The sequence below is a fragment of the Acutalibacter sp. 1XD8-33 genome (genome assembly GCF_003612555.1).
GTDB lineage: Bacteria > Bacillota > Clostridia > Oscillospirales > Acutalibacteraceae > Acutalibacter.
On sequence record NZ_RAZF01000010.1, the window covers coordinates 1 to 53,309 of the forward strand.

Here is a 53,309-nt window from a genome sequence, read left to right on the forward strand (position 1 = left end):
CCGCGCTGGATGTACTAGATCTGCCGGAAGAGGAAGTTAGTGCCGCGGACAAGTTATGGGCGGTGTTGAGGCCGGAGCTGGTGGACGAGATGATTCTCCATGAGTTTGCCTGCTGGTGTGCGGAAGAGGCGCTGGCATCTGTGCAAAACCCCGATCCCCGGAGTGTAGCGGCCGTTGAGGCCAAGCGGAAATGGATGCGGGGAGAAACTACCGATAGGCAGTTGGAAAAAGCCCGGGAGGCCGCGAGGGACGCCACGAGGGACGCCGCTGAGTATGCCGCGTGGTGTGCCGCTAGGCGTACCGCTATGGACGCCGCGTGGTGTGCCGCCATGGATGCCGCTAGGTGTGCCGCTGAATGTGCCGCCAGGTATTCCGATAGGTGTGCCGCTGAATGTGCCGCTTGGTGTGCCGCCAGGGATTCCGCTAGGCGTGCCGCTTGGTGTGTCGCATGGAACGATGCCCGGCGCAAACAAGTTCAGATGCTGCGGGAGCTGCTGGGGAATGGCTGAGTTTTTTCTGGATCTGGTTCCGCCGCGAGTGACGCACCAGCAGAAAAAAGTGGCGGTTGTGGGGGGAAAGCCCCGGTTTTACGAGCCGGAAAGATTGGCGGACGCCAGAAGGATATTCCTGCTCTTTCTCGCGCCCTACAGGCCCGCCAGTCCATGGGAGGGGCCCGTGCGGCTCTGTACCCGCTGGCAGTTCCCCAGGGGCAAGCGCAAAGCGGGGTGGAAAACCACACGGCCCGATACGGACAACCTCCAGAAGCTCCTGAAGGACTGCATGACCCAGGCGGGATTCTGGAAGGACGACGCGCAGGTGGTATCGGAGACGGCGCAGAAGGTGTGGGCCCAGAGGGCTGGGATCTGGATTAAGGCGGAAGAAATTGAGGTGTTCTCCCCATGAAGCCCAAAGAGGTGAAAGACTGGATGAACCGGCGGGTGATCTACAGGCCCAGCGGAGCGGCCTACCGTCTGACCGCGTATATCTACCGCCAGGACAGGAACGCCCAGCCGGTATACCAGGCGGAGCTGCAAGACCTGACGGCGGAGAGCTCGGTGCTCATCTGCCGCCTGCAGGATGTGGACCCGGAGAAATAAGGAGGGTGAAAACATGCCTGGAGCAAAGAGCAGAGATAAGAAAATGACCCACCTCTCCCTGTTTACGGGGATCGGGGGGCTTGATCTGGCGGCGGAATGGGCGGGGTTTACCACCATCGGGCAGTGCGAGTGGGCGGATTACCCCACAAAGGTGCTGGAAAAACACTGGCCTGGGGTGCCCCGCTGGCGGGATATCCGGACGCTGACAAAGGAGAGCTTTCATGAACGAACAGGATTACGAACAGTTGACCTTATTTCCGGAGGGTTCCCGTGCCAGCCGTTTTCCGTTGCCGGGAAGCGAAGAGGCTGTGAGGATGACCGTTACCTCTGGCCGGAAATGCTGCGGGTTATTGAAGAACTGCGGCCCCGTTGGGTTATTGGCGAGAATGTTGCTGGAATCATCAAAATGGCGCTCGACACGGTGCTTTCTGACCTGGAAAGTATCGGATACGCCACACAAGCGTTTATTATTCCGGCTTGTGCCGTCGACGCCCCGCACAGGCGGGACAGGTGCGCGATTGTGGCGAACACCGATGCGGGAAATGTTCCCAACGCCGACGGCTTCAATGGCAGAACACGGCGGGCCGAACGGGAGGGACAGCCACGGGAAACCGGGGCTACATATGGCGGCTTTAATGTACCCGACCCCCACGACCGGCGCGGGCCTATGCGGCGGCAGCGGGAACTATCATCAGTTGAAGAAGCTGGAAGCGGCGGGAGAGATCACGGAGGAAGAGCGCCGGAACATGGCACAAAGGAACGGCGGGCAGCTGAATCCGGATTGGGTCGAGTGGCTGCAAGGATTTCCAATAGGATGGACGGAGGTGGAATAAATGGCGATGGCAGAAAAAACAGCTCCGGTCAAGCGATGCCCTGTTTGTGGAGCGCTCATGGTGAGAAAACGATACAATGGCAGGTTGGAAGATATGGGAGCGTTTCTGCGCAGAGTATATTGCAGCAGAAAATGCATGGCAAAAGGATATACAAAGGCAGACGCTACTCTGGCAGCATTGAGGAAGAGGAGCTCGAAAATGCGCGGAAAAAGCTGCTAGATGTGCGGGGCAAAAGAAAATCTTCAGGCGCATCACATAGACCAGAATCCGAAAAACAATACGTCGGGAAATATTATGACACTGTGCGCGGGGTGCCACACCAGACTTCATTGGGCTCAGGGCAAAACGGTGTGTCAGCGCAGAACATTGGCTTCTGGCAGGACGAACCTTTGAACGTGCCCAGGATCGCGGTCGGCATAAAGGACCGGGTGAACCGGCTGAAATGTCTGGGAAACGCTGTGGTTCCCCAGCAGTTTTACCCGGTATTCCGGGCAATTTATCAGTTGGAAGGAGAGGGCTATGCAGGACATGGAGGCATACCGGATTGAGAACGCGTTCTCGGTTCGGGCCATAGACAGCAGCTGCAGGGGGCTGAAATACTTTGTGGACGACGACCGCAGGGGGATTGTGATCGCGGGCGACAGAGGCATGGTGGGCCTGACCCTGAAGCAGGCCGGGGCGCTGTCGGAGGAGCTTCCGGCCATTATTGAAACTCAGCTGGGATAGATATCAGGAAATCGAGGGAAATAAAAATGGATTATTTGGATTTTTTGCGTTCAAAGATTGATATCGCGCCGGAAACGGGAATTGCCATCGATCCGTCGGAGATCAGTCCGGCGCTGCTTCCCCATCAGCGCGATGGGGTAGCCTGGGCCGTGCGCGGCGGCAGAAGGGCGCTTTTCGAGGCCTTTGGCCTGGGAAAAACCGTTCAGGAGCTGGAATATTGCCGCCTGGTTTTGCGGCACAAGGGAGGCCGGGCCTTGATCGTCATGCCGCTGGAGGTACGGGCGGAGTTTCTCCACGACGCCGTGGAACTATTGGGGATGGAGGCCCCCCGCTACATCCGGCATATGGACGAGGCGGGAAAAGAGGGGATTTATCTCACCAATTATGAGCGCGTCCGGGATGGGGATATCGACCCCAGGGGTTTTACCGCCGCCAGCCTGGACGAGGCCTCGGTTTTGCGGAGCTTTGGAAGCAAGACCTATCAAACTTTTTTGGAGAAATTCAAAGGGGTGGAGTTCAAGCTGGTTGCCACGGCTACCCCCGCCCCCAATAAGTACAAGGAGTTGATTCACTACGCGGGATATCTGGAGGTGATGGACACAGGCCAGGCCCTAACCCGGTTTTTCAAAAGGGACAGCCAGAAAGCCAACAATCTGACCCTGTATCCTGGCAAGGAGCGGGAATTCTGGCTTTGGGTATCCAGCTGGGCCCTGTACATTCAAAAGCCCTCTGATTTGGGATATGCCGACGATGGCTATGACCTTCCCCCCATGCGGGTGCGGTATCACAAGCTGGAGACCTCCCCAGAAATTTCCACGGACCGGGACGGCCAAGAACGGCTTTATGAGGAGGCGGCTGTGGGGATGGTGGGGGCAATGAAGCTCAAGCGGGACAGCGTGGCCCAGCGGGCGGCCTATGCGGCGGAGCTGGTGGAAGAGAGCCCTCAGGATCATTTCATCCTCTGGCACGATCTGGAAGCGGAGCGCAGGGAGATCAAGCGGCTGCTGCCGGAGGCCCGGGAAATCTACGGGACCCAAGATCCGGAAGAACGGGCCGCCGCCAGCGCGGACTTCGCCCAGGGCCGCTGCCGCCTGCTGGCCACAAAGAAGGAGATCTCCGGCTCCGGCTGCAATTTCCAGCGGCACTGCCACAGGGCGATTTTTGTGGGAATTGATTTTGAGTTCAACGACTTCATTCAGGCTATTCACAGAATTTACCGCTTTTTGCAGAGAGAAGAGGTGGTGATCGACATTATCTATCTGGACCAGGAAGCAGAGGTGCTCCAAGCCCTGCAGGAAAAGTGGTCTCAGTACAACGAAATGACCCAGGAGATGGCAAGGATTGTCCGGGAATACGGCCTGTCCTCCCACAATCGGATGGACGTGTTGTCCCGGTCCATTGGGGTGGAACGGCAGGAGGTGAAGGAGGAACGCTTCACAGCGGTACATAACGACTGTGTTTTAGAGCTGCGGGGCATGAAAGGGAATTCCGTGGGGCTGATCCATACCAGCATCCCCTTCTCCAACCACTATGAATATACGGCCAGCTACAACGATTTCGGCCACAACCAGAACACGGAAGGTTTTTTCCGCCAGATGGACTACCTCTCTCCAGAGCTTCTGCGGGTGCTGCGGCCCGGCCGGGTAATGGTGGTCCATGTCAAGGACCGGGTGCTTTTCGGCAGCGCCACAGGCACGGGAATGCCCACGATGGAGCCATTCCATGCCCTGTGCATAGAGCACTACAGGAAGCATGGGTTTCAGTATTTTGGCATGATTACCGTGCTGACAGACGTGGTGCGGGAGAACAACCAGACCTACCGGCTGGGGTACACGGAGCAGTGCAAGGACGGCACAAAAATGGGAGTGGGGTGTCCGGAGTACCTGCTGCTGTTCCGCAAGCTGCCCAGCGACACCTCCAAGGCCTACGCGGACCAGCCGGTGGTCAAGTCCAAGGAGGAGTACAGCCTGGCCAGATGGCAGGTGGACGCGGCGGGCTTCTGGCGCAGCTCCGGAGACAGGAGGCCCACCCCGGAAGAACTGGCCTCTCTGCCCATTGGAAAAATCAGCAGACTTTACCGGGAGAGCTCCCGGCGGCGGATATATGACTATAAGGAGCATATCGCCGACGGGGAGGCCCTGCTGGAAGCGGGACGGCTCTCCAAGACCTTCGAGACCATCCCGGCCCAGAGTTGGTCCCCCTGGGTGTGGGACGATGTGTCCCGGATGAGGACCCTGAACACCAGCCAGAGCCAAAGGCGGCAGCAAATGCACGTCTGCCCGCTGCAGCTGGACATTGTGGAGCGTGTGATCGAGCGGTATTCCTCTCCGGGGGACCTAGTGCTGGATCCCTTTGGCGGGCTGATGACCGTCCCCGAGGTGGCGGTAAAAATGGGGCGGATCGGCTATGGCATAGAGCTGAACCCGGATTATTTCGTGGACGGCGTGGAGTATTGCCGGTCCGCCCAGGCCCAGAAGGACCAGCCCACCCTGTTTGACCTGGTGGGCCCCAGCGCCGGGTGACGCAAGAAAGGGGGCCATAAAATGACCAATCGGGAAAAGCTGAAGAGCATGAGCGATACGGAGCTGGGGGACTGGATCTGCGGGCTCATGACGGCGGAGGACTGCGAGGAAAGATGCCCGGCCAGGGACCTTTGCCATGTGGGCACAACGGTATGCCCCACTGGCTGAAAGCGAAAGCGAAGGAGGCGGAGGAGAGTGGATCCATTTGAGCGGGACGCCCGGCAGTATGAAAGAGAGTTAGAGCGGATTCAGTCCCGGCTGGAGATTCTGGAACGGCAGGAAAGGCACGATCATAGCGTTTCTTTGCAGAGGCAGATCGACATGTACAAGGAGATGGAAATCGAAATGAAAATCAATATCCGAGGGATGCGCCGCCGGGTAAAGGAGGAAAACCATGAACAAAACAAAGATTGAATACGTTGACTACTTCGACACCTACGAAGAGGCGGCGGCGTGTGCCGAATAGGCCCGGAACGCATAGGAGGCGATGATGATGAGAGACACATCTCTGGTCAGCTGGGCCTACTGGCCTCAAGGTGGGCCGGTCGTGCATGGCAAGATGCCAAGAAAAGATATGCAGAAAACTCTCCAGAAGTTTGAGGGTGAGGCCCAGAAGGTGCTGGCTGAGACCGGGGCGGACCATGTAGTGTATGGCCGCAAGTTCTACAATGAGGACGGAGAGCTTGAGGAGATTCGCTTCTACCTATTTCCGATGACCGATACAGAGTTCGAGAAAAGGGTCATCCCCCTGAAGAACCAGCAGGTATACGCAATCCACAAAATGAAGGAGGCGTTGGGATGAGCGACAGTCTGAGAGCGTCGGTGGTCTTCCGCAAAGCGCTGAATCAGTATGGGGCGGATCCCCAGGTTTTCATGGTGATGGAGGAAATGTCCGAGCTGCAAAAGGAGCTGTGCAAAAACCACAGAGGCGCGGATAATGTCTCCAGCATTGCGGAGGAAATCGCCGATGTGGAGATCATGCTGGAGCAGATGAAGATTCTGTTCGCCGTGGGCCCCCTTGTGGAGGAGGTCAAGGCCGCCAAGATCCGGCGGCTGGCAGACAGATTAGCGGGACGTCCGGAATCTGAGCAAAAGGAGGCAACACATGGAACACATCGAAAGCCACTCTGAGGCCGAAATTGTCAACGGATGTATTGCGCTGATGCAGGAACTGACTGGCCAATTCGAAGAGTACCTGGAGTATATGGACATTGTGCCAGGGGAGGGTGAGGAGCGGTTTGCAGCGGCTTTTTCATACTTCCACATTGTTCAGAGGCTTATGCTTTGGAAAACATACCACAGCGGCGGGACCTTCACAATACAAAAATGCGCTGAGTTGGGTTTTGACTCTGGCGATTGCGTGATTTTCCGGGACGAACGTGACAAGGAGGAAGAGGATGGACAGACTGACCATCCCTGACGGGGATTACTGCCGCGATGTGTGCGGCAATGCCAATACCTGCCGCCGGTTGAAGGAGGGCAAAACCATGTGCTCAGAAGTAGCTCGCTACCGCCGCCTGCGGGAGTATGAGGACACGGGGCTTTCGCCGGAGGAAATCGAAAAAATGATCGGGGAAGGAGGGCGGCGGCATGTACATTAACCTATTTTGGGCAGGGACGCTGCTGGTCATCGTGGTGGAAATTGTGTCCCTGTTTGTGATCGGCCTGGTTAACGCAAACAAGAAAAAGTAACGAAAAGGAGGACATTATGAAAAGCAAACTGAAATTGTATGGGATCATCGCGGCTATTTTGGCGGCAGTAGGCCTCATGTCTGTTTTTGCCGTACAGGGGGCCCAGAACAAGGCGATTGCGTTGGAAGAGCAGGTGGAAGCCGCGAAGTCCGACGTAGCCGTCCAGGAGAAGCGCCGGGTGGATCTGGTCTATAACCTGGCGGACTGCGTGAAGCAATACGACCGGCACGAGGCGGAAACCCTCACGGCCATTGTAGAGGGGCGGGGCGGCACAGGAAATATCGGAAATGCCTCCACCGCAATCGCGGCCGTTTCGGAGGCCTACCCGGAGCTGAAATCAGATGGCAACTACCGGGAGCTTATGAACGAGCTTTCCGTCACAGAAAATCTCATCGCCCAGTATCGTGCCAATTACAACAAACAGGTCAAGACCTATAACCGGCATGTCAGGTCTTTTCCGGGCAGGATGTGCCTGGATATTCTGGGCTATCAGTCCGCAGAGTTTGAATATCTGGATTATGACGCCCCCGCCAGCGCGCCCCAGGATCTTTTTGAGGAGCGCTGAAAATGGAGGTTACCAAGAGGGAAGTCCTTGCCAGTGTGGGAATCGTGGCGGTTATGCTGCTGATCGGGATGGTGATTTCCCAAAGAATCTGGCAGGCGAAGCTGGATCAGGATGAGATTTACCAAAAGGCGGCGGAAATTGCGGACGCGGAGCTTTTTCAGTATGGAATGCGTACCGGCTTGGGAAACGCTTTCGTGCATGGAGAGCTTTCCGCTGTGGACCCGGTCTCCTTCCCCGAAATTGGCGGGGAATATATGGCATTGGAAAAGGTGAAGGAGCGGCATACAAGGCACACCAGACAAGTAAGGCACACCAGAACAAACGCAAAGGGAAAAACGGAAACCTATTATACCACGGAGGAATATTGGACGTGGGACCGGGTTTCTTCGGAGGAAAAGACCTGCAAAGAGGTATTGTTCTGCGGGTCGGTTTTCCCCTCCACAAAAATTCAGCTTCCGGGGATGGAATATATCGCCACCATTCGGGAATCCGCAAAAATCCGGTACAAATATTATGGCACAGGCGCGAGCTGTACGGGGATGGTTTTCACCGAACTGAGAGACGGCGGTATTTCGGAGGATTCCCCCTTTTACAAGGATATGGACATCGAAGAGGCCAGGAAATTCTTGGAAAGCCGGGATTGGCGGTGGGTGTTTTGGCTTGTCTGGGCGGGCGTTACCGGCGCTTTGACATATGGCTTTTTCCGGTTGGAAAACAGGTGGATGGAATAGGAGGTGCGTCATGACAAAGGAGCTTTTGGAGCGGCACGCGGATACCTGCGAGGAGATCGGGGAGTTGGAGCGCCAGTGGAAAGCCCTGCCCCTGCGGGAGATGCTTTCCTTCCAGGAACAGCACGGGGAGCGGATGGCTCAGTTGGTGGCCTCTAAAATGGAGACGGAGGCCTTCGCCGGTTCGCTGCCCTGGGACAAGCGAAAGCTGGTGCGGGCGGTGATGAAGCACGGCCCCCGCTGGGACCTGGTCCGCCGGGAAATCCACAGCATGAAATCCCCGGACGCGCTGCGCATGGAGTATAACCGGATATTTGAAAACAATTTGTAAACTTTTTGCATTTGTTCGTTTTGTTCGTTTTGTTCGCCTATCGTAAAAGGTGTGAAAGAGAGTACAAGAAGTGTTTTCCTTTCTAAATCCGCCCCGGTTTTTCCTGTTTTCCCGGGGCGGGGAGATGCCGCCGTAGCTCAGTGGCAGAGCGGTGGAGACGAAGGAAGCGTCAACAGGCGCTGGGCGAGAACGCCGTTATCCACTCCGCGGGCCCCCGGTTCAAATCCGGGCGGCGGCAAACAATTCCCCCGCGCGGGGTTATCTCAGCTGGGCCGCTCCCATCCGTGAAAGCCGGACGCAACTCATGCGATTAGAAGGGACGCCGGTACGCCGCTGCAAGATGCGTACACGATATGCGGGCCATTTGGCGCATGAGCCTATGGCTGGCACCAGTGTGGTCTTGGATAATCGGAAAGAGGAAAAGCAGTTAAGCGCGATAATTGCTGAACTCCGGAAGAAGAACAAGGGCGTGTGATAATTGTACAATAAGCGCACGTCAGGCTTTGTGCCAAGCCACATAATATTCACGGCGCAGGTTGCCGGGGCAGCTCCCTGCAGGGTTCAAGTCCCTGGCCGTGGACGCTGTGCAGAGCGGGCGGGTCGCGAGCCGCTAATCTGCAATCACGGCATATGGGACGCGCACGGTGTGGTGAAGGGCGGCCGCCTGGTAGGGAGTGCGCAGTGCCGGAGAGGTCGAGAGGGAGAGTATCTGGCAAATATGTGCGGTGGCGGAATAGGTAGACGCATAATTTTCTGCGTTTTGTAAAACTTGCAATTCCGGTTCGAATCCGGCGGAGCGCTTGAACACAAGAGCTTTGTGCGAAAACGCAGGCGAATTGCATGAGCAGATGCGGGGTGCAAATCCCTGCCCGCGCGGGATATGTGGGCCCTTCCGGGCATGACCGGGGGGCGCGGGACATAAGGGAAGCACAGGCGGAAAGCATGAAAGCCCTGAATGACAGCCCGGCTCAGAAATCAAAAGGTAAAGGAAAATGGAAATGAATGAGATGCAGATTTATCAGGACCCTCGGTTCGGCCAGATGCGAGCCTTTCTCCGGGATGGGGAGCCCTGGTTTGTGGCGGCGGACGTGTGCGCGGCGCTGGAAATCAAGAACGGAAGGGACGCCATGACCCGTCTGGATGAGGATGAAAAGGGCGTCGCTTCAACCGACACCCCCGGCGGCTCCCAGAAAATGTCCATTGTCAACGAGCCCGGCCTTTACTCCCTGGTGCTGGGCAGCCGTAAGCCGGAGAGCAAGGCCTTCAAGCGGTGGATTACTCATGATGTGATCCCCAGTATCCGCCGCCACGGGCTCTACGCCACGGAATCCACCATAGAGGCCATGCTGGGGGACCCGGACACGGCCATCCGCCTTTTGCAGGAGGTGAAGCGGGAGCGGGCGCGGTCCAGGGCCCTGTCCGCGAAGGTGGAAGAGGACCGGCCCAAGGTGCTGTTCGCGGATTCGGTGGCGGCCTCCAACACCTCCATCCTTGTGGGGGAGCTGGCTAAGCTGCTGAGGCAGAACGGGGTGCAGACGGGCCAGAACCGGCTTTTCGCCTGGATGCGGGACAACGGGTATCTGATCCGCCGGGCGGGATCGGACTACAACATGCCCACACAGCGGGCCATGGAGATGAGGCTTTTCGAGATCAAGGAGACCAGCGTCACCCACGCCGACGGCCATGTGAGCGTAAGCAAAACCCCGAAAGTCACCGGCAAGGGCCAGCAGTATTTTGTGGGGGTTTTTCTCGGGGACCGGCGGGAGAAGGGAAACGAATGTGGTACATAGCCGCCGTATTATCCGCCATTTTTGTAGTCCTATATGTTCTGTTTCTCTTGACTGCAGCGGCCCAGGACAGGAACAGCGGTCAGGAGGACCAGCCTCCGCAGTTTTCCTCACCTGAGTATATGGAGCGCCTTGCCACTGTATGCGAGGCCCTTTGGCAGGAACGGGAGGAACCATATATCCTGATTCTTTGGTGGGGCTTAGACGGGCTCAGACTTAACGGCGACGGCTCTTTGGAATGGATTAGCAAAAGAAGGACTGTGGAGCAGCAAATGACGGGCGCGGCAGGGCTTTGCAATACAATCCCCGAGGAACGCAGCTGGTATGCATTGCAAAACTGCTGCAATGGCGCAGATTCCCGATTGTGGGAGCTGTCTCAGGCAAATTTCAGAATGAAGCTGCAGGCCGCCCAGATGGAGCATAACCAAAGATTGACCCAAATGATAGGGCAGATCCAAAGTGCCCGCGTCTGCGAAATCCCTCTGGGCAGGCAGATCCAAAGTGTGCCCTGCGATACAGACAAAAAAACAGGATGTGACCTATAGACGACCTGATTTTGAAAGAGGATGAGGAATTATTCAGATCATGGCATGGGCCCTGGGGCTGGCGGACAGGCAGATCAGACACCTGTGGACTGTCCCAAGGGAGGAGGTGGCAGGATGGAAAAACCGAAGCTGCCTGGCGAGGGCGTAGGCTTTGAGCGGATCCGGCGCATTACCGGCTATCTGGTAGGCACCACCGACCGCTGGAACAACGCCAAGCGCGCCGAGGAGCGGGACCGGGTGAAGCATCAGGTGAACGTCAAAGAATAGGAGGCAAATCAAAAATGGAGAACCAAAGCACAAATTGCTGCTGCTGCGAGTTCGGGCCCCATTCCGGGAATAATTTCCGGGAGATTCCCGCTGTTGTGGAAGTTGTGAGGCGGACCTTGCAGGGCCTGGAAGAAGCTATGAAAAAAGACAACCAGAAAATGGAGGAATCTGAAATGAAAGTGTCCTACAAAGACTACACCGGCCGTCTGATGAAGCTGGAACGCAAGTCCCCGAATCTGTTCCCCGTAGACCGATTCGAGCTGGCGATTCAGCTGGAGGAGGGCGAGATCGTCACCTTCCCCGACGTGCTCCTGAAGGACGTCTCCTTCACCGGGGGCAGGATTTCACTGGCAGAGTAGATCTTTCCTGTGGGAAAGGCGGCGAGAATGTGGCCCAAAGGCTGACCGACAAAAAGAAAAAGCGGATCATTGCGGATTATGTGCAGCTGGGCAGCTACAACGCCGTCGCGAAAATGCACGGGGTAGCGGACACCACTGTAAAGCGGGTTGTTCTCGGGGATCCCCATATGCGGGAAAAAGCGGAGCAGAAAAAAGAGCAGAACACGGCGGACATTCTGGACTACATGGAAAGCCAGCGGGACGACGTGTGTAAGGTGCTGGGGATCTGCCTGGGGGAGCTGAAAAAGCCAGAGCGCTACGCCAAAACTACCCCACAGCAGATCGCCACCACCATGGCCATCCTCATAGACAAGTACACCGCATTCGGCGGCGGGCCCAAGGAGGAGGCCGAAGAGGACGGTCTGAGCCGGAGCCTGCGGGAGCTGGGGGAGAGGCTGGAAAGCGATGATTAGCGATAAGCAAAAGAAAATTCTGGCCTTCCCCCACAGCTCCTACGAGGTTCTCATCTGCGACGGAGCGGTGCGGTCGGGCAAAACCTCTCTGATGGCCGTGGCCTTTATCGACTGGGCCATGAGGGAGTTCTCCGGCCAGAGGCTGGGGATCTGCGGGAAAACCGTGGACAGCGCCGTGAAAAACATCGTGGTCCCCTATTTGTCCATGAGCTACGCGAAAAGCCGGTACACCCTGCGCTGGCGGCGGTCCCAGAAAATTCTGGAAGTCCGCCGGGGCCGCCGGGTGAACTGGTTCGAGGTGTTCGGCGGAAAGGACGAGGCCGCTTTCATGTTGGTCCAGGGCCGCACTCTGGCCGGGGCCATGCTGGACGAAGTGGTGCTGATGCCCGAGAGCTTTGTGAATCAGGCCGTGGCCCGGTGCTCTGTGGAGGGGTCCAGGATCTGGTTTTCCTGCAACCCCGGCCCCCCCAACCACTGGTTCAAAACAGAGTGGATCGACCAGCGGGAGAAGCATAACGCCCTGTATCTGCACTTCGACCTGACGGACAACCCGGCCCTTTCCCAGAAAATCCGGGACCGCTATCAGCGCACCTATACCGGGGTGTTCCACGACCGCTACGTGAAGGGGCTCTGGGTAGCCGCCGAGGGCAGAATCTACCCCATGTTCGACCCGGACCGCCATGTGTTGGAGGAAATCCCCCCCACAGAGGGCCCCTGGTATGTTTCCACGGACTTCGGCATTCAGAACGCCACGGTGTTCCTCCTCTGGCGGAAGCAGGCGGACTCCGCCCGCTGGATCTGCCTGGGGGAGTACTACTACTCCGGGGCGGAGGCCATGCGGCAGAGGACCACCGCCGAGCATGTGGAGGGCCTGCGGCGGATGCTGGACGGAATCTCCCCCAGGGCGGTGATTGTGGACCCGTCCGCCGCCCCCTTGAAGGTCCAGCTGCGCCGAGTGGGGTATCATGTGCGGGACGGGGACAACCGGGTCCTGGAGGGCCTGGACGACGTGGGAGTGCTGCTGCAGAATGATCTGCTGGCCTTCGCGCCCCAATGCGAAAACACCATCCGGGAGTTCCCCGGCTACGTGTGGGACAGCGGGGCGGCGGCCCGGGGGGAGGACGCCCCCCTGAAGTCCGGCGACCACTGTATGGACGCGGTCCGGTATTTCGTCCGGACGCAGAAGCTGGTCCGGCGGTCCGGCCCGGCGGTTTAGAGCCCATCCCAAAAGAGAGAAAAAAGGAGGCGACCCAGTATCAGAACCTATCAGGACCTGCTTGCCTGCGGGCAAGATGAGGCCAGCCGGATGGAGTTTGTCCGGCAGGCGGTGGAGGAGCACAGGCAGAGCCGCCGCTATCAGACGGCCCGGAGCGCCCGGAAATATTATGAGCAGGAAAACCCCACCATCGCCCGGTATGAAAAGCTGCTCTACGACGCCCACGGCCTCGCCCACCGGGACCTGTACGCGGCCAATCATAAAATCGCCAGCGGATTTTTCACCTTCGCGGTGGACCAGCTCTGCGGCTATCTGCTGGGCAACGGGGTTTCCTTCACCCAGGAAAACACCAAGGGCAGGCTGGGGAAAAAGACCATGCCCCTGGACCAGCAGCTGATGGAGGCGGGGCAAACCGCTCTGATCGAGGGCGCGGCCTACGGCTTCTGGAATCTGGACCATGTGGACGTGTTCGGGGTGCTGGAATACGCCCCCCTGGAGGACGAGGAGGACGGGGCCATGAAAGCGGGGATCCGCTTCTGGCAGGTGGACCCGGAAAAGCCCCGGCGGTTCACCCTCTACGAGCCCGACGGCTACACGGATTATATCCAGCGCAAGGGGGAGGATATCCAGGTCTATGAGAGAAAGCGGCCCTATAAGCTGCTGACCTCCACCTCTCCGGCGGACGGTTCCAGAATTGTGGCCGGGGAGAACTACCCGGGATTTCCCATCGTCCCCCTGAAAAACAACAAGAAGAGCCGGTCCTATCTCTGCGGCAAGCGGAACACCGTGGACGCCCTGGACCTGGTGACCTCCGGCATGGTGAACAACGTGGACGAGGGGAACCTGATCTATTGGGTGCTGGTGAACTGCGAGGGCATGGACGACCTGGACGACGCCCAGTTTATCCAGCAGGTGAAGAGGACCCATGTGCTCCACGCGGAGGGCGACCAGGGAGCGACTGCCCAGCCCCACTCCATAGAAGCCCCGGTGCAGGGCAACGACGCGGCTATTTCCCGGCTGGAAAAGCGGCTCTATACGGACTTTCAGATTTTTGACGTGTCCGCCGTGCTGGCCGGAAACCAGACCGCCACGGCCATCCGGGCCATGTATGTGCCCATGGACCTGCGGGCGGATCATTTCGAAACCCAGGTGACCCGGTTCCTGCTGGGCATTCTGGAGCTGGCGGGCATTGAGGACGAGCCCAGCTATACCCGCAGCAAGATTATCAACACCCAGGAGGAGACCCAAACCATTCTGATGGGGGCGGATTTCCTTCCCCGCACCTATATCACGGAAAAGCTGCTGATTCTCTGGGGGGACGGGGACAAGGTGAAGAACCTCCTGGCCCAGATGGAGGCGGAGGAGTTGGAGCGCTTTGCCCCGGAGCCCTCCCGGCAGGAGGAGTCCGGAGAGGACACCCCTACCGCCGGGGAGGCCATAGAGGCGGCGGAAGAGGCCACCGGCAAAACCCTGAACGGGTCCCAGACATCCAGCCTGATCACGGTGATCAAGGGGCTGAAAAGCGGCGACATCACGGAAGGGCAGGCCGTGCGGATTCTGACCACCTCCATCGGCGTGACGCGGGAGGAAGCGCTGGCGATTATAAGGGGTGAGGAATGATGAGCGATTTTCGACCTAAAGATATTGTAATTTACAAACCGACGGGAGAGAAATTCATTGTTTACGGTCTGTTTGATGGGAAATGCGGACTAAAGCCAATCGGAGGGGAAGGACTGTTCGTTGCGGACAAGAACGATGTCGTTCTCGACGCGACCTTTTCGGAGGCGGCATCCCAATCGCTCAAAAATATTATAAGCAATCTGGAAGAGCCTAATGAAACGCAAACCTGACCTGGCCCATTCCCGCACCGACCGCGAGCTTGCCGCCCTGGAATCCCGCATCGCAGCCGAATACAAAAATGCCGCTAAGGAGCTGCAAGAGAAAATCGACGTCTACTTCGAGCGGTTTAAGGAGCGGGACGCAGAACAGCTCCAGCTTTTGCAGGAGGGGAAAATCACCCGGCAGCAGTACACCCAATGGCGGCTGGCGCAAATCGGGCGTGGGAAACGGTTTGAGGCCCTGCGGGACCGGGTGGCGGAGCGAATGACGGACGCAAATGAAGTTGCCTCCGCATATATAAATGACCGGACCCCTGCCATTTACTCCCTCAACCGCAACTATGCGGCCTACACCATTGAGAGCCAGGTTGGGGCGAATGTTGGCTTTGACCTGTGGGACGAACAGACCGTGAAGCGCCTGATCGTGGAGCGGCCGGACCTTATGCCGTATTATCCGGCAAAGCGGGCGGTGAAGCGCGGTATTGATCTGAAATGGGGCAAGCAGCAGATCACCGCCCAAATTACCAGCGGGATTCTACAGGGGGAGAGCATCAAGTACCTGGCCGACCGGCTTCAGACCAATATTCCCAACATGAACCGCACAAGCGCCATCCGGGCCGCGCGGACCGCCGTGACCGGGGCCCAGAACGCCGGACGCATGGACAGCTACGCCGCCGCCGAGGACATGGGGATCCGGCTCAAGAAGCAATGGCTGGCAACCCTGGACAACCGCACCCGCCACGCCCACCGCCTGCTGGACGGCCAGACCCAGGACCGGGACAAGCCCTTCCACTCTGAGCTGGGGGATATCATGTATCCGGGGGACCCTAACGCCAATCCCTCCAATGTGTACAACTGCCGGTGCACCCTGACGGCAGAGGTGCGGGACGCGCCGTTTCCCCCAAACCCCATACGCCGCGCCCGCGACCCGGAGGCCGAGGAGAACATCGTGATCCCCGACATGACCTACGCCCAGTGGGAGGCCTGGAAAAAGGCGGAAAACCGGTATATGTGGGAAACATACCAGAAGATGGGCAAGAACGCGTCCGCCGATCAGAGGCAGTACAATCACTATGTGGAGCTTCTGGGCAGAAAAGCGCCTAAGACGTTCCGGGCGTTCCAGCAGATGAAATATCGGGCCCCGCATAAGTACGAAGCTCTGAAAAAGCTGGCACAGCAACAAAGGAAGGAGGAAAGGGGGAAGAAATGAACGTTGAAATCACCGACAACAGCGCCGAATTCCGGGCCGGGATGGAGGCCGCCGTGCTGCGGGCGTTGGAGAAATGCGGACTCAAAGGGGAAGAGTACGCGAAGAAGATGTGCCCCGTGGACACAGGCAATCTGCACAACTCCATCTCCCATCAGGTGGAGCCGGGAGAACAGGCGGTTTACATCGGCTCCAACTCCGAATACGCCGCCTATGTGGAGCTGGGCACCGGCAAATACTATCCCGGCGGCAGGCAGGATCCCTGGGTCTACCAGGATGCCAAAGGCAACTGGCACCTGACCCATGGCCAGCGGGCCCAGCCCTACCTTAAGCCCGCCGTGGCCGGCCACGCCAAAGAGTATGAATCCATTATCAAGGGGGAGCTTCATGGGAAATAGCCGCTTGACGTCGGAACAGCTCCAAACGCTGGAAATGGTTCTCCGCCATGGGGACCGGGTGGAGCTGGTCCCGGTCAAGGGCGGAGTGCGCCTGCTGCGGGTGCGCCGGGAGGAAGTGAAAAAGGCGGAGGAAATTCCGGAAAACCCTTGACTTTAAGGGAAGTTTATGGTAAACTATACTTACAATATAATAAAAATTCCCCGCCCTAAGCGTTGGGCGGGAAGGGCCGAGAGGGGTCAATAACGGAAGCAGTTCCGCTGTTGGCCCCTTTTTTGTTTTTCGCGAAGAAACCAGATTCCCGGAAATAAGCGGTTTTCCGGAAGAGCCGAGCGTGGCTGTGGACCCCTGAGTGGGCCTGCGGCCGCGCTCTTTTTATTTGGTAAAACCCGCAGAGAACGCGGTTTTATAGATTAACGAACGGCAGAGACTGCCGCCGGGAAAAAGGAGTTAATTTTTTATGGCACTGACAAAAGCACAGGTACGGGAGATTCTTTCCGCCGCCGGGGTGGACAAGGAACATATGAGCGACGCTGTGGAGAAAATCATCGACGGCCATGTGGCCTCCGTGAACGCTCTGCGGGAGGAAATCGATACGTACAAGGAGACCGCCGGGAAGCTGGCCGACGTCCAAAAGGAGCTGGAAGCGGCCCAGACGGAGCTCTCCGCGTCAAAGAACGACAAGTGGGAGCTGAAGTACAAGGCGATCAAGGAGGATTTCGAGGCATATAAGGCCCAGCAGTCCCAAAAGGACGCCCACGCCGCCAAGGAAGCCGCCTATCGGGCGCTGCTGAAAGCGGCGGGAATCAGCGAGAAGCGGCTGGAATCCGTTCTCAGGGTCAGCGACGTGGACGGCGTGGAGCTCAACGAAAAGGGTGAGGTCGCCGACGCCAAGGACCGGCTGAAATCCCTCAAGGAGGAATGGGCGGACTTTATCGAGACGCGGGAGATCCAGGGAGCCCAGATCTCCACGCCCCCGGACGGAGCCGGCGGCGGGCGCACCATGACCAAGGAACAGATTCTGGCAATCAAGGACACCGGAGAGCGGCAGCGGGCCATGGCCCGGAACCTGGATCTCTTCGGCATAAAAGGAAAGGAGTAAAGAATGCCTAACGTAGTCACTACAGCGGAAGAAAAACTGATCACCCAGGAGGATATGAAGCGGGCCCGAGAGGTGGATTTTGTCTATCAGTTCGAGCACACAAGCCTGGCGAAGCTGATGGAGGTGCTGGGGGTAACCCGGAGGATCCCCATGATGGAGGGGACCACCATGTATTACTACACCACCACCGGAGAGCTCCAGGACGGCAACGTGGCCGAGGGCGAGATCATCCCTCTGAGCCAGTACAAAACCGAGAAAAAGCCCATCGGCGAGATCACCCTGAAGAAATGGAGAAAGGCCGCCAGCGCCGAGGCCATCAAGAAGTCCGGCTATGACGCCGCCGTCCGGGATACGGACGCGGCTCTGCTGAAGGATGTGCAGGTCAGCGTTAGAAAGAGCCTGTTCGACTTTCTCAACGGCACGATCCAGGATTCCACCCCGGTTGCCGGGGACAGCCTCCAGGCGGCGCTGGCCGCCGCGTGGGGCCAGCTGCAGGTGAAGTTTGAGGACGACACCACCCAGGCGGTGTATTTCCTCAACCCCCTGGACATTTCCCGCTATCTGGCCACTGCCAACATCACCACCCAGACCGCCTTTGGCATGAACTATATCGAGGATTTTCTGGGCCTGGGCACGGTGATCATCTCCTCCCGGATTACCGAGGGGACCTTTGTGGCCACGGCAAAGGAGAACTTTATTCTGTACTATCTGACCATGGGCGGGGACGTGGCGTCCTCCTTTGGTCTTACGGCGGAGGAGCTGGGCCTTGTGGGCATCAACAGTGGCTACCCCAACAAGGAGCGGGCCCAGATTGAGAGCCTGGTGATGAGCGGCGTCCAGATTCTGGTGGAGTACGCGCCGGGGGTGGTCAAGGGCGTCATCGGCAGCGGAACCACCCTTGCGGCCGCGTCCGCAAAGGCCTCCGCCGGTAAGTGAGGAAGGAGGGCGGCGGAATGCTCGAACAGGTTCTGAGAGAAACCAAAAACTGGTTTCTTGTGCCGGGCGGCGTGCATCCGGGCAGCTACACCATCCAGGACGGCGGCATCGCGCTGCCCTTCCTCCAGGAGGGCCAGTATTTCCGCATCTGCGGCAGCTTGTTCAACGACGGCTTGCACCGGTACGGCCCGGCCATGGAGCTTTTGCAGGATGAGGCCTTCCGGGGGGCGGTCTGGGCGCTGGCAGTGCCCCGTGCCGTGGTGGAGCTTGCCGAGGAGATTGCCGCATGGCAGAAGAAGTACGGCGCGGTCATTGAAAGCCCTTACACCAGCGAGAGCTTCGGCGGCTACAGCTATAGCAAGGCCAGCGGCGCAGGGGACAGCACCGGCTCAGGCGGCTGGCAGACGGCGTTCCGGGAACGGCTGAACCCGTATAGAAAGTTGAGGGGAATTTGATGGTGGAATTGAAATCTTGCCCGTTTTGTGGCGGCAAGGCAGTTGTGAAAACCAGTTCTAATTCTGTAGACCATTGTGGCCTGTTTTCGCAACTTCACAGCGTTTCTTGCTCGAAATGTGGTGCAACAACTTCAAAAACATATAAATCGGAGTTTCGGCGAGACATTGATGGATTTCACGTCATCCACGATGGCTATGAAGAAGCGGCAACGGACTGGAACAGGAGGGCCACAGAATGAGCCTTTTACAAGAGTACATGGAGCCCTGCCAGCTGATTGAGAAAAAGCGCGTACCGGACGGCGAGGGCGGTTTTATTACAAACTGGGCGGATGGGGCGGAGTTCAAGGCTGCTGTGGTCTGTGACACCTCCATGCAGGCCCGGACGGCAGAGAAACAGGGTGTTACCAGTCTTTACACAGTGACCTGCGAGCCCAACGCCAAGCTGGAGTACCACGACGTGTTCCGCCGGCTGTCCGATGGCAAGATCTTCCGCTGTACCAGCGACGGAGATGACGTTAAGACGCCCAAGCGGGCCACGTTCCAGTTTTCCCAGGTGACGGCGGAGGAATGGGAGCTGCCCCGATGACCAAAGCCGCCGCCCTGCACGGGTTCTTCTCCTCCTTCGGCATGACGGCTTATGCCGCCGCCAGCGTCCCCGAGGACGCGGAGCTGCCCTATCTCACCTATGAGCTGATCACCAGCGCCTGGGACGGGGGAGAGGTGGGCATGACGGTAAACCTGTGGTTTTACACCGAATCCGAAAAAATCCCCAACGGCAAGGCGGAGGAGCTTTCCCGGGGCATCGGCCTGGGAGGCAAAATCCTTCCCTGCGACGGGGGCTATATCTGGCTGAAACGAGGGGCCCCCTGGTGCCAGTCTCTCCGGGACGAGGCCTCCCCCAACATCAAGCGCCGGTATCTGAACGTAACGGCGGAATACCTTACGAAAAATTGAAAGGAGTACGAAATGGGAAAGTTTACAGTGATTCCCAAGGATACCTTCGACGGCCTCCAGCTGGACGCGGGAATCCTGCTGAAAAAGTTCGACCCCGCCGATGGGGCTTTTGAGGACAAAGACCTGATCTGCGCCACCTCCGGCGGGATCAACCCCTCTTGCGTGCCCACCTACAGCGATTTCGCGGAGGACGTGGACAACGCCCCCAACAACATGATGGAGTTCAAGCACCTGGACGGCTGGGACTGCAAAATGGGCTTCACCTCTCTGGGCACGTCAGCGGAATCCATCCGGCTGTCTCTGGGCGCGGCAGACATTGATCCGGAAACCGGCAAAATCACCCCCCGCAGAAGCGTGAAGCTCACGGACTTTTCCGACGTGTGGTGGGTCGGGGACCGGGCCGACGAGGGCATGGTTGCCATCCGGCTGATCAACGCCCTGTCCACCGGGGGCTTCTCTCTGCAGACCACCAAAAACGGCAAGGGGCAGGTCTCTATGGAGCTGACCGGCCATGTGTCCATCAAGGAGCAGGACCGGATGCCCATGGAGTTCTACAGTACGGGCCCGGTTCCCGGTTCGGAGACCGGCGGAGAGCCCGGCACGGGAGAGGAGGTAGCCTAAATGAAGCTGTCGCAGCTGAGCACCGACGGGGCTATGGACGCCCTGTGCCGCCTGACCCCCTACATCACCCACATCACCACGGACCAGGAGTTTGTGGCGGCCATCGGCAAGGTGGTGAACCTGGAAGAGGTGAACCTTTACGGCCAATATGTGCTGATTATGGACCGGCTGGGCGAGGCGATCCCCATTCTGCTGAACACCCACCGGGCGGACGTGTACGGCATTCTCTCTGTGCTGAACGAAAAAACTCCCCAGGAGATTGCGGCCCAGCCCGTGCGGGAGACCTTCTCCCAGCTTCGGGAGGTGTTCCAGGATGAAGAGCTGCTGGGTTTTTTCAAATCGTTTCTGGGGCGGGGGAAGAAAGAACCCTCCGGGCCATCTGCAGCGCCCCCCGGCTGACGGCCCGGGGATATCTGGCGGTGCTGCCCGTCCTGATCCGCCGGGAGCTGGAAGAGCTCTCCTTCCGGGTGTATGTGACGGACGCCCTCCAGGCTGTGGAGGAAAACACGGCGGTTTCCGCCGCCTTCCTCACCAATGGCAAGGCGGGGAAGGTCCTGTCTGTGCGCTGGGCCCAGAGAATTCTGGACCAGGAGGCTCCCGCCCCCAGGGAGGAGCGCACGCGGGAGGAGATCGTGGACCATATCAGAGAAAAAATAGCAGCACTGCCCCCGGGGTAAGAGGTCCCCGGGAAGAGCCGAGAGGGGCTTCCGAAATTGTATTTAAGGGAAAGGAGGCCCTTTTTGGACTTATTTAATCTGAGCGCGAAAATATCCCTGGACGCAAGCGAATTCGACGCGGGGCTGAAAAACGCCTCGGGAAAGTTTTCCGGCTTTGCCTCCAGCCTGAAAAAGGGCCTTTCCGGCGCGGAGAGCTTTTTCAAGCCCGCTGTGGAGGGCTTTCAGGCCGTGGAGACCGTGGGCAAAAAGACGGGCGATGTAGTGATGTCCGGGGTGAAGGGCTTTATGGCGGCCTCCACCGCCGTGGCTGGGTTCGGGGGGACTGCGGTCAAGGCGGGGATGGACTTCGACGCGGCCATGTCCCAGGTTTCGGCGGTGTCCGGGGCCACAGGGGAGGACTTCAAAGCCCTGCGGAACAAGGCCATTGAGATGGGCGCTTCCACCCAGTTCAGCGCCTCGGAGGCGGCGGAGGCCTTTAACTACATGGCCATGGCGGGCTGGAAAACCGGGGACATGCTGGGGGGCATCGAGGGCATCATGAACCTAGCTGCGGCCTCTGGAGAGGACTTGGCAAGGACCTCTGATATTGTTACCGACGCTATGACGGCTTTTGGCCTGTCGGCGGATGGGACAACAAAGGTCCTTGTAAATGGATTTGAAAAGGAAGTCCCTAATGCAAGCCATTTTGCCGATGTGCTGGCCGTAGCGGCCAGTAACGCCAATACAAATGTCGACATGATGGGAGAAACATTCAAGTATGTAGCTCCTGTTGCGGGCACGTTAGGGTATTCAATAGAAGATACCGCGTTGGCCATCGGGCTGATGGCGAACAGCGGTATCAAGGCATCCCAGGGCGGCACGGCGCTACGGTCTATCATGAACCGTATTGCCACAGACGCGGGCGCAAGTTCTAAAAGCCTTGGAGCACTGGGCATACTCACGGAAAAACTTGGCGTGGAGTTTTATAACGCAGATGGTAGCGCAAGAGACCTGAACTCTGTGTTAATGGAAAGCCGGGAGGCATGGAAAGAACTCACAGTCCAGGAACAGGAAAATTACGCGAAGAAGATTGCCGGAGAAGAAGCGGGAACCGCCTGGATGGCAATGATGAATGCCAGCAATGCAGATGTTCAGAAGTTGACATCCAGTCTGATTGAGTGCAACGGTGCGGCTGGGAAAATGGCTGCCACCATGATGGACAATCTGGCCGGGGACATGAAGCTCTTTAAAAGCGCCCTGGAGAGCTTACAGATTTCGATTTCCGACGCCTTGAACCCCACCCTGCGAGAGTTTGCCCAGTTCGGCACAAAGGCCATGGAGCAGCTGACAAAGGGCTTCCAGAGCGGCGGGACAAAGGGCTTTTTCTCCGCGCTGACGGGCATCGTCACCCAGGCCACAAAATTCCTCGCGGAAAAAGCGCCTGAATTTGTCAAGGTAAGCTGGCAGTTTGTGGAATCCCTAGCGAACGGCATTTTGGACAGCGGCGATGAAATCCTGGCGGCGGCTGGAGAGATCATCAACATCCTGATCACCGGCGTAGGCACTTGGCTGGGAGAGCACGGGGAAGAGCTGGTGCAGTTCGGCATGGGGATGGTAGATACCATCTTCCAAGGGTTCAGCCAAGCCGGAGATCTGATCTCCGAAAATATCGGGCAGTTCATCCCCCTGATTGCCAACGCCTTTCTCAGTTATCACGAATCTTTGTTCACCGTGGGCATAGACATCCTGGGGGCCATTGGCCGGGGGCTGGTGGAGAACAAGGACAAGATTATGGAAATGGCCTCCAGTACGGTGCGGAATATCGCCCTGGCCATTGCCGAGAACGCTCCGGCCATTATCGACGGGGCCATCGTCCTGCTGGAAGCCCTCGCCAACGCGGTGATGGAGAACTGGCCCTTGATTGCCGCTGTGGGCATGGAGATTATTGCCAAGCTGGTGGAGGGAATCACCACCAATACCCCGGCTTTTGTTGCGGCCATCGCCCTGCTTTTCCCCCATATCACAAAGATCATTGATGTGGCAAGCGGCATTCTTGACGTGGTCGGGAAGATCGTAAGCGCAGTCACAAGCGGGATAGGAAATATCCTGGATATCGGGAAAACCTTGATGTCCGGCATCCAAGGCCTGTTTTCCTTGATCACCGCCCACCCCGTCATTGCCGTGATTACGGCCATTGTGGGGGCCCTGATCTATCTCTGGAACAACTGCGAGGAGTTCCGGGAGGCCGTCCAGGCTATCTGGGAGGCCATTGTCAGCTTTTTCCAGGCGGCGGGCGAGGCCATACAAGCCGCTTGGGTGGGGATTGTGGACTTTTTCCAAGGGGTCTGGGACGGCATCGTGAACATTTTCCAGAATGTTGGCCAGTGGTTTTCTGACGTGTTTTCCGCCGCTGGACAAGCGGTGCAGGACGCTTGGGGGGCGATTGTGGCGTTCTTCCAGGGCATCTGGGACGGCATTGTGGACATCTTCCAGGGCGTGGCGGAGTGGTTCGGGAGCATTTTCTCCGCAGCCTGGGACGCCATCAAATCCGTTTGGGACGCGGTGCTGGGGTTCTTTGGCGGCATCGCCGACGGCATCCACAGCGCCTTTGAGGCGGTGACCAGCTTCCTGAGCGACGCCTTTTCCGCCGCCTGGGACCTGATCTCCGGCGTGTGGGAGGCGGCGGTAGGCTTCTTCTCCGGGGTCTGGGATGGAATCCAAGGGGTTTTCTCCGCCGTTGCGGACGTGCTGGGGGGCTTCTTCTCGGCCGCGTGGAGCGCCGTCACCGGGGTCTGGGAGGCCGCTACCGGCTTCTTCCAGGGCATCTGGGACGGCATCACCGGCATTTTCCAGGGCGTGGCGGACTGGTTCGGGAACCTGTTCTCCCAGGCCTGGGAGGCCATCACCAGCGCGTGGAGCGGCGTGGGCGAGTTCTTCTCCGGTATCTGGGACACCATCACCGGGTTCTTCTCCAACGCCTGGCAGGTGTTCAGCGACATCGGCGGGAACATCGTCAAGGGCCTGTGGAGCGGCATCACGGGCTTGGCGGGCTGGCTTTGGGACAACATCTCCGGCTGGGTGCAGAGTATCTGGGACGGCGTGCTGAACTTCTTCGGCATCCACTCCCCCTCCAAAAAAGCGGAATGGGCCTTTAATATGCTGATGGAGGGATCCGCGAAAGGCGTGGAGAAAAACGGCTACAAGGCCGTCCGGGCCGTGGAGGACGTAAGCGCCCAGGTGATGGACGCTCTGCGCACAGATCCGATGAACATCGACTTCTCCCCCAGGCCTGTGGGCTGGGAGGGCGCATCCTCCGGCGCTGGAAAATCCTCCGGCGAGGGCGCTTCCTCCCTGGGCGGCACCACGATCATTATCAACTCCCCTGTGGCGGTGGATCCGGTGCAGGCCGCCCGGGAGTGGAAGAAAACCAGCCAGCAGATGGCTCTGGGATTTGTATAAGGAGGCGGCATGAAGCGGGAAATCACCATCCGGTCTCTGGCGGGCCGGGGAGAACTGACTCTCCGCCAGGGGGACGCCGGGGGCTATTGGCTGGGCACGGTGGACTGGGGACAGGTCCCCGGCCAGCACCAGGAGTACCGGCACCTGAATCAGGTAGGCAGCACCATTGTGGACACCATCGTGGGCACCCGGGCTCTGTCCATCGTGGGCTGGGTGCTGGACGGCGGAACCGGCGATCTCCGGGAGCGCTGCGCCTTTCTCAACGCCTTCTTCTCTCCGGTGGAGGACTACATCCTGGAGTACGAGGGGAAGAAAATCCAGTTCCGGCCGGATTCCTCCATCCAGTACCCCCCGGAGTACAGGCAGAACAACGAGAAAGTCCGGAAGTTCCTGCTGCAGGCCACCTGCCCGTTCCCCCTGTTCTCCGACCGGACGGACATGGCCGTGGCCTTTGATTCCACCGGCAAGCTGTTCCGGTTCCCCACCAATTTCGGCCAGGAGGCCCCCTTAGTGATGGGATCCCAGAACCGGGCCTACACGGCGGAGACCAACAACACCGGCGGATTCCAGACGGGAATCACCGCTCGGCTGCGGTTTTCCGGCACGGTGGAGAATCCCCGAATCCGGAACCTGACCTCCGGAAAATACATCGGGGTGAACCGCGCTTTCCACAAGGGGGAGCTGCTGGAAATCTCCACCCTGCCGGGGGAAAAGCGCATGACCCTTTATCCCGCCCAGGGAGAGCCGGAAAACCTGATCCGCTATCGGGACTTCGGCGGGGAGTGGATCCAGCTTCTGCCCGGGCGGAACCTGCTGGCCCTGGAGTGCGCCAACCCCGATCAGCGCCTCTCTATGGCCGTCACCCTCTTCTATACCCCCCTCTATCTTGAGGTCGAATAAAGGTCGTGGGGCTGTCTCAGCTGCCGCCTCGGTCGGCGACGGGAAATCGCCACCGGCGATTGCCTCCCCCACACCCCACAAACTTTTTGAAAAGAAGTTTAAGACGTTACCTTCGGTAAGTCTCAAAAACTTTTACACACTCCTCATTTCATTCGTCGCACATGACGCCACGAATGGAGAAATGAGATAGCTGAGTTTCGTCATAGTGTCTAAAAGATAAACACTCGCATGGCTCGGTTTATCTTTACGTTTTGCTACGGAAAACTCTGCTAAGCTGGGTGTGGGCGCTTTCAGTTAGCCAGGGTAAAAGTGTTGTCCACTTTTTCAAAAGTGGCGTGGTGTGGAGCGGAGCTCCACGGTCTTGCCCTTGACCTTAACTCCTAAGAAGCGCAATTTTTGCGGGTGTGAATAATAGTTAATCTCATGCAATGAGATGAATCTCTTTTGCAACTGAGAAAAAAGTCCCCTGGGCCCAGGAGAGGGCCGATTGTAAGAAGAAAAACATTCCCAGAAAGGAGCCGCGATGGAACTTAAAATGGAAGTCTACTCTCCCGCTCTGGAGCTTCTGGGGATTCTGGAGGGCTGCCGGTCTCTGGTGTATGAGGAGAAAGCCTTTTCCTCCGGCAGCTTTACCCTGGAATCCCTGATCACCCCCGAAATTCTCAGCCTGATCAAGCCGGACCGCATCATCTGGTTCCGGGAGGGCGCGGCGGGCATTGTGGAGCTGATCCAGCAGCAGGAGAGCCGGGAGGGGCCCTATATCACCGTGAAGGGAAGCCTGCTCACGGGGATTCTGGGCCGAAGGATTCTCTGGGGCCGGTATGATCTCAAGGGCACGGCGGCGGAGTGCATGGCCCGGCTGGTAGACGATTCCTGCATCCACCCCACCCGGGGGGACGGGCCAGCCCGGGTGTTGCCCGGGTTGAAAATGGCGGAGCCCCAGCCCGCCGGGGATGGTGTTCCCGCCCTGCGGGCCCAAAAGACCGGGGGGACCCTGCTGGAGGCCCTCGAAGAGCTGGGCGAGGCGGGAGCCACCGCTTTCGGGGTGGAATTTTCCCCCAAAGAGCCGGAGCTGCGGTTCTGGACCCGGGCCGGGGTGGACCGCACCGCCGGGCAGACCCAGCGGGACCCGGTGCTGTTCTCCACAGAGCTGGACGACGTGTTGGAAGCGGAATACAGCTGCAGCTCCGCCGGATACCGGAACGTGGCCCTGGTGGCCGGAGAGGGAGAGGGCCCGGACCGGATTTATCTGACGGCGGCGGAGCCCGGCGGGGAAGCGGCGGGTTTTTCCCGGCGGGAGCTCTGGGTAGACGCCCGGGACCTGCAGCGGGGGGAGGAGGGAAGCGAGGACCGGCTTACCCCCGAGGAATACGCGGAGGTGCTTCTCACCCGGGGCGGGGAAAAGCTGGCGGAAAATCCCCTGGCGGAGAGCTTTCAGGCCACGGTGCGCACGGTGGACCCCACCTATCGGCTGGGCCGGGACTTCCTTCTGGGGGACAGGATCACCGTGGAGGACCGGCGGCTGGGCATCCGGGCGGACGCGGTGGCAACGGCGGTGCGGTACGGCATCAGCCGGGAGGGGGAGAGCCAGGAGCTCACCCTGGGCTACGGCCAGCCCACCATCTATGAAAAACTCAGCAGAAAGGCGGACAGATAATGGCGCTATACGACGGCTTTTTTGACGCGGTACTGGACGAATCCACCGGCAAATATGACCGGGAATACTCCGGGGAGGACTTCGTGGGGTATTTCGAGAACATAGTAGGCTCCGGGGTGTGCGTCTATGAGAACCCGGACAGCTTCCGGCCCCTGTGGACGGCCCAGGGGGTGCTGCTGGCTCCGGGGGCCCTGTTCATCCGGGGCTACTACCTGCACAACCGGCCCGGCCCCCATGAGGATCCGGCGGAGTACCGGGGGTATCTTGTGCCTTTGGAGGGGGAGGGAGAGCAGGCGGTGCTGGCCCATCTGGATCTGGCCGTCCGGCGGATTGAGCTGCTCTGCCAGCCCAGGGGCCAGGATATTCCAGAGGATTCCCTGGTGCTCTGCTATGCGGATCCGGCGTCCGGCACGGTGGCCGACACCCGCCAGGACCCGGACCTCTGCGGCATCCTGGACGCCGCGGGGGACCTGTCCGGCAAGGTGGCCTACGCGGTGGACTACATCGACAACCAGGTGGAGGGTCGGCTGCAGGAGGCCCGGGAGCAGATCGCCGCAAAGGAGGCGGAGCTAGACGGAAAGATCGCCCAGGTGGCCGCCGAGGTGGAGAAGATCACCCCGCCTCCTGTGGGCACGGTGCAGTTCACCGCCAGCCAGAACGTGGGCCCGGAGTGGCTTCTCTGCGACGGCTCCTTCGTCAACGAAGCGGACTATCCGGAGCTGGTGGCCGCGCTGGGGAAGCACGTGCCCAAGCCGGAGGATTTCACCGAAATCGCCGCAGGGCGGCTTCCCGCCAACCTGACAAACGGGGTGATCCAGGACGGCAAACTCTGGACCTATTCCTTTGACCAGGGGAAGCTGCTGGGCCTGGACCTGTCCACAAAGGCGATCACGGAGATTCCCGTCACCGGCACAGACGAGCTCTATGCTCCGGCTATGCAGAGCATTTATCTTTCCATGGCGAACGGCGGCGTGTTTCTCGCCCAGTATAAGGAGAGCGACGCCCTTGCCAATAAGCTGCTGATCTATACAAACTACGCCTTTTCCCCTGGTGCGGCCTCCCTCCCCATGACGCGGCTCACCTGGGACAAGCCCGAGCTGGGCGGGATTTCCAAGGAGGACATGGTGCCCTATGTGTCCTATAACGCCTTCGAGGAGGCCTATCAGATTGCGGTGGGGGTGGGCTCCCCCACGTCAAGGACAGTGCCATTTACCTATTCCCTAAAATGGAAAGAGGGAAACCAGATCCTCCCCTACCCCACATACAAGGATTATCAGATGACCGCCGCGAAAACAATCTATCCCTATGCGTCCGGAAATCCTGCCGGAAAAGCCGGGTATCAGCGGAAAGCCCAGGGGGAGCTGCTCTATCTCTCCAATGATGTCACCCTCTCCTCCACCCCAAAAAAGCTCTACTCCATCCAGAGCAGCGCCTCAATGCCCGCCGGGGACCAGACATTGCGCCAGCAGCTGGCCGTAGCCACAGAGACAGCGGCCCTGACGGCGGTGGAAAAAACCGGCGCTTCCGGCCAGTTCCGTGTTGTTTTCCTCCAGAAAAACGGAAGCAAGACCAGCGTTTCCGTCTCGGTGAACGCGGGGGTCTACTCCCGTGTGTTTGAGGACGCCGCCGTGTATGTGGGGGAGATGGACCTGTGGCTGATTTTTGTGGGTACGGGCCTGCTCTTCACCTCTGACTTGGCAAACGCCGCCCGGTATGGCTTTCTGGATACCACGGAGGTCCTGGGCGTCATCACCCGGAACGGCTTTTTAGAGTACGATTCCCAAAGCCGTATTCTATATATTATGGGCCAGGATACGCAGAACGTGGTGAAGGTGGGCGCGTTCCAAATGCCCCCCCTCTACAACTACGCCAACGACGGGGCCTGGCTGCCCATGCTTGCCAGCGACGGGGTGCCCGCGTACATCAAGGCCACGGAAACGGAGGCGGCAGCGTGATTTCCTATGGCTTCTGCCTGGGGGACCCCTCGGGTCGGTACAGTTCGGAGGATTTCGCCGGGGCCTTCCACCCGGTGACCGGCAGCGGCGTCTGCCGGTGGGGCAACCGGTTCGCCCTGTCGGTGGAGGGCATGAGCGCCACCCTCCAGAGCGGCTTCGCCCTGGCCTTTGGCCGCTGGCTGAAAAGCGACGGCCCCTATGAGCTCCTGCTCTCCCCCGGCTGGGACCACGGGGACCGCTTCGACCTTGTGGGCGTGCGGGTGGACCTGGAGGCGAAGCGGGCGGCGCTGGCGGTGCTGGAGGGCGCGGCCCAGGAGCCTCCCCCGGGCTTCCTGCCCCTGTACCGCCTCCGGGTGAAGCGGGGGGCTGTGAACCTGCTGCCGGAGGACGTGGAGGACCTGCGGATTGACATCCCCAGCTTGGCGCAGAGCAGCCGGGAGGGCCTGCGGGCCTATGGCTTCGTCACCTCCGGCCTGGACCGGCGGGTGGAGGAGATTCTGGCCCTGGGGGACGGGATCCTCCAAAAAGGGGACCGGGCCATAGAGGACCTGGACGCCGCCATCCGCAAGGCCGGGGGGATGCCGGCTGTTGGCGAACTGACAACCGGGCGGCGGGCCCCTCAGCCTGAAAGCGGCTGGCTGCTCTGCCACGGGGGGCCCGTTCCAGAGGAATATCCGGAGCTTGCGGCACTGGGCCTGGAGGCGCTGCCGGACATCCGGCCGGAAGATCCCCGGCTGAGCACCTGGATATTTGCTGGGGAGGCCCAGAGAGAGGATGGTGTATAGTGTTCCAGCTTTACGCGGAGAAGAACCAGCTGCGTGTGCGGCAGAGAGAGCCGGTGACCAGCGGGTCGGTGAATGTGTACGAGGTGGGGTTCGGGTTCTCGCCGGAGTGGGATGGGCTCTCGACAACGGCAGTGTTCCGGTGCGGGGACGTCTCGGTTTCCATGCTGCTAGGCGAGATCGGGGCCTGCGCCGTGCCCTGGGAGGTGTTGGAGGACCCGGGCCGCAGGCTCTACGCCGGCGTCTACGGCACGCGGGGCGGGGAGCTGGTGCTGCCCACGGTATGGGCGGAGCTGGGCACGGTGCTGGAGGGCGCAAGCTCAGGAGAAAGGGCCCGTCCCCCCACTCCGGACCTTTGGGAGCAGGAGCTTTCCCGGAAAGGCGACCGGCTTGACGTCACTCCGGACGGAAGTCTAGGCCTTTACGCCGGGGACAATCTGTTAAGCTCCGTGCCTTTCCAGGGGGGCGGAGGCACGGCGGGCGTGCTGAGCTTCTACGGGCGCACGGGCCGGGTAGAGCCAGAGGCCGGAGACTACACCCCGGCCATGGTGGGCATGGAGCCCATCACAAATTCACAGATGGAGGAGTTGTTGAAATGAGCACAAGAGCACAGAAAATGGGCCGGGAAGTGGCTGCGGCACAATATCTGGACGCGGACGGCCTGCTGTTCCTGTGGAACAAGCTGAAGGCTACGTTTATGGAGCAGGGCGGGGTGCCTTGGGGGGCGAATTTCTACTATTTCAGCGCCGACCAGCCCCCCGAGGCCAACCAGATCCTCACCATCCCCCGGCGGCAGTTCGCCTTTAACCCTGTGAACGCGTCCCTCTGCTACGGATTCCTCACCTACCGGAGCAAGCTCTGGATCGCGTCCGTCTCTGTGGGGGTGTACAACGAGGGCAACAGCACCTTCCAAGCCGGGATCATGAACCTGTGGGCCGTGGAAGGGGGAGGCGGCGCGGCGGACAGCGTGGCCTGGGAGGATATCACGGGCAAGCCGGAGCTGGTGCTCCAGTCGGTTTACGACGCCTTTGTGGGCGAGACCCAGGCCGCCCTCACGGACCGCCCCACCACCCAGCAGATGAATGAGGCCATCAACGTCGCCGTGGGCTCCGTCTACCGCTACGCGGGCAGCGTGGCTACATATGACAATCTGCCAACTGAGGGCGTCTCCGGCGGGGACGTGTACAACGCCGAGGATACGGGCATGAACTGGGCCTGGGTCGCCCCCACGGACACGGAGCCGGGGTACTGGGACAGCCTGGGCCAGACCTTCACCATCGAGGCCATCCCTAACGCGACCATCCAGGCCATCGTGGACGGCACCTATGGGGAGGACTGATCTATGGGCTTTCTGGACGAACTGGGATTGAATTTTCTCTGGGGAAAGATCACGGCGAGGCTCTCCGCCAAGCAGGACAGGCTTACCGGCCAGACCGGGCAGGTGGCGGGGTTCGGGCAGAATGGGGCCCTACAGCCCCAATACCTGAATTTTACGGTGGCAGGAGACGGAAACCCGGTGGGCGCGGTGATCTCCTTTTTGGGGTTGAACGCGCCCCAGGGCTATCTGGTGTGCGACGGCGGGATGCACGCGATCGAGGATTACCCGGAGCTGGCGGGCTTCTTTGAGAGCCAGTTCGGCACGAAGAACCACTTCGGCGGGGACGGAGAAACCTCTTTTGCCGTGCCGGATATGCGGAACTTGTTTCTGCGTGGGTATCATGGAGACACGGAGGAAGTCAGCGCCGAACTGGGACAGCGGCAGGAAGCTACAGAGGTTCCCTGGGTTGCGGCGCTTAATGGATATGGTACCTCCGGGCTTTGCAATATGGGAATTTCCAAAGATCCCAGCCGCCCCGATGATCTCCCCCATTTTCGAAACAACGAGCTGGAAAACTTTGACTTGGATAGCACCATAACCACCGCTATAGTAGGCAGCGGGAATAATGTATTCCAGAACAATCCCAATACAGAGTGGAAGGTTGACCCCAGACCGGTTCCAGTCAGAGGGAAAGTCCGTCCTGTGAACATGGCCGTGCTCTACTGCATCAAAGCTGTTTCCGCAGAGAGCAGCCGGATCGGCGAGTATTCTACAGAGGAAGTGCCCATTGGTACATGGATTGATGGGAAAACAGTGTACAGGATGGTAATTCAAGGCACTTCTGGCAGCGTTACAGGATCATGGCGTGACGTCAAAGAAATTCCAAATGTTGAAAATGTGGTTTCCCTCTCTTTTGTCATTTGGAACAGTGAAGACAATCGGAACTGCGGAAACGACAGAGAATGTGTAGTAGGATATTCTTCTTCTACACAAATGCTTGGGATTTATGCGATAACCCAAAATAGAACCAATCAGCCATTCACTGCTCTGTTTGAATACACCAAAACCACAGACTGAAAAGAGGTGAGATCATGAACGAATGGGGCGTAGTAGGGGTGATCGTCGCGCTGGTGGGGCTGATAGCGGCGGTGGTGGGGCCCATGATCAAGGTGAGCTCTACCCTGACGCGAATCTCCACCATCCTGGATGGGGCCACCGAACGGCTGAACAAGCTGGAAACCGCCGACCGGGATTTCCAGGAAAGCGCCCGGCAGGCACATTCCCGGCTCCACGACCGGATTGACGGAGTGGACAGCCGGGTGAACAACCACGAGGTCCGCATCTCCACTTTGGAGCACGCGGAAAAGCTGTGAATTTGAGAGGAGGAATGGCAATGGTGACAGTGACAACCCAGCCCTGCCCGGAAACCAAGTACAACATCAAGTGTCCGTACGTAAGAACGCCACGATTTGTGGTGGTCCACAACACCGGCAACGACGCCCCCGCCAAGAACGAGGCCGCCTACATGCAGCGCAACGACCGGGAGGTCTCCTTCCACGTGGCGGTGGACGACCGGGAGGCTTTGCAGTGCCTGCCCTTTGGCCGCAACGCCTGGGCCAGCGGCGACGGCCGGGGGGATGGCAACATGTACGGCATCCACATCGAGATCTGCTGGTCCCTCAGCGGCGGGGATCGGTTCGCAAAGGCGGAGCGCAACGCCGCGGAGTACATCGCGGGCCTGCTCAGGCAGTACGGCTGGGGGCTGGCGCAGGTCAGAAAGCATCAGGATTTCGACGGAAAATACTGCCCCCACCGGACCATGGACCTGGGCTGGCAGCGGTTTTTGAACATGGTGAAATCGGAGCTGGACAAGCTCCAGAAAAAGGAGGAACCGGAATTGACACAAGCGCAGGTAAAGGAGATCGCGAAGAAGGAGGCCGCGGCGGAGTTCGCCCGCCAGAACCCCGTGTACAACACCATTGACGAGGTGCCCGACTACTGGCGGGAGGACGTCCGCTGGCTCATGAACCGGGGGATTCTCCGGGGTAACGCCAACGGCAAGCTGGGCCTCTCCCGGAGCGAATGCAAAGCCGCCGTGCTGGTAAAGCGCGGCCTGGAAAAGGCGGGGGTGGCGTGATGGACTTCTCCAAGAAGCTCATTTCGGACATCCGGTGGCTGCTGTGGGCGGTGACCCTGGGCGGGCTGCTGCTGGCGGCCTACTGCATCCGCAACGGCTACGTGGGATCCCTGCCTTGGCTTTCGGCGATGGTGGGCCTGCCCTGGACGGCCCACGGGGTGGTGTGCAGCTTCTACCTCAACATGGCGAAATCCGACCATAAGCAGGGCGGGATCACCTTCGAGAGCGCGAAAGCCAACCGTTTTGACCATCATTTGGAAGGAGGAGCAGCCCGTGAATGATTTTTTGACCACCCTTTTGCAGGCGGTGATTGTGGCCGCTGTGCCCGTGTGCGCCGCGTTTATCGGGCAGGCGGTCAAGGCGCTGGCCGCTTACCTTGGCCGGAAGTCTGACAGCGACATGGCCCGCAAGTACCTGGAAGCCGCCGCCAGCGCCATTTCCACCGCCGTCACCTACACCAGCCAAACCTATGTGGACGGGCTGAAAAAGGCCGGCGCGTTCACCCCGGAGAACCAGCGGGAGGCCCTTGAAATCGCCCTGGGGCAAGCCCAGAGCCTCTTGACCAAGGAGGCCAAGGCTTTCCTCAAAGAGGCCTACGGCGACCTGGAGGCCTACCTCAAGAGCCGCATTGAGGCAGAGGTGCGCAACCAGAAAACCGCTCTGCCCGTCCTGGCGTAGGGGCAGAAAATCCGCCCTCTATCCGTTGGCGGAGCGGGATTGAGAATTGACGGATCCCCCGGAAAATGCTATCCTTATAGGAAAGGAAGGATGTGCAAAAAATATGAAAAAGCAAAAGGAAGAAGAAACGATTAATATCAGCACCCCGGAATCGCTGGCTTCTGAAATGTACCGGGAGCTGAAAAAGGTGAATCAGTTTAAAACCACAGTGATTCTCTGGCTTTGCGGAATTATTCTGGCTCTGGTAGCGGCAATGGGCATTTTGAGCTGGTATCACATCCACATGTGGAGCCAGTTCGACACCGTGGTGGTGGATACCGGCGAGGGCGGCGGAAACGCCAACTACATTCAGGGAGATAACCAGGGAGGAGTGTACAACTATGGCGAAGGTGACAGTGAGAAAGCGCCGGAAGGGCAAGTCCCGGGGAACCCGGATTAGGCGCAAATAGGCGGGGAGGGCTGCGTGAATATCAAAACGGAGTTTACCCAGCCGGAGTGCGACCGGTTCCGTCGGGAGTGCAATTTCTCCGACGAGGAGCGGGCGGTGTTCGACCTGCGGGTGAAGAACAAGACCGTGGTTCAGATCCAGCTTCTGCTTGCGGAGCAGAACCTGCCCATGTCGGAATCCACCATTAACCGCAGAATCCGGAGCATCAAGAGGAAGATATATAAGATCATGTAGAAATAGTATGGGGCCTCCGCCGCCACAGAACGGCGGCTACGGCAAGACCTTGGGGCTTTGCCCCAAAACCTACAAGGGGCCTAACGCCCCTTGACCGCGCAATGTGTTTCATTGGGGCGCACATAGCCAACCAGGGGAAAAGTTTCGTAGACTTCGTAAAACGAAGTCTTACCTTTCTCAAAGGTGGTGGAGGCCGTAAACATCGCCCCCAAAAACACGCGCCTGCAAATTTTTGACAGAAAAAGGAGAGAAACCCGATAGGGCGACTCTCTTTTTTTGTGCCATAATAGAGATAGAAGGAGGGCGGGGGCACACGCGGAAACCGCCCCCATGAGAAAAATGAACTATGCCTATTATAACCCCAATCCCCAGGGGAAGGCCGTGGGGGACTGCGCCGTCCGGGCCATTTCCAAGGCCCTGGGCCAGACCTGGGACGAAACCTACGCGGGCCTCTGCCTGGAGGGATTCCTCCGCAAGGACTGGGGGAACGCCGACAATGTGTGGGGCCACTATCTGAAAGCCCACGGATTTGTCCGAAGCTGGATCCCCGACGACCGCCCGGACTGCTGCACGGTGGAGCGGTTCGCGGCGGAAAACCCAATAGGAACATACGTTTTATCTATGCCGGGGCGGCATGTGCTGACCGTTGAGGACGGCGTGATCTATGACAGCTGGGATTCCCGAAATGAGATCCCCGTGTATTTCTGGGCGAGGCGGGAACCGCCCGCCGACCGCAGCACCAGAGCTTAAGGAGGTAACTGAAATGGCTTATCAGCCCTATCCATACGGCGGATATTCGCCGGGCCCATACTACTCCGGACCTGTGCCGGACCAGCTGGCCCAGCTGCGGCAGAACCAGCAGCTGCAGGCCATGCAGCTGCTGCCTCCCCAGCCCCAGATGCCCCAGCCCATCCCGGGCCAGGCCGTTCAGCCGGTCCAGCAGATGGAGAACGGGGGAATTATCTGGGTGCAGGGCGAGGCCGGGGCCAAGGCCTATATGGTGGCCCCGGGGAACACGGTCCCCCTGTGGGACAGCGAGGCCCAGAGGATCTTTCTGAAATCGGTGGATATGTCCGGAATGCCCTCCATGCGGGTGCTGGACTACACCGAGCAGGGAGGCGCGGCCCAGAAGCCAGGCCCCGTGCCGCAGATTGATCTGAGCAATTACATCACCCGGGATGAGCTGGACATCATCCTGGGGGAACGCCTGAAGCGGCCCTCCAGGGCCCCGCAGAAAAAGGAGGAAGCAGACCATGAGTAATCCCTTGTATCAGGATCTTGGGCCCGCTCAGGGCCAGCAGGAGGGCCCCGCAAACATGATGCGGGCCTTTCAGCAGTTCATGAAGCAGAACCAGGGGAAAAACCCCAATGAGATGATCCAGCAGCTGCTCTCTTCCGGGCAGCTGAACCAGCGGCAGCTCAACCAGGTCCAGCAGATGGCAAAGCGCATCGAAGGGCCTCTCAGCAGCTTGAAGGGAATGTTCGGGTTCTAAATTTGTGCATACAGTCTGGCCAGACTTTGCAAATATATCAAAAAGGAGAATTTTATATGTCTCTTGGAAATGAAAGCGGCGGCGTGCCCGCCGTCATGAACGTGACGCCTACCGGCGGCGGCTCCAACTGCAACGGCGGCTGGGGCGGCGACTGGGGCGCGTGGATTATCCTGTTCCTGATCTTCGGCATGGGCGGCTGGGGCGGCATGGGCGGATGGGGAATGGGCGGCATGATGGGCGGCTATCCCGTGGAAGCCATCCTCCAGCGCAGCCTGGACACCCAGACCACCATCAGCAAGCTGGACGGCGTGAACCAGGGCATCTGCGACGGCTTCTATGCCCAGAACAACGCCCTGAACACCCTGGGCATGAACGTGATGCAGGGCTTCCACGGTGTGGATAACGCCGTGTGTAACCTGGGCAATGCCATGCAGCAGGGCTTCAACGCCACCCAGGTAGCCATGCTGCAGGGCGACAACGCCACCCAGCTGGCGATTCTGCAAGGCAACAACGCTCTGGCCTCTCAGCTGGCCAACTGCTGCTGCGAGAACCGGGCGGGGCAGGCCGACATCAAGTACCAGATGGCCACCAACACCTGCGCCGTGCAGAACACCATCCAGAGCACCACCCGGGATGTGATCGATAACCAGAACACCAACGCCCGGGCCATTTTGGACGCGCTGAACCAGAACTACATCCGCACCCTGGAGAGCGAGAACCAGAGCCTGAAGCTCTCCGCCTCTCAGGCCCAGCAGAAGGCCGCCATCGGCGCGATGATCTCCGCCAGCGAGGCCACCATCCTGCGCCGCACCGGCGCGGAGTGCCCCACCCCCGCCTATGTAGTGCAGCCCCCCACCCCGGTGAACTTCCCCACCAACTGCTGCGGGCAGTTCGCGGGCTGGAATAACGGCGGCTGCGGCCAGTGCGCCTGATTTTCTGGCTAATTTTTTCCCCGAATAACGGGTGATTATTTCGGGGAGTGGTTGTTGCAAAAATCGCAACGGCCACTCCCTTTGATTCAAGGAGTGGTTTTTTGAATATTGAGCATCTGCCCACCGTGGCCGATATGAAACGAGGTGCAGGCAATGGCATGTAAACCTGTTTGCAAGCTCTGCGACCACCTGGTGATTTCCCAGGCCGTCACATTTGCCGGGGGCAACCTGGTGATCAATCTGCCCGCCGGAAGCTACAACAACCGGGAGAAATACTGCATCGTTGTGGCCCAGGCCATTCCGGATACCGCCACGATCAACGCTCCGGTTGTTTTCACCATCGGCACGGGGACGGAGCAGTACCCGCTGACCAACCGCTGCTGCGCCCAGGTGACCGCCTGCGGGATCCGTACCCGCACCCGGTACTCTACCGTGGTATCCACCAGCGGCACAGGCGGCACGTTCCGCCTGCTGGGCAGCGCCTCCCCCTGCCCGACAAATAATCTGCCCAGCATCAACGGGACGGCTCCCGCCGCGCCCACCGCGCCTGCGGCATGAAAGGAGAATTTAGCATGGACAACCTGAAAGACAAGCTGTGGGACGAGCTGGAAAAGATCGACCGGAAGGAAGAGCTGAACCCGGGAGACCTGGAGCTGGCCCACAAGCTCACCGATACCATCAAGAACATCGACAAGATCTGTATACTGGAGGAAAGCGAGGGGTACAGTCAGGACGGCGACTGGACCGCCGATATGCGCGGAAGCTATGGAACCGGCTCCAGCTACGCCAACCGGGGCAAGCATCTGGTGCGGTCCCACTATAGCCGTGACGGCGGCTCCCATGGCGGATATAGCTCCCGGCGGGGCGGCTCTCGCGGCGGCCGGGGCGGCTATAGCCGGGACGATGGCCGCAGTGAGATGATGGAGCATCTGGAAAAGGCTCTGGATTCAGCGTCCGAAGAGGACCGGGAGGCGGTTAAGCGGTTCATAAGGCAGCTGGAGAGTGCCTGATAGGGGGAAGGACCCGTGCTGGATATCAGGGAAATCGAGTATTGGATCTCCAAATATGAGCGGGAAGCGGATAAGCTGGACCAGTGCGTTACTCTTTCGGCGCTCTATACCATTCGGGACCGGCTGGCCGGAGAGGGTCAGCGGCCCCCGGAGGAAAGGCGGGCCGTCCCGCAGGAGCTCCCCTTGGAAGCGGAGCAATATGGCGAAACCGAATTCCTGCGGACGGTTTCCCGAAAGGACCCGGGCGCGGCTTGGACGGTAATGGACGAGCTGATGGAAACCCTGCAGGTGATGAACCCCAGAATTTATGCCAGTGTAATGAGAAAGCTGCGAATCTTGTAATTCAAAGACCCATCCCAGCGTATAGCAGGACGGGTCTGATTTTTTTTCCATAGCGCGGTTTGCCTGTGGGTAGGGGAAAAACCGCCCTCCGCGCAGCAGCGGGTGCGGCTGGCAATCATCGCGGCTCTTGAAAAAAAGCCCGCCGACTTTGCCGCGTTCCTCCGATTGATGGAGGAGTCCGGCTTTGCCGTCAAGCGCGGGCGGGGCGGCGTGGTGTCGTTCCTCGCGCCGGAGCAGGACAAGTACACCCGGCTCCAGGCATCCACCCTTGGCGCGGGCTTTGACCCCGAGGACATCCGGGCAGTGATCGCCGGGGAGCGGCCCCTCCCGGAGCTCCCCAAGAACGCGCCGCCCCCGGCCCGGCAGGTGGGGCTTATCATTGACATCCAAAAGCGCATGGCAAAAGTTCGCGGAAGCGAACTTTCGGGCAAGGGCCCGGCTTATGAACGGTGGGCCAAGGTTTACAACCTCAAACAGATGGCCGCCGCCCTCCAGTTCTTGCAGGAGAACAATCTGACCGACTATGACGCGCTGGCGGCAAAGACCACGGCGGCGGTTGACCGGGCCCACGCGCTGGCCGGGGAGCTCCAGACCACCGAGGCCGCCCTCTCCAAAGTCTCCGGGCTGATGGGGGCCGTGGTGGACTATGCAAAGGCCCGGCCCGTGTTTGACGGCTACAAGGCGGCCCGGGCCGCTATGAATGAATTGCTGGGCGGTGAAAAGCTCCCCAAAATGGACGCGCTGAAAAAACAGCGGCGGGAGCTGGCAGACAGGAAAAAGGCTCTCTATGCTGAGTACCGGCAGGCCCAGCGGGATATGCGGGAGGCTGTGGCGGTCAAGGCCAACATCGACCATCTGCTCGGCCTTACGGACGGGCGCACCGATAAGGAACAGACGCGATAGCGGCGGTGACGCAGCCAATCTCTTTGGGACATTTTGTCCCAAAGAGCCGGGTTTGGGGAGGCTCCCCAACAAGCATTTTTGCGGGCCTGCGGCCCAGCAAAAATTTCGGGTGTGGCCACACCCGAATTGCTTGCCGTTTGTGCGCTCCCCTATACATGGCGCGAAAAAAAACGGAGGTCGCGCTTTTCCTTACGCTCCCTCCGTCTCTCTGGCTTTTCTGATACCCTCTGCGGCTCCCTCTATGATGATAAGCTCCTTTTCGTCCATTCCGTTCAGCATCCGGTCAATATGTTTCCGGCGCTCACTCTCGCCGCCCAGCTTGTCCGGGTAGAAAAATTCATCTACGGAAATATCAAAAAGGGTGACGAGCTTGTAAAAGGCATTGAGGCTGGTGTGCTGGCCCCGATTTTCAATATACATGATGGAGCGCGGGGTGAGGTCTACAAGCTGGGCCAAGTGCTCCTGCGTCCAGCCTTTAGCTTTTCGTCTGCGCTTGATTTCTTGGCCCAGGGCATGACAGTCCAGGCGCTTTTCGTATTGGTACATTTTCACATCACCCCTATATTATTTTACATTTCGGGGCGGAATATGAGAACGAAATAAAATTTTATATTTTAGTAGTATTTGTTTTCACTTTTTCTGCGTGAAATTTTTACATTTCATAGAGTGATTTGCTATTGACCTATTAGGTAAAAAGAGGTATAATGATGTTGACCTAATAGGTTAATCTTTTGCAAACGGAGGAACACACAATGTCTATTAAACTATTGGAGTTAGATCCACAAAGGCGGGATGCTATTCTAAATTCGGCATTAAAAGAATTTTCTATGCAAGGGTATGATAATGCATCGACCAATATCATCGCTAAAAATGCCGGGATTTCTAAGGCCCTAATGTTTCACTATGTAAGTAACAAACAAGAACTATTTCTTGTCGTATATGATTACTTTTCCGAACTTATCAGAAAAGAGTATTTTGAATTGATGAATTACGAAGAACGCGACATTTTCACTAGACTGCGTCAATCGTACTTTTTGCAGATTAAAATGTCTGAAAAATATCCTTGGATTTTGGACTTTAATAAGCTATCACGCCCCACAAATTCCGCTGAGGTAAACGAAGAACTTGAAAGTCGAGCACATAAAGAAAAATCGAGTTGCTACCCAAAATTGTTCGATAACATAGATGAAACCAAGTTTAGAAAAGGGTTGAACATAGAAAAATGCAAGCAGCTTATCTTTTGGTCTAATGTTGGATTTGCTGACCAGCTATTAGAAAAAATTCGAGAGCAGAAAAGCGCTGTTTTGGATAGTGCTACCATTATTTCTGAACTTGATGATTATTTTGTTGAACTACGGAAAGTTTTTTATGAAATCAGCGATAAATAAGGCTAGGGAATATCCCATAAAGTTAAAAAGAAAACAGCACATCAGTGTTGCAGTGATAATTTGGATTGTCTTTTTTTCGATTGTATTTGACGTAGGCGAAAAGCATTATAATGGAGGAGATGAAATGGAAACAGCACAGGAACCAATCGTTGTAGCATTTCCTTTAAGGGGTGAATGGCTTGCACCAAACACTCCTGGCACAAAAATTCCCAGTCACGGCACAAACCAATTAGGAACAAGATATGCTTTTGACTTTGTGCAAGTAGATTGGAATAGAACAGGTTGGCCAGCATATCGCACAAGTTTTTTGCGATACCTTTTTTCGGGTATTCCATTAAATCAATATTATTGTTGGGGACAAGAGGTATATTCACCTTGCGATGGAGTTGTTGTCCAAGCTCAAGATGGATATGCGGAAAATTCTAAAACAAATTTATTTTCAGATACGGTTAATGCGTACAAAAACGCACATTATTTTAATCCCGAAAGAGATGATATACAATCTGTTGCCGGAAACTACATTATCATAGACTGTGGCAACAATGTATATGCCGCTCTCGTTCATCTTCAAACAGGTTCTATTCAAGTTTCTGTTGGTCAAAGTGTAAAGACGGGGGATGTAATAGGTCGGGTCGGTCATTCAGGTAACTCGTATGCACCGCATTTGCATTTTCAGCTTATGGACAGTAGCGACATAACGATTGCTAATGGATTACCTTGTGCCTTTGAGGAATATGAAGTTTATCAAAACAACGAGTGGAATGTCATACAAAACGGTATTCCTACAAGCACAGATAGGATACGCTTTGAAAAAACAGACTGAGAAATAGGAAATTAGGACTGCATAGCATAAAACATCCGCCCAACGGGAAATAAAAAAACCGTTGTTGCGGCGGCTGATTATCTGCGCGCCAAAACAAAATACAGTAGCCTAACGGCGGTTTTGAAATAACAAATTTCAAGCCGCCGTTTTCTTTTGAAAAAATAGAATACGGAGGGTGTATTAAGGTCGCCCATTTTTAAGGACACGGCGGTATCCGGGAGGTATCGTTGTGTCCTTATTTACTGTTCGACCCCCTAACCTGTTAAAAAAAGCCCACCGCCTAAATGGGAGCAGTACGGCTATGAACATGAAATATACCAGTATATAAATGAATATATAACTTCGTGCGTCTGTGCGGCCTTGTGTCGCCCAGGCGCTTTTTTGTACTTTGGGACAAACAGTCCCAAGGTACGGGACGGTTCTCCCGGGTGCCGCTCCCCGCCGCCCTCCATATCGTTTCCCGGCAACCCAACCACAAAAAACGATATGGAGGTACATATAATGACTATCATCAACTTGCGCGACTTTTACTACTGGTACACCCAGGACGAATATATTGAGGTTACTGACGATGTGGCCGAGGCGCTCCAGGCCAGCGTCCGCTACGAGGCGGCCTATACCGAGCGTGTCCGCTACAACAAGGCATACTATTCCTTGGATGCGGATGACGGCATCGAGTATTCCGCCTGCCTGCACGAGCTCACCCCGGACGAGGTTCTGGAGCTCAAGGAGCGGTTTATCCGTTTGTGGAACGCGCTGAACAGCCTGCCGGAAACCCAAGGCCGCCGGGTGGACGCTCACTTTATCCTCGGCATGACCTACCGGGAGATTGCCCAGGCCGAGGGCGTGGATAAGAGCGCGGTGCGTCGCTCTGTCCTGAGCGGCATCGCGCAGATGAAAAAATATCTGCAAAAAAATTTCTGATTGCCGTCTCCATTTGCTCCACTTTTCTGGTGGTATATGAGAGGAAGTTTTTTCTTCTCCACAACTGAATAGCGGGCGGCCCCGAGTGAATACGGGGAGCCGGGCGGCGGGTGCGCGGTGACTTCTCCCACGGGAGGACGAGCGACCAACACCACCGCCGCGTGTGGGGAATTTGCCAGCCCCACGGCCACGATCCGCGAGGGACAAGCTGGCCGCTTGCCGCTTGAGGCCGCCGCACAAAACAAGGAAATGCCGGGCCGCTACCTGCTGTCTTTTGACGGGCCAAACATACGGGCCCGGCGTTTCCATTTCAAACAAGTTCGAGACAAATTGTCCCAAGGTGAGGACAGGCCAAAGGGCAGCACTTTCGCGGTGCTGTCCTTTCGCGTTTCCCCACCAACCCAAAACGCAAAGGAGGTTTTACCGTGAAACTGACCGCACAAGAGCTGGAACAAATGAAAAGCGTGGACATCGGCGCGGTGAGCGCGGATGCGCTGGCTGACGTGAGCGGTATGGCCTTTGACCGCACCCTCCCCCGGGAGGAGCGGCTGGCCCGGTTTGTGAGACGGGCCGTCAATCCGTACTGCTTTAGCGTGGGCGGCGTGGGCGTGAAAATTGAGTTTGCCGAGGGCGGCCCCTCCCTCCAGGATACGCTGACCGCCTTTCTTATCCGGCAAAAGAGCGGGCTGTAACTGCTGTTGCGGCCTGCTCCCACTTCGAGACAAAATGTCCCGAGGCATCGGCATCCTTGTCGATACCCCGGAACAGAGTTATAATATAAGTGTAATGTGATAGGGAAGGAGGAACAATGGCACGAGCTAAAAACAGAGGGTATCAGCAGACTTTAACCCCTACCGATACAATCCGGCGCTGGCGTTTAGGCGCATACATCCGCCTTTCCAAAGAGGATTTGAAAAAGGGCAAGGACGACAGCAACAGCGTGAAGAACCAGCGCGACCTGCTGGGGGATTTCTACCGGCGGCACATGAACGAATTTGAAAGCGCGGTTGAATATGTGGACGATGGGCACACCGGGACGGATGCCAACCGCGAAAACTTCCAGCGGCTCTTGGCCGATGTGATGAGCGGGAAAATCAACTGCGTGATTGTGAAAGACCTTTCCCGGTTCGCCCGGAATTACAGTGACGCGGGGAGTCTGATTGATAACTTGTTTGTGCAGATGGGCGTCCGCTTTATCTCCCTTGCGGAGAACGTGGACAGCTACCTAAACCCCGACAGCGTTTCAAACATTATCGTTCCGATAACTAACGTGATGAACGATAACTATTGCTACCAGACCTCAAAGAAAATCCGGCAGGTTTTTGATTACAAGCGGCGCAACGGCCAGTACATCGGCTCTTTCGCTCCCTATGGCTACATCAAAGACCCAAAGGACAAGCACCAGCTTATTGTGGATGCGGATGCGGCTGAAATCGTCAAGCGCGTTTATTCCATGCTCCTGCAAGGCTCGTCTAAAAGGGCCATCGCGCTGTATCTGAACGAACACGGCACACCCAGCCCCACGGCCTACCGCCGGAAAAAGGGCCTGCCCGTTTCCTCGGCTGTGGCGGACGACCCCATGTGGGGAGCCCGCATGATACATGAAATCCTCACCAACCCCATCTATACCGGGGATTTGGTACAGGGCCGCCGCCGGGTGAAAAGCTACAAGGTACACCAGATTGAGGCTGTGCCGGAGGAAGAATGGGTGCGCGTCCCCGATACTCACGAGGCCATCATCACCCACGAAACCTTTGACAAGGTGCAGGCCCTGCTGGTACGCGATACCCGGACATCCCCCAAAGGGCGGGAGGTTCACTTGTTCAGCGGTTTTCTGAAATGTGCGGACTGCGGGAAATCCATCACCCGCAGCCAGAGCGGGAAAAATATCTATTACGCCTGCTCCACTTACAAGAACCGCTCCCGGACGGCCTGCTCCATGCACTCTATCAAGCACAACCGTCTGGAGGCCGCCGTTCTGTTCGCTATCCAGTATCAAGTGAACACCGCCGTTTCCTACTCGGAATTGATAGCCCGTATCAACTCGGCCCCGCTGAAAAAAAGTCAATCCCACCGCCTTAACGACCAGATAGCCGCAAAGGAAAAGGAATTGACCCGGATAACCCGCTACAAGCAGTCACTGTATCAAGATTGGAAAGACGGGGAGATCACCCAGCAGGAATACCGGGATATGAAAGCCGATTATGAACGGCAGGCCGCCGAGCTTGCGGATGTGCTGGCCCGGCTGAACGCGGAACGTGCGGAGCTGGCAAACGGCGTTGACAAGGAACACCCCGCGCTGGTAGCCTTTGCAAAGTATCAAAGCATCGAAACGCTGACCCGTGAAATCCTCACGGACTTGGTAGACCATATCAAGGTTTACGAAAACGGCAATATCAGCGTTCATTTCAAGTTCGCGGACGAGTTCCGCAAGATTGCCGAGTACATTGAAATCAACACCACCGATACCGCCGAGGCGGGCTGACCCCCGCCAAAAGCAAAAAACCTTTTGACAGTGTGTTTTCCTAATAGGAGTTAATCATACGAGGTGAAACTTAATGCCAAACTATGAAAAGCCCTTGGGAGACGCTGTCAGAAAGGCCAGGGTCATGCTTGACCTCACACAGCGCAGCTTAGCAGAAAAACTCGGTGTCGATGAGCGAACAATTCTAAATATCGAGAGTTACCACAGTAACCCGGAAATGAAGAATCTTTTCCCGTTGGTTAGGACGCTTAATATTGATCCTTGGGAAATTTTCTATCCGGAACTCGAACAGGAAAATCCATCATTTAGACAACTGCGAATAGAACTGAAAGAGTGCAGCGATGCTGAGATCGCCGCACTGATTCCAGTTGTTGAGGCCGCGCTCAACATTGTAAAAGCGAAACGGGGCAAAAAGGTCTAATCCACGTTCTTGCCCGGTTCATTATTTACAACCATTTTAAGGTTGATTACGCCAATTTGGATGCTTCTCTTGCATTTCGGGCAGTAGAGCGGGAAGTTCAACAGAACTGTATCCGGGTTAACTTTGGTATGCGTTTTGGTCCTGCAGACGGGGCAATGAATCCAATGTTCCTCTTTCTTTTTGTCTATATTTACACCTCCTGCGGCGCTGGCTCTGTATCTGGTAACTGGCTCGGGCCGCTTTTTTCTAAAATATAGCGGGTAAAAGTGGAGTACAGGTGGAGTTGAGGGGGAGTTTCAATAGAGTTTTTCAATGGTAGTGCGCGCCGCAGGAATAAAAAAAGGAGTACAACCATCTTCGAAACGGTTGCACTCCTTCATTTTTCCCTTTTTAAGAAAGGCGGACTATAAAGCGCACCCCACCCTCTGTATTGTTAATGTCATATGCCATCCTATGCTGATCCAAGATCGTTTTAACAATATACAGCCCCAGCCCGCTGCCACCGGTCTTTCGGTTGTGGGAGGACTCCACCCGATAAAACGGCTCGAAGATGCGCTCCAACTCACCCTCTGGTATGTGTCCGGTGTTGAGGACTTCCAGTACGTTCTCTCTCAGCGATACCCTGATGACAGAATTATTTTCCGAATGGATGACCGCATTCCCAATAATATTTGACACAGCTTTTTCCAGTAAATCGCGGTCGCCCACGCAGGTGCATTCATTGAGGCCAGCTATCAGCTGCTGCCCCTTATCTTCTGCCAGCCCCTGCCATTTCCGGCAGCAGGACTGGACGAGGGCGGTCATGTTTACTTCAGCCTTGTTCAAACTGAAATCACTGCCTGCCATCCGGGAAACGGACAGAATTTCCTTGACCAGATTCTCCATCTCTTTTATAGTCCGCATAGAGCATCGAAGGTGCTTGTCCCTGTCCTTATACTCGCCAACCTGATAAATCATCCCCTCCAACTCGCCTTTCAACACAGTAATAGGGGTTTTCAACTCGTGGGACACTGCCCGGAAGAAGTCCATTCGTACTTTCTCCTGTCGGTGTTCCTGCTCAATATCCTCCTGCAATTTGGCGTTGGCGGTGGTTAACTCCCGGAGCGCGATATCCAAGCGTTCGGCCATAGTGTTGAGGTTCCTCGCCAGTATGCCCACTTCGTCCGTGCGGGTAGTATCGCACCGCCACGTCATGTCCAGCGCGGCAAGGCGCTTGGAAATATCGCTGATCTTCAAAATCGGTTTCGCAAGAAAATGTGTGTACGCACTGGCGGCAATGATGGAGATAGAAAGGATTAGCAGGCTGATAATGGACAGCAGATTCCAGAACGCTTTGGTAAGCTGATTCACCAGCCTGCCGGATATGGTAACGGAAAGCTGATAGGTTTCTTCGCCAATTTTCAAATTTGCGGTAGCGGTCTGAGCAGGCTGCTTTTCATCCGATGTGGATCCTTCTCCAAAGGTGACAGTATTTAGCTTTCCGCTCAGCGTGGCGACAGCATTGTGGTTCAGGCAAAATTCATAGATATGGTTTATGGCGTCATCCACAGTACCGTTTTCCAATTCCGTGACCAATCGGCCCATCTGTTCCGTGTAGCCCATAGTCTGCTGTGAACGGTAGCTGGCTGGCATGACCGCCGTGACAATTCCATAGAGGAGGAAACTGACAGCAAATAGCAGAATGGTCAGTGAGAGGAATATTTTCATCCATAGGCTGTTCTTAATGGTTTTTATCAATGCGATATCCCACCCCTCTTATAGTTTCGATACAGTCTACCCCCAGCTTTTTGCGGATATTTTTGATGTGGGTGTTGATGATTTTATCATCTCCCAGATAGTCATAATTCCAGATAATATCCAGCAGCTGCTCCCTGGTGAATACCCGGCCCTGGTTCTCCATCAGCAAGCGCAGGATGTCAAACTCCCGGGCGGTCAAAGTTATTTCTTTACCCTCAACAAAAACCTTATAGTTTTCTGTGTCCAACTGGACATTTTGATAGGCCAGCACACTGCTTTTCTCTCCAGCCTGGGATCTCCGCAGCACAGCCTCTATCCGTTTCAAAACCAGCGGCATGGAAAAGGGCTTTGTGATATAATCGTCCGCCAGCAGATCAAAGCCTTTTAGTTGGCTGTCCTCATCATCCAGAGCGGTCAGCAGGATAATAGGCGTGCTGCTCTCATTGCGGATCATCTCGCAGACCGAATAGCCGTCCAGCCGGGGCATCATGATATCCAGCAGCACAAGGTCAAAGCTGTCCTTGTGAAAGGCGGCAATACCGTCCATACCATCATCTGCCAGTGTGGCCTGGTACCCGGCGTCCTCCAAAAATATTCGCAGGATATTTTGGATGGACGCTTCATCTTCTATAACTAAAATATGCTTTTCCATCTGATTCGCCTCCCTTAGATAGTGTCTACACAAGGTAGAGGAATTGTGATAGAATGGAAGCATCAAAAAAGACAGGAGAGGAAAAGATGGATGCTTCTTATCACAGACACGATATAAGCGATCAGGTGTGGTCGTTGCTGGAACCCCATTTGCCAGGACAACGAGGACAGTGGGGAGGGATTGCCCAGGATAACCGTCGCTTTATCAATGCGGTGTTTTGGGTATTGCGGACCGGAGCGCCCTGGCGAGATTTGCCTCCCGATTACGGGAAGTGGGGCAGCGTTCATCAGCGGTTCATCCGTTGGCGCAGAAAAGGTGTTTGGGAAAAACTTCTGGAAATTCTGATCGACGAACCGGATTATGAATGGCTGATGATCGACGCCAGCCATATCAAAGTGCATCCCCAGGCGGCGGGGGGCGAAGGGCGGCAATCAGGATATGACCAGGACAAAAGGGGGCTCAACACCAAAATACATCTGGCCGTGGAGGCGAATGGTATGCCAGTCCGAGTGCTTATTACAGAAGGTACCCGAGCGGATTGTAAAGAAGCTGTCCACCTGATAGAGGGTATTTCTGCGGAGATCTTGCTGGCAGACCGGGGCTATGACACAAATGATATCCTGGCCTATGCGGTTTCAGCTGGGATGGAACCTGTGATTCCGCCCAAGAGGAACCGCAAAGAACAGCGTGACTATGATAAATATCTCTATAAGCTGCGTCATTTGGTAGAAAACTGCTTCCTTACCCTGAAACGTTGGAGAGGTATTGCTACTCGTTATGCTAAGACCTCTGATGCCTTTATCGCTGCGGTACACGTCCGTTGTATCGCTATTTGGGCTGCTATTCGTGCTTAACTTATGTAGACACTATTTAGTACCCGTCTTTATTATATAGCATGATTGTGGAGCTGAGGTGGAGAAACTCAATATTTCTCTCGGGTACAAGGAATTGTACCCTTATTTTATGGGCAAATCAAGCTATCAAATGTTAAGAATCGAAAACTCTATCAAATCTACCCTTTAACTCCACCGCAACTCCATCTTCACGGCGTATGATTGGATTATTCCACACAAGGAGGTCGATAAAATGAATTTGTGGAAACGGGCCTGCCTGTATTCCATACGGAAAAAGGGCAAGACGATCACGCTTCTAGCGTTTCTGCTGGTCATGGCAACAATGATGCTGACCTGCCTGTCCATCCAGTCCGCCACAAAAACCGCAAACGCCAACATCAAAAAAGCTCTGCTGGGGTATTTTACCATCAATGCGAAGCATCTGAAAAGCGGTATCCCGGAGGATACGGTGAGCAGCATTCTCGCCATAGACGGCTTGAGCGGCAGGTACACCCTGCGCTCCTATTCCCATGCAAATTACTATGACACGGGTGGAAAGCTGCTGGAGATCAGCACCGAGGGCGCGGCCCAGGTGCCGGAGGGGTACGAAAATGCCGGTAAGATCGTGGCGAACTCCAATTCGCAGGAGGACAGCTATTTCACAGATGGGGGCTTCGTGCTAACCGGCGGCAGCGCCGTCACCGCCGGAAGCAGGAATGAGGTGCTGATTCACGAGAAATTTGCCCAACGCAATGGGCTGGCTGTGGGCGATACCATGCTGCTGGGAAATGTATCGGAGAACGCCCATACAATCCCGGTGACGGTGGCTGGAATCTTTACCAACACAAAGGAGCAGGATTCCATTGGAATCGCGCCATCCTACGATCTCTATGACAACATCGTGTTTACCGACCTCTCCACCGCTTCTTTCCTGCTCTATGGTGATGGCGCGGCCAGCAGCCAATACGGAGACTTCTATGTGAATGATCCGGACGATCTTGACCGTATCATGACTGAGGTGCAGGAACTTCCAGGAATGGATTGGGAAAGCTGTACGTTGACCCGCTATGACAACGACTATCAAAACGCGAAAGAATCTCTGCGAAGTCTGCAAAACATTGTTTTTATTGCGATTGCGGTAGTGTCTATCATCTGTCTCGCAGTGCTGTCCCTGTTCCTGACGCTGCGGCTGCGGGGGCGTATTCACGAAACAGGCGTCTATCTGGCAATAGGCGTGTCAAAAGGCTCTGTACTTATGCAATATCTGCTGGAAGTGATTTTGGCGGCAGCTATCGCCCTGCTTCTTTCCTATGGTGTCAGTTCGGCTATATCCAATCAGATCGGGAGCTGTCTGCTGTCCCAAGTGACTACGGAAACCTATGAAGCAGTAGATTTGACCGGGAACTCTGAAAGCGGTGGAGAACCTGCCGAGGATTTGGGACTGTCGGAGATCATGGTGGCGGTTTCGGCAAAGGACTACCTGACCGTGTGGGCCTTCGGCATGATACTTTGCACGGCATCCACCGCCTTGGCCGCTTACCCGGTCATGAAGATGAAGCCCAAGAGCATTTTGTCACAGATGAGTTAAGGGGGCGCACAATGAATTTCATCACACGAGCGGTCTTGTATACCGCAAGAAAATGGAAAAAGACCCTGCTGCTGTTCTGCCTGTTGCTGGCAATCACCACTCTGGTTCTGTCCGGGCTTGCCATAGCAGATGTTCAGGAGGAACAGGCCGAGGAGGTCAGGGGAACGACAGGAGCAAGTTTTACCGTCAGCCGTAATACTGCGACAGGTGGCTGGAGCAGTGATAGAGGCGGCTCATTCAGCACGCAGGAATACCTTACGGCTGACAAAATGGAAAGCATCGCTGCTATCAATGGAATAGAGGGTTACAACGCTTCGATCCGCACCATTCTATGCCTGTCTGATCGTCGGGGGCAATGGCTGGAACAAATGGAACCTACAGGTTATGCGATTGTTGACTGTCAGTTTTACTCTTATAGCTGCATCAATTCAAAATACCATTCTCTTTTCCTGTCCGGGGCTTTGGTTATGTGCGAGGGGAGGACGATTGATTCCTCTGTTAAGAATGGAATCGTTATCAGTAAAGATATTGCGGATAAACATAATCTTAAAGCAGGCGATACCATCCAGGCAGTCAATAACCCTCTATCCGATGACAAAACAATGGATTTGGAAATTGTTGGTTTATTTGAAGTCGTGGCGGATAAAACAGACGAGCGCAACCATTACAACGAATCTTCTTACTACGAGTATACGAACAATGCCTTTGTCAGTGAAGCCGCCATGAAGAAGCTGTTGGAAAATTACACAGATGTGGGCTATGCCTCCGCGGATTTCTTTGTTTCCGACCCGGAACGGCTTGAAAGTATCCTCCATGAGGTGCAAAAAATCAATACAATCAACTGGAACAACTTTCTTATTACAGCCAACGATGAAGTGTACCAAAATATCTCCAGCGCCCTTTCTGACACAGGTACTCTGATTACTACCTTAATTGTTGTCATTACCGCCGTGAGCATGGTGCTGATGATTCTTATTCTATCCATGTCCGTTCGCAGCCGGAAAAGAGAAGCCGGAATCTTGCTGGCGGTTGGTATCGCCAAACCTGTGGTTGTTCTCCAATATCTGCTGGAAGTCCTGTTGATTGCAGCGGCAGCGTTTCCTCTGGCCTATCTGTCCAGCAAACAGGCAGCTGGAACCTTGGGAACACTGTTCGGCAAAACGGCTGAACACATCATCGTTACATCGGAGCACTTTATGCTGGTTGTTGTCGTGGGCGGCGTCCTATTGGTGACAGCAGTGTTAGCATCCTGCATCTCCGCCATGCGGTTGAAGCCGAAAACAATCCTGTCACAAATGGAATGATTTTACGAAGAAATGAGGTAGCCTTATGAATATCATGGAAATCCAAAATGTGCAATATGCCTATGACGGCAAAAAGAAAGTCCTGAAGGGCATCAACGCTCAAATGGAGCTGGGCAAGATGTACGCAATCCTCGGCCCCTCCGGGTGCGGCAAGACCACGCTGCTGTCCCTGCTGGGTGGTCTGGACAGCCCCTCCAGTGGTCAGATTTTGTACCAAGGAGAGGACATTGCAAAGACCGGCCTTGCCGCTCACCGGCGCAGTCATGTGGCGTTCATCTTCCAGAGTTACAACTTGATCGACTATCTGACCCCTATGGAGAATGTAGCTTTGACATCCAAACTGCCGCCGCTCCCCATTCTGGAGCAGTTAGGATTGACCGCAGAAGAAGCAAAGCGGAATGTGCTAAAGCTGTCCGGGGGACAGCAGCAGCGCGTAGCTATTGCCCGTGCTCTGGCCAGCGACGCGAAAGTTATCCTTGCAGACGAGCCGACCGGGAATTTGGACGAGGACACGGCTGCTGAAATCACGGCCATCCTCAAAGACAGCGCCCATAAATCCGGCAAGTGCGTGGTGATCGTGACGCACTCTAATGAACTGGCGAAAGAGGCTGATGCAGTCTTTCAGCTAACAAAAGGGGTATTAAAATTAAGTAAGCTTTAATCACTATATTCTATCTGCTTGTATTTCTTTTTCACTTGGGTAGTTCACTAGACCTGACATGGTGACAGGTACCGCCTTTCACCGAGAGGGTATAGCCCCCTCTTGGCGGGAGGCGGTTTCTTTTTCACAGTTTAATTAGCAACCCCTGAATTTTTTGCCATTATACAGCCATTTATTGGACTTACAACCCTATTTTCAGGGAACTGTGGACTTAGCAGCCCTATCTTATTTTGCAATCCCGAAAGCCCATACTCCCTTGAAACGACCGGCGTTGCCGGGCATCGTGACCCGGAGGTGGGGAGCATAGCAACCCCACCTCCTTTCTCCTGCTTGCTTTTCGACCTTGCCAAACCCGCCCCAAAACCTGTGATTCTGAGGTTTGCCCACACTGGCCCAACACGGCCCACGCCATGGCTAGACCGAGTGCTTTCCCGACCAAGCCCCGCAAGCCCCAACACGGGGCCACGTAGGGGGTCAGGGGCCGACAGCGGCGATGAATGGCAAAGAAAAAGCGCACCGCGATTTGCGATGCACTCAGGGCTGGCGTTCATTTTTCTGTCAAGCGTACCCGATATTGATGTCGTAGCAGTTCCCATCAGTGGACTCATACAGAGCAAATCTTCGATTTGCTCTTATCCACAACATCGGTGCTGTCCTGGCCGTTGGCATACCGGTTCAGCCTGCTGGCGATGTCCCTATCCAGACAGGTGCTGTGTGGCCCGGCCCCTATGGGGTTATCCCAGCAGTCTACCGCGCTGTTCTCCAGCCGCAGGCCAAGGCCCTGGGCATAGCTTTGTGCGTAGCCTATCCAGTAGCCGATGTCGAAGGAGGGTTCCTCTATGACCGGCTCTGGGGTTGGCGTGGGCGCTGGTGGCTCCGGCGTAGGGGCTGGAGTTGGTGTAGCCGCTGGTGGTGGAGTGGGCGCTGTTTTCACGGTAACTGTCAGGGTGGTGTCAGGCT

General features: G+C 56.9%; 73 protein-coding genes, 1 tRNA gene and 3 pseudogenes (1 of these 77 running past the window's edge). 72 read left to right on the forward strand and 5 right to left on the reverse strand.

Features of this window, described 5'->3' with window-relative positions; translation table 11 throughout:
* The 62 genes and pseudogenes from D7X94_RS18405 to D7X94_RS08780 all read left to right on the forward strand — a co-directional run.
* A partial coding sequence (locus D7X94_RS18405; protein WP_199715052.1) for a hypothetical protein occupies positions 1-509 on the forward strand: 509 nt, incomplete at its 5' end.
* Positions 502-903 (forward strand): RusA family crossover junction endodeoxyribonuclease, encoded by a 402-nt coding sequence (locus D7X94_RS08515; RefSeq protein WP_120427304.1) that lies wholly within the window; start codon positions 502-504, stop codon positions 901-903. The genes D7X94_RS18405 and D7X94_RS08515, both read left to right, overlap by 8 nt.
* A complete protein-coding gene (locus D7X94_RS08520; RefSeq protein ID WP_120427305.1) occupies positions 900-1,097 on the forward strand; it encodes a hypothetical protein in 198 nt (65 codons plus the stop codon). The genes D7X94_RS08515 and D7X94_RS08520 overlap by 4 nt, the downstream gene beginning before the upstream one ends.
* A 13-nt stretch (positions 1,098-1,110) precedes the next feature.
* Positions 1,111-1,626 (forward strand): annotated as a pseudogene (locus tag D7X94_RS08525) (DNA cytosine methyltransferase); the annotation flags it as partial.
* Positions 1,627-1,720: 94 nt separating this feature from the next.
* On the forward strand, positions 1,721-1,930 hold the full coding sequence (locus D7X94_RS18140; protein WP_147401687.1) for a hypothetical protein: 210 nt from the start codon (positions 1,721-1,723) through the stop codon (positions 1,928-1,930).
* The gene (locus D7X94_RS18145; RefSeq protein ID WP_147401688.1) at positions 1,931-2,149 is read left to right on the forward strand and encodes a hypothetical protein; all 219 of its coding nucleotides are present in this window, start codon (positions 1,931-1,933) and stop codon (positions 2,147-2,149) included. It abuts the gene before it with no gap.
* Positions 2,150-2,323 (forward strand): HNH endonuclease, encoded by a 174-nt coding sequence (locus D7X94_RS19840; RefSeq protein ID WP_442857897.1) that lies wholly within the window; start codon positions 2,150-2,152, stop codon positions 2,321-2,323.
* The gene (locus D7X94_RS18755) at positions 2,281-2,478 is read left to right on the forward strand and encodes a hypothetical protein (protein WP_199715054.1); all 198 of its coding nucleotides are present in this window, start codon (positions 2,281-2,283) and stop codon (positions 2,476-2,478) included. The genes D7X94_RS19840 and D7X94_RS18755 overlap by 43 nt, the downstream gene beginning before the upstream one ends.
* A complete protein-coding gene (locus D7X94_RS08530) occupies positions 2,450-2,656 on the forward strand; it encodes a hypothetical protein (protein ID WP_120427306.1) in 207 nt (68 codons plus the stop codon). Before D7X94_RS18755 ends, D7X94_RS08530 begins: the two co-directional genes overlap by 29 nt.
* A gap of 26 nt (positions 2,657-2,682) precedes the next feature.
* Positions 2,683-5,178 carry a DNA methyltransferase gene (locus tag D7X94_RS08535; protein ID WP_120427307.1) on the forward strand — a complete coding sequence of 832 codons (2,496 nt, stop codon included), beginning with the start codon at positions 2,683-2,685 and terminating at the stop codon, positions 5,176-5,178.
* Between the two features lie 21 nt (positions 5,179-5,199).
* Positions 5,200-5,346 (forward strand): hypothetical protein, encoded by a 147-nt coding sequence (locus D7X94_RS18410; protein WP_158590961.1) that lies wholly within the window; start codon positions 5,200-5,202, stop codon positions 5,344-5,346.
* A gap of 27 nt (positions 5,347-5,373) precedes the next feature.
* Positions 5,374-5,592 carry a hypothetical protein gene (locus D7X94_RS08540; RefSeq protein ID WP_120427308.1) on the forward strand — a complete coding sequence of 73 codons (219 nt, stop codon included), beginning with the start codon at positions 5,374-5,376 and terminating at the stop codon, positions 5,590-5,592.
* Positions 5,593-5,671: 79 nt separating this feature from the next.
* Positions 5,672-5,980, forward strand: a complete 309-nt coding sequence (locus D7X94_RS08545; protein ID WP_120427309.1) for a hypothetical protein — start codon at positions 5,672-5,674, stop codon at positions 5,978-5,980.
* Positions 5,977-6,309: a hypothetical protein gene (locus D7X94_RS08550; RefSeq protein ID WP_120427310.1), complete on the forward strand. Its 333-nt coding sequence runs from the start codon at positions 5,977-5,979 to the stop codon at positions 6,307-6,309. Before D7X94_RS08545 ends, D7X94_RS08550 begins: the two co-directional genes overlap by 4 nt.
* On the forward strand, positions 6,284-6,598 hold the full coding sequence (locus tag D7X94_RS08555; protein WP_120427311.1) for a hypothetical protein: 315 nt from the start codon (positions 6,284-6,286) through the stop codon (positions 6,596-6,598). Before D7X94_RS08550 ends, D7X94_RS08555 begins: the two co-directional genes overlap by 26 nt.
* Positions 6,576-6,779, forward strand: a complete 204-nt coding sequence (locus tag D7X94_RS08560) for a hypothetical protein (protein ID WP_120427312.1) — start codon at positions 6,576-6,578, stop codon at positions 6,777-6,779. Before D7X94_RS08555 ends, D7X94_RS08560 begins: the two co-directional genes overlap by 23 nt.
* Before the next feature lie 107 nt (positions 6,780-6,886).
* Positions 6,887-7,435: a LemA family protein gene (locus tag D7X94_RS08565; RefSeq protein ID WP_120427313.1), complete on the forward strand. Its 549-nt coding sequence runs from the start codon at positions 6,887-6,889 to the stop codon at positions 7,433-7,435.
* Between the two features lie 2 nt (positions 7,436-7,437).
* Positions 7,438-8,166, forward strand: coding sequence for a hypothetical protein (locus D7X94_RS08570; protein WP_120427314.1), 729 nt, complete (start codon positions 7,438-7,440; stop codon positions 8,164-8,166).
* Between the two features lie 10 nt (positions 8,167-8,176).
* Entirely contained in the window at positions 8,177-8,494 is a 318-nt protein-coding gene (locus D7X94_RS08575) for a hypothetical protein (RefSeq protein WP_120427315.1), read from the forward strand.
* Positions 8,495-8,620: 126 nt separating this feature from the next.
* Positions 8,621-8,732 (forward strand) — tRNA-OTHER (locus D7X94_RS18415).
* 760 nt (positions 8,733-9,492) lie between these two features.
* On the forward strand, positions 9,493-10,284 hold the full coding sequence (locus tag D7X94_RS08580) for a phage antirepressor (protein WP_120427421.1): 792 nt from the start codon (positions 9,493-9,495) through the stop codon (positions 10,282-10,284).
* Entirely contained in the window at positions 10,272-10,826 is a 555-nt protein-coding gene (locus D7X94_RS08585) for a hypothetical protein (protein ID WP_120427316.1), read from the forward strand. Before D7X94_RS08580 ends, D7X94_RS08585 begins: the two co-directional genes overlap by 13 nt.
* Positions 10,827-10,970: 144 nt before the next feature.
* Positions 10,971-11,093, forward strand: a pseudogene (nrdD, locus tag D7X94_RS08590) (anaerobic ribonucleoside-triphosphate reductase); the annotation flags it as partial.
* A 14-nt stretch (positions 11,094-11,107) separates the two neighbouring features.
* Positions 11,108-11,452 (forward strand): hypothetical protein, encoded by a 345-nt coding sequence (locus tag D7X94_RS08595; RefSeq protein WP_120427318.1) that lies wholly within the window; start codon positions 11,108-11,110, stop codon positions 11,450-11,452.
* Between the two features lie 29 nt (positions 11,453-11,481).
* On the forward strand, positions 11,482-11,904 hold the full coding sequence (locus D7X94_RS08600) for a helix-turn-helix domain-containing protein (protein WP_120427319.1): 423 nt from the start codon (positions 11,482-11,484) through the stop codon (positions 11,902-11,904).
* A complete protein-coding gene (locus D7X94_RS08605) occupies positions 11,897-13,120 on the forward strand; it encodes a PBSX family phage terminase large subunit (RefSeq protein WP_120427320.1) in 1,224 nt (407 codons plus the stop codon). Before D7X94_RS08600 ends, D7X94_RS08605 begins: the two co-directional genes overlap by 8 nt.
* Positions 13,121-13,210: 90 nt before the next feature.
* Positions 13,211-14,740, forward strand: coding sequence for a phage portal protein (locus tag D7X94_RS08610; RefSeq protein ID WP_120427321.1), 1,530 nt, complete (start codon positions 13,211-13,213; stop codon positions 14,738-14,740).
* The gene (locus D7X94_RS08615) at positions 14,737-14,970 is read left to right on the forward strand and encodes a hypothetical protein (protein ID WP_120427322.1); all 234 of its coding nucleotides are present in this window, start codon (positions 14,737-14,739) and stop codon (positions 14,968-14,970) included. Before D7X94_RS08610 ends, D7X94_RS08615 begins: the two co-directional genes overlap by 4 nt.
* Entirely contained in the window at positions 14,954-16,168 is a 1,215-nt protein-coding gene (locus tag D7X94_RS08620) for a phage minor head protein (protein WP_120427323.1), read from the forward strand. Before D7X94_RS08615 ends, D7X94_RS08620 begins: the two co-directional genes overlap by 17 nt.
* Entirely contained in the window at positions 16,165-16,563 is a 399-nt protein-coding gene (locus D7X94_RS08625; protein WP_120427324.1) for an HK97-gp10 family putative phage morphogenesis protein, read from the forward strand. The genes D7X94_RS08620 and D7X94_RS08625 overlap by 4 nt, the downstream gene beginning before the upstream one ends.
* Complete coding sequence (locus D7X94_RS18420; protein ID WP_158590962.1) at positions 16,553-16,714, forward strand: hypothetical protein; 162 nt, start codon at positions 16,553-16,555, stop codon at positions 16,712-16,714. The genes D7X94_RS08625 and D7X94_RS18420 overlap by 11 nt, the downstream gene beginning before the upstream one ends.
* A gap of 307 nt (positions 16,715-17,021) precedes the next feature.
* Entirely contained in the window at positions 17,022-17,663 is a 642-nt protein-coding gene (locus D7X94_RS08630; RefSeq protein ID WP_120427325.1) for a phage scaffolding protein, read from the forward strand.
* 3 nt (positions 17,664-17,666) lie between these two features.
* The gene (locus D7X94_RS08635; RefSeq protein ID WP_120427326.1) at positions 17,667-18,599 is read left to right on the forward strand and encodes a hypothetical protein; all 933 of its coding nucleotides are present in this window, start codon (positions 17,667-17,669) and stop codon (positions 18,597-18,599) included.
* Positions 18,600-18,616: 17 nt separating this feature from the next.
* Complete coding sequence (locus D7X94_RS08640; protein WP_120427327.1) at positions 18,617-19,054, forward strand: hypothetical protein; 438 nt, start codon at positions 18,617-18,619, stop codon at positions 19,052-19,054.
* On the forward strand, positions 19,054-19,293 hold the full coding sequence (locus tag D7X94_RS19845; protein ID WP_120427328.1) for a Lar family restriction alleviation protein: 240 nt from the start codon (positions 19,054-19,056) through the stop codon (positions 19,291-19,293). The genes D7X94_RS08640 and D7X94_RS19845 overlap by 1 nt, the downstream gene beginning before the upstream one ends.
* Positions 19,290-19,640, forward strand: a complete 351-nt coding sequence (locus D7X94_RS08650; protein ID WP_120427329.1) for a phage head completion protein — start codon at positions 19,290-19,292, stop codon at positions 19,638-19,640. Before D7X94_RS19845 ends, D7X94_RS08650 begins: the two co-directional genes overlap by 4 nt.
* Complete coding sequence (locus D7X94_RS08655) at positions 19,622-20,008, forward strand: hypothetical protein (protein ID WP_147401689.1); 387 nt, start codon at positions 19,622-19,624, stop codon at positions 20,006-20,008. Before D7X94_RS08650 ends, D7X94_RS08655 begins: the two co-directional genes overlap by 19 nt.
* Before the next feature lie 12 nt (positions 20,009-20,020).
* The gene (locus tag D7X94_RS08660) at positions 20,021-20,629 is read left to right on the forward strand and encodes a hypothetical protein (RefSeq protein ID WP_120427331.1); all 609 of its coding nucleotides are present in this window, start codon (positions 20,021-20,023) and stop codon (positions 20,627-20,629) included.
* On the forward strand, positions 20,630-21,028 hold the full coding sequence (locus D7X94_RS08665) for a hypothetical protein (RefSeq protein WP_120427332.1): 399 nt from the start codon (positions 20,630-20,632) through the stop codon (positions 21,026-21,028).
* 20 nt (positions 21,029-21,048) lie between these two features.
* Positions 21,049-21,306: a hypothetical protein gene (locus D7X94_RS08670; protein ID WP_120427333.1), complete on the forward strand. Its 258-nt coding sequence runs from the start codon at positions 21,049-21,051 to the stop codon at positions 21,304-21,306.
* A 63-nt stretch (positions 21,307-21,369) separates the two neighbouring features.
* Complete coding sequence (locus tag D7X94_RS08675) at positions 21,370-24,744, forward strand: phage tail tape measure protein (protein WP_243111232.1); 3,375 nt, start codon at positions 21,370-21,372, stop codon at positions 24,742-24,744.
* 9 nt (positions 24,745-24,753) lie between these two features.
* Positions 24,754-25,644, forward strand: a complete 891-nt coding sequence (locus D7X94_RS08680; protein WP_120427334.1) for a phage distal tail protein — start codon at positions 24,754-24,756, stop codon at positions 25,642-25,644.
* 523 nt (positions 25,645-26,167) lie between these two features.
* Complete coding sequence (locus D7X94_RS08685; protein ID WP_120427335.1) at positions 26,168-27,301, forward strand: siphovirus ReqiPepy6 Gp37-like family protein; 1,134 nt, start codon at positions 26,168-26,170, stop codon at positions 27,299-27,301.
* Positions 27,301-29,256, forward strand: a complete 1,956-nt coding sequence (locus D7X94_RS08690; protein ID WP_120427336.1) for a tail fiber protein — start codon at positions 27,301-27,303, stop codon at positions 29,254-29,256. Before D7X94_RS08685 ends, D7X94_RS08690 begins: the two co-directional genes overlap by 1 nt.
* A complete protein-coding gene (locus D7X94_RS08695; protein ID WP_120427337.1) occupies positions 29,253-30,041 on the forward strand; it encodes a hypothetical protein in 789 nt (262 codons plus the stop codon). The genes D7X94_RS08690 and D7X94_RS08695 overlap by 4 nt, the downstream gene beginning before the upstream one ends.
* The gene (locus D7X94_RS18425) at positions 30,041-30,637 is read left to right on the forward strand and encodes a hypothetical protein (RefSeq protein ID WP_158590963.1); all 597 of its coding nucleotides are present in this window, start codon (positions 30,041-30,043) and stop codon (positions 30,635-30,637) included. The genes D7X94_RS08695 and D7X94_RS18425 overlap by 1 nt, the downstream gene beginning before the upstream one ends.
* Positions 30,634-31,377 carry a hypothetical protein gene (locus D7X94_RS08705; protein WP_120427339.1) on the forward strand — a complete coding sequence of 248 codons (744 nt, stop codon included), beginning with the start codon at positions 30,634-30,636 and terminating at the stop codon, positions 31,375-31,377. The genes D7X94_RS18425 and D7X94_RS08705 overlap by 4 nt, the downstream gene beginning before the upstream one ends.
* A gap of 3 nt (positions 31,378-31,380) precedes the next feature.
* A complete protein-coding gene (locus D7X94_RS08710) occupies positions 31,381-32,433 on the forward strand; it encodes a phage tail protein (protein WP_120427340.1) in 1,053 nt (350 codons plus the stop codon).
* Between the two features lie 14 nt (positions 32,434-32,447).
* Positions 32,448-32,729 carry a hypothetical protein gene (locus D7X94_RS08715; protein ID WP_120427341.1) on the forward strand — a complete coding sequence of 94 codons (282 nt, stop codon included), beginning with the start codon at positions 32,448-32,450 and terminating at the stop codon, positions 32,727-32,729.
* A gap of 20 nt (positions 32,730-32,749) precedes the next feature.
* Positions 32,750-33,493, forward strand: coding sequence for a peptidoglycan recognition protein family protein (locus tag D7X94_RS08720; RefSeq protein WP_120427342.1), 744 nt, complete (start codon positions 32,750-32,752; stop codon positions 33,491-33,493).
* The gene (locus D7X94_RS08725) at positions 33,493-33,774 is read left to right on the forward strand and encodes a hypothetical protein (protein ID WP_243111233.1); all 282 of its coding nucleotides are present in this window, start codon (positions 33,493-33,495) and stop codon (positions 33,772-33,774) included. The genes D7X94_RS08720 and D7X94_RS08725 overlap by 1 nt, the downstream gene beginning before the upstream one ends.
* Positions 33,767-34,171 carry a hypothetical protein gene (locus D7X94_RS08730; RefSeq protein WP_120427344.1) on the forward strand — a complete coding sequence of 135 codons (405 nt, stop codon included), beginning with the start codon at positions 33,767-33,769 and terminating at the stop codon, positions 34,169-34,171. Before D7X94_RS08725 ends, D7X94_RS08730 begins: the two co-directional genes overlap by 8 nt.
* Positions 34,172-34,274: 103 nt before the next feature.
* The gene (locus D7X94_RS08735; protein WP_120427345.1) at positions 34,275-34,610 is read left to right on the forward strand and encodes a hypothetical protein; all 336 of its coding nucleotides are present in this window, start codon (positions 34,275-34,277) and stop codon (positions 34,608-34,610) included.
* Positions 34,611-34,634: 24 nt separating this feature from the next.
* Positions 34,635-34,853, forward strand: a complete 219-nt coding sequence (locus tag D7X94_RS08740) for a hypothetical protein (protein WP_120427346.1) — start codon at positions 34,635-34,637, stop codon at positions 34,851-34,853.
* A 330-nt stretch (positions 34,854-35,183) separates the two neighbouring features.
* The gene (locus D7X94_RS08745; RefSeq protein ID WP_243111234.1) at positions 35,184-35,603 is read left to right on the forward strand and encodes a hypothetical protein; all 420 of its coding nucleotides are present in this window, start codon (positions 35,184-35,186) and stop codon (positions 35,601-35,603) included.
* A 13-nt stretch (positions 35,604-35,616) separates the two neighbouring features.
* Entirely contained in the window at positions 35,617-36,114 is a 498-nt protein-coding gene (locus D7X94_RS08750; RefSeq protein WP_120427347.1) for a hypothetical protein, read from the forward strand.
* Entirely contained in the window at positions 36,107-36,346 is a 240-nt protein-coding gene (locus D7X94_RS08755) for a hypothetical protein (RefSeq protein WP_120427348.1), read from the forward strand. Before D7X94_RS08750 ends, D7X94_RS08755 begins: the two co-directional genes overlap by 8 nt.
* Before the next feature lie 56 nt (positions 36,347-36,402).
* On the forward strand, positions 36,403-37,278 hold the full coding sequence (locus D7X94_RS08760; protein ID WP_120427349.1) for a hypothetical protein: 876 nt from the start codon (positions 36,403-36,405) through the stop codon (positions 37,276-37,278).
* Between the two features lie 153 nt (positions 37,279-37,431).
* The gene (locus tag D7X94_RS08765; RefSeq protein ID WP_120427350.1) at positions 37,432-37,836 is read left to right on the forward strand and encodes a hypothetical protein; all 405 of its coding nucleotides are present in this window, start codon (positions 37,432-37,434) and stop codon (positions 37,834-37,836) included.
* Positions 37,837-37,850: 14 nt separating this feature from the next.
* Entirely contained in the window at positions 37,851-38,288 is a 438-nt protein-coding gene (locus D7X94_RS08770) for a hypothetical protein (protein ID WP_120427351.1), read from the forward strand.
* Between the two features lie 15 nt (positions 38,289-38,303).
* Positions 38,304-38,630, forward strand: coding sequence for a hypothetical protein (locus D7X94_RS08775; protein WP_120427352.1), 327 nt, complete (start codon positions 38,304-38,306; stop codon positions 38,628-38,630).
* A 66-nt stretch (positions 38,631-38,696) separates the two neighbouring features.
* Positions 38,697-39,533, forward strand: a pseudogene (locus D7X94_RS08780) (relaxase/mobilization nuclease domain-containing protein); the annotation flags it as partial.
* 189 nt (positions 39,534-39,722) lie between these two features.
* On the opposite strand, the gene D7X94_RS08785 reads toward D7X94_RS08780, so the two are convergent.
* Entirely contained in the window at positions 39,723-40,085 is a 363-nt protein-coding gene (locus D7X94_RS08785) for a helix-turn-helix domain-containing protein (protein ID WP_442857895.1), read from the reverse strand.
* Between the two features lie 200 nt (positions 40,086-40,285).
* Here D7X94_RS08785 and D7X94_RS08790 point away from each other — a divergent pair, with 200 nt between their 5' ends.
* The 6 genes from D7X94_RS08790 to D7X94_RS08820 all read left to right on the forward strand — a co-directional run bounded on the left by D7X94_RS08790 (position 40,286) and on the right by D7X94_RS08820 (position 45,574).
* A complete protein-coding gene (locus D7X94_RS08790) occupies positions 40,286-40,921 on the forward strand; it encodes a TetR/AcrR family transcriptional regulator (RefSeq protein ID WP_120427353.1) in 636 nt (211 codons plus the stop codon).
* Complete coding sequence (locus tag D7X94_RS08795; protein ID WP_243111235.1) at positions 40,902-41,744, forward strand: M23 family metallopeptidase; 843 nt, start codon at positions 40,902-40,904, stop codon at positions 41,742-41,744. The genes D7X94_RS08790 and D7X94_RS08795 overlap by 20 nt, the downstream gene beginning before the upstream one ends.
* 501 nt (positions 41,745-42,245) lie before the next feature.
* Positions 42,246-42,668, forward strand: coding sequence for a sigma-70 family RNA polymerase sigma factor (locus tag D7X94_RS08800; protein WP_120427354.1), 423 nt, complete (start codon positions 42,246-42,248; stop codon positions 42,666-42,668).
* A 425-nt stretch (positions 42,669-43,093) separates the two neighbouring features.
* Positions 43,094-43,360: a DUF6870 family protein gene (locus tag D7X94_RS08810; RefSeq protein WP_016316805.1), complete on the forward strand. Its 267-nt coding sequence runs from the start codon at positions 43,094-43,096 to the stop codon at positions 43,358-43,360.
* Positions 43,361-43,476: 116 nt separating this feature from the next.
* Positions 43,477-45,153, forward strand: a complete 1,677-nt coding sequence (locus D7X94_RS08815; RefSeq protein WP_120427355.1) for a recombinase family protein — start codon at positions 43,477-43,479, stop codon at positions 45,151-45,153.
* A gap of 73 nt (positions 45,154-45,226) precedes the next feature.
* On the forward strand, positions 45,227-45,574 hold the full coding sequence (locus D7X94_RS08820) for a helix-turn-helix transcriptional regulator (RefSeq protein ID WP_120427356.1): 348 nt from the start codon (positions 45,227-45,229) through the stop codon (positions 45,572-45,574).
* On the opposite strand, the gene D7X94_RS08825 is transcribed toward D7X94_RS08820, so the two are convergent.
* From D7X94_RS08825 to D7X94_RS08835, 3 genes are all read right to left on the reverse strand, one after another.
* A complete protein-coding gene (locus D7X94_RS08825) occupies positions 45,571-45,762 on the reverse strand; it encodes a cysteine-rich KTR domain-containing protein (RefSeq protein ID WP_120427357.1) in 192 nt (63 codons plus the stop codon). The genes D7X94_RS08820 and D7X94_RS08825 overlap by 4 nt on opposite strands.
* A 202-nt stretch (positions 45,763-45,964) precedes the next feature.
* Positions 45,965-47,311 (reverse strand): HAMP domain-containing sensor histidine kinase, encoded by a 1,347-nt coding sequence (locus tag D7X94_RS08830; protein WP_120427358.1) that lies wholly within the window; start codon positions 47,309-47,311, stop codon positions 45,965-45,967.
* On the reverse strand, positions 47,295-47,963 hold the full coding sequence (locus D7X94_RS08835; RefSeq protein ID WP_120427359.1) for a response regulator transcription factor: 669 nt from the start codon (positions 47,961-47,963) through the stop codon (positions 47,295-47,297). Before D7X94_RS08835 ends, D7X94_RS08830 begins: the two co-directional genes overlap by 17 nt.
* A gap of 86 nt (positions 47,964-48,049) precedes the next feature.
* Here D7X94_RS08835 and D7X94_RS08840 point away from each other — a divergent pair, with 86 nt between their 5' ends.
* The 4 genes from D7X94_RS08840 (at position 48,050) to D7X94_RS08855 (ending at position 52,349) form a co-directional block, all read left to right on the forward strand.
* A complete protein-coding gene (locus D7X94_RS08840; RefSeq protein ID WP_120427425.1) occupies positions 48,050-48,817 on the forward strand; it encodes an IS5 family transposase in 768 nt (255 codons plus the stop codon).
* Positions 48,818-49,049: 232 nt separating this feature from the next.
* Positions 49,050-50,384, forward strand: a complete 1,335-nt coding sequence (locus tag D7X94_RS08845) for an ABC transporter permease (protein WP_120427360.1) — start codon at positions 49,050-49,052, stop codon at positions 50,382-50,384.
* An 11-nt stretch (positions 50,385-50,395) separates the two neighbouring features.
* Complete coding sequence (locus D7X94_RS08850) at positions 50,396-51,688, forward strand: ABC transporter permease (RefSeq protein ID WP_120427361.1); 1,293 nt, start codon at positions 50,396-50,398, stop codon at positions 51,686-51,688.
* 25 nt (positions 51,689-51,713) lie between these two features.
* Entirely contained in the window at positions 51,714-52,349 is a 636-nt protein-coding gene (locus D7X94_RS08855; protein ID WP_120427362.1) for an ATP-binding cassette domain-containing protein, read from the forward strand.
* Between the two features lie 604 nt (positions 52,350-52,953).
* On the opposite strand, the gene D7X94_RS18150 is transcribed toward D7X94_RS08855, so the two are convergent.
* Positions 52,954-53,309 carry the 3' portion of a hypothetical protein gene (locus D7X94_RS18150; RefSeq protein WP_147401691.1) on the reverse strand. It continues 61 nt past the right edge of the window, so the window shows 356 of its 417 coding nt (coding positions 62-417); its start codon lies off the right edge, out of view — the gene reads right to left on this strand; it ends in the stop codon at positions 52,954-52,956.

Coding starts and splice junctions, on each gene's coding strand:
- D7X94_RS08630 (WP_120427325.1), top strand. CDS start 17,022: ATGGCACTGACAAAAGCACAGGTACGGGAGATTCTTTCCGCCGCCGGG.
- D7X94_RS08750 (WP_120427347.1), top strand. CDS start 35,617: ATGGCTTATCAGCCCTATCCATACGGCGGATATTCGCCGGGCCCATAC.
- D7X94_RS08685 (WP_120427335.1), top strand. CDS start 26,168: ATGGAACTTAAAATGGAAGTCTACTCTCCCGCTCTGGAGCTTCTGGGG.
- D7X94_RS08745 (WP_243111234.1), top strand. CDS start 35,184: ATGAGAAAAATGAACTATGCCTATTATAACCCCAATCCCCAGGGGAAG.
- D7X94_RS08850 (WP_120427361.1), top strand. CDS start 50,396: ATGAATTTCATCACACGAGCGGTCTTGTATACCGCAAGAAAATGGAAA.
- D7X94_RS08620 (WP_120427323.1), top strand. CDS start 14,954: ATGAAACGCAAACCTGACCTGGCCCATTCCCGCACCGACCGCGAGCTT.
- D7X94_RS08760 (WP_120427349.1), top strand. CDS start 36,403: ATGTCTCTTGGAAATGAAAGCGGCGGCGTGCCCGCCGTCATGAACGTG.
- D7X94_RS08815 (WP_120427355.1), top strand. CDS start 43,477: ATGGCACGAGCTAAAAACAGAGGGTATCAGCAGACTTTAACCCCTACC.
- D7X94_RS08625 (WP_120427324.1), top strand. CDS start 16,165: ATGAACGTTGAAATCACCGACAACAGCGCCGAATTCCGGGCCGGGATG.
- D7X94_RS08565 (WP_120427313.1), top strand. CDS start 6,887: ATGAAAAGCAAACTGAAATTGTATGGGATCATCGCGGCTATTTTGGCG.
- D7X94_RS08655 (WP_147401689.1), top strand. CDS start 19,622: ATGGGAGCTGCCCCGATGACCAAAGCCGCCGCCCTGCACGGGTTCTTC.
- D7X94_RS08605 (WP_120427320.1), top strand. CDS start 11,897: ATGATTAGCGATAAGCAAAAGAAAATTCTGGCCTTCCCCCACAGCTCC.
- D7X94_RS08800 (WP_120427354.1), top strand. CDS start 42,246: ATGACTATCATCAACTTGCGCGACTTTTACTACTGGTACACCCAGGAC.
- D7X94_RS08725 (WP_243111233.1), top strand. CDS start 33,493: ATGGACTTCTCCAAGAAGCTCATTTCGGACATCCGGTGGCTGCTGTGG.
- D7X94_RS08840 (WP_120427425.1), top strand. CDS start 48,050: ATGGATGCTTCTTATCACAGACACGATATAAGCGATCAGGTGTGGTCG.
- D7X94_RS08690 (WP_120427336.1), top strand. CDS start 27,301: ATGGCGCTATACGACGGCTTTTTTGACGCGGTACTGGACGAATCCACC.
- D7X94_RS08515 (WP_120427304.1), top strand. CDS start 502: ATGGCTGAGTTTTTTCTGGATCTGGTTCCGCCGCGAGTGACGCACCAG.
- D7X94_RS08570 (WP_120427314.1), top strand. CDS start 7,438: ATGGAGGTTACCAAGAGGGAAGTCCTTGCCAGTGTGGGAATCGTGGCG.
- D7X94_RS19840 (WP_442857897.1), top strand. CDS start 2,150: ATGTGCGGGGCAAAAGAAAATCTTCAGGCGCATCACATAGACCAGAAT.
- D7X94_RS08755 (WP_120427348.1), top strand. CDS start 36,107: ATGAGTAATCCCTTGTATCAGGATCTTGGGCCCGCTCAGGGCCAGCAG.
- D7X94_RS08580 (WP_120427421.1), top strand. CDS start 9,493: ATGAATGAGATGCAGATTTATCAGGACCCTCGGTTCGGCCAGATGCGA.
- D7X94_RS08735 (WP_120427345.1), top strand. CDS start 34,275: ATGAAAAAGCAAAAGGAAGAAGAAACGATTAATATCAGCACCCCGGAA.
- D7X94_RS08835 (WP_120427359.1), bottom strand. CDS start 47,963: ATGGAAAAGCATATTTTAGTTATAGAAGATGAAGCGTCCATCCAAAAT.
- D7X94_RS08585 (WP_120427316.1), top strand. CDS start 10,272: ATGTGGTACATAGCCGCCGTATTATCCGCCATTTTTGTAGTCCTATAT.
- D7X94_RS08635 (WP_120427326.1), top strand. CDS start 17,667: ATGCCTAACGTAGTCACTACAGCGGAAGAAAAACTGATCACCCAGGAG.
- D7X94_RS08855 (WP_120427362.1), top strand. CDS start 51,714: ATGAATATCATGGAAATCCAAAATGTGCAATATGCCTATGACGGCAAA.
- D7X94_RS08530 (WP_120427306.1), top strand. CDS start 2,450: ATGCAGGACATGGAGGCATACCGGATTGAGAACGCGTTCTCGGTTCGG.
- D7X94_RS08575 (WP_120427315.1), top strand. CDS start 8,177: ATGACAAAGGAGCTTTTGGAGCGGCACGCGGATACCTGCGAGGAGATC.
- D7X94_RS19845 (WP_120427328.1), top strand. CDS start 19,054: ATGGTGGAATTGAAATCTTGCCCGTTTTGTGGCGGCAAGGCAGTTGTG.
- D7X94_RS08770 (WP_120427351.1), top strand. CDS start 37,851: ATGGACAACCTGAAAGACAAGCTGTGGGACGAGCTGGAAAAGATCGAC.
- D7X94_RS08715 (WP_120427341.1), top strand. CDS start 32,448: ATGAACGAATGGGGCGTAGTAGGGGTGATCGTCGCGCTGGTGGGGCTG.
- D7X94_RS08820 (WP_120427356.1), top strand. CDS start 45,227: ATGCCAAACTATGAAAAGCCCTTGGGAGACGCTGTCAGAAAGGCCAGG.
- D7X94_RS18140 (WP_147401687.1), top strand. CDS start 1,721: ATGGCGGCTTTAATGTACCCGACCCCCACGACCGGCGCGGGCCTATGC.
- D7X94_RS08705 (WP_120427339.1), top strand. CDS start 30,634: ATGAGCACAAGAGCACAGAAAATGGGCCGGGAAGTGGCTGCGGCACAA.
- D7X94_RS08560 (WP_120427312.1), top strand. CDS start 6,576: ATGGACAGACTGACCATCCCTGACGGGGATTACTGCCGCGATGTGTGC.
- D7X94_RS08650 (WP_120427329.1), top strand. CDS start 19,290: ATGAGCCTTTTACAAGAGTACATGGAGCCCTGCCAGCTGATTGAGAAA.
- D7X94_RS08520 (WP_120427305.1), top strand. CDS start 900: ATGAAGCCCAAAGAGGTGAAAGACTGGATGAACCGGCGGGTGATCTAC.
- D7X94_RS08710 (WP_120427340.1), top strand. CDS start 31,381: ATGGGCTTTCTGGACGAACTGGGATTGAATTTTCTCTGGGGAAAGATC.
- D7X94_RS08555 (WP_120427311.1), top strand. CDS start 6,284: ATGGAACACATCGAAAGCCACTCTGAGGCCGAAATTGTCAACGGATGT.
- D7X94_RS08615 (WP_120427322.1), top strand. CDS start 14,737: ATGATGAGCGATTTTCGACCTAAAGATATTGTAATTTACAAACCGACG.
- D7X94_RS18410 (WP_158590961.1), top strand. CDS start 5,200: ATGACCAATCGGGAAAAGCTGAAGAGCATGAGCGATACGGAGCTGGGG.
- D7X94_RS08535 (WP_120427307.1), top strand. CDS start 2,683: ATGGATTATTTGGATTTTTTGCGTTCAAAGATTGATATCGCGCCGGAA.
- D7X94_RS08720 (WP_120427342.1), top strand. CDS start 32,750: ATGGTGACAGTGACAACCCAGCCCTGCCCGGAAACCAAGTACAACATC.
- D7X94_RS08845 (WP_120427360.1), top strand. CDS start 49,050: ATGAATTTGTGGAAACGGGCCTGCCTGTATTCCATACGGAAAAAGGGC.
- D7X94_RS08610 (WP_120427321.1), top strand. CDS start 13,211: ATGGAGTTTGTCCGGCAGGCGGTGGAGGAGCACAGGCAGAGCCGCCGC.
- D7X94_RS08790 (WP_120427353.1), top strand. CDS start 40,286: ATGTCTATTAAACTATTGGAGTTAGATCCACAAAGGCGGGATGCTATT.
- D7X94_RS08640 (WP_120427327.1), top strand. CDS start 18,617: ATGCTCGAACAGGTTCTGAGAGAAACCAAAAACTGGTTTCTTGTGCCG.
- D7X94_RS08795 (WP_243111235.1), top strand. CDS start 40,902: ATGAAATCAGCGATAAATAAGGCTAGGGAATATCCCATAAAGTTAAAA.
- D7X94_RS08595 (WP_120427318.1), top strand. CDS start 11,108: ATGGAGAACCAAAGCACAAATTGCTGCTGCTGCGAGTTCGGGCCCCAT.
- D7X94_RS18145 (WP_147401688.1), top strand. CDS start 1,931: ATGGCGATGGCAGAAAAAACAGCTCCGGTCAAGCGATGCCCTGTTTGT.
- D7X94_RS08550 (WP_120427310.1), top strand. CDS start 5,977: ATGAGCGACAGTCTGAGAGCGTCGGTGGTCTTCCGCAAAGCGCTGAAT.
- D7X94_RS08660 (WP_120427331.1), top strand. CDS start 20,021: ATGGGAAAGTTTACAGTGATTCCCAAGGATACCTTCGACGGCCTCCAG.
- D7X94_RS08545 (WP_120427309.1), top strand. CDS start 5,672: ATGAGAGACACATCTCTGGTCAGCTGGGCCTACTGGCCTCAAGGTGGG.
- D7X94_RS08665 (WP_120427332.1), top strand. CDS start 20,630: ATGAAGCTGTCGCAGCTGAGCACCGACGGGGCTATGGACGCCCTGTGC.
- D7X94_RS08680 (WP_120427334.1), top strand. CDS start 24,754: ATGAAGCGGGAAATCACCATCCGGTCTCTGGCGGGCCGGGGAGAACTG.
- D7X94_RS08765 (WP_120427350.1), top strand. CDS start 37,432: ATGGCATGTAAACCTGTTTGCAAGCTCTGCGACCACCTGGTGATTTCC.
- D7X94_RS18420 (WP_158590962.1), top strand. CDS start 16,553: ATGGGAAATAGCCGCTTGACGTCGGAACAGCTCCAAACGCTGGAAATG.